Annotated in this window: 46 protein-coding genes, 1 tRNA gene, 3 rRNA genes and 1 other annotated feature (2 of these 51 running past the window's edge); of the genes, 6 read left to right on the forward strand and 44 right to left on the reverse strand. The window is 30.8% G+C overall.

The window, feature by feature from the left end; all coding sequences use genetic code 11:
* A protein-coding gene (locus CLFE_RS21380) for a peptidylprolyl isomerase (RefSeq protein WP_077835836.1) crosses the window boundary here: on the reverse strand, positions 1–477 show its 5' portion. Its footprint begins 267 nt before the window's first position; the window shows 477 of its 744 coding nt (coding positions 1–477); the start codon lies at positions 475–477; its stop codon lies beyond the left edge, outside the window.
* 303 nt (positions 478–780) lie between these two features.
* Between CLFE_RS21380 and CLFE_RS21385 the strand changes: the two genes are divergently transcribed.
* A complete protein-coding gene (locus tag CLFE_RS21385; RefSeq protein WP_077835835.1) occupies positions 781–2094 on the forward strand; it encodes an aspartate kinase in 1314 nt (437 codons plus the stop codon).
* A 54-nt stretch (positions 2095–2148) separates the two neighbouring features.
* On the opposite strand, the gene CLFE_RS21390 is transcribed toward CLFE_RS21385, so the two are convergent.
* The gene (locus CLFE_RS21390; protein WP_077835834.1) at positions 2149–3267 is read right to left on the reverse strand and encodes an HD-GYP domain-containing protein; all 1119 of its coding nucleotides are present in this window, start codon (positions 3265–3267) and stop codon (positions 2149–2151) included.
* A gap of 141 nt (positions 3268–3408) precedes the next feature.
* On the opposite strand from CLFE_RS21390, the gene CLFE_RS21395 reads away from it, so the two are divergent.
* Complete coding sequence (locus tag CLFE_RS21395) at positions 3409–3666, forward strand: hypothetical protein (protein WP_077835833.1); 258 nt, start codon at positions 3409–3411, stop codon at positions 3664–3666.
* A gap of 81 nt (positions 3667–3747) precedes the next feature.
* On the opposite strand, the gene CLFE_RS21400 is transcribed toward CLFE_RS21395, so the two are convergent.
* From CLFE_RS21400 to CLFE_RS21445, 11 genes are all read right to left on the reverse strand, one after another.
* Positions 3748–3823 (reverse strand) — tRNA-Lys (locus tag CLFE_RS21400).
* A gap of 5 nt (positions 3824–3828) precedes the next feature.
* Positions 3829–3945: ribosomal RNA gene (gene rrf / locus CLFE_RS21405) — 5S ribosomal RNA — on the reverse strand.
* 70 nt (positions 3946–4015) lie between these two features.
* Positions 4016–6920 (reverse strand): 23S ribosomal RNA (locus tag CLFE_RS21410).
* A 172-nt stretch (positions 6921–7092) separates the two neighbouring features.
* Positions 7093–8598, reverse strand: a 16S ribosomal RNA gene (locus CLFE_RS21415).
* The 16S, 23S and 5S rRNA genes sit together here with 1 tRNA gene alongside, the layout of an rRNA operon.
* A 987-nt stretch (positions 8599–9585) precedes the next feature.
* Positions 9586–9657, reverse strand: a complete 72-nt coding sequence (locus tag CLFE_RS24320; RefSeq protein WP_284738957.1) for a hypothetical protein — start codon at positions 9655–9657, stop codon at positions 9586–9588.
* 20 nt (positions 9658–9677) lie between these two features.
* Positions 9678–9815 (reverse strand): hypothetical protein, encoded by a 138-nt coding sequence (locus CLFE_RS24325; protein ID WP_176124722.1) that lies wholly within the window; start codon positions 9813–9815, stop codon positions 9678–9680.
* A 705-nt stretch (positions 9816–10520) separates the two neighbouring features.
* Positions 10521–10997, reverse strand: coding sequence for a hypothetical protein (locus CLFE_RS21425; RefSeq protein ID WP_077835846.1), 477 nt, complete (start codon positions 10995–10997; stop codon positions 10521–10523).
* Between the two features lie 176 nt (positions 10998–11173).
* Entirely contained in the window at positions 11174–12571 is a 1398-nt protein-coding gene (locus CLFE_RS21430; protein WP_077895497.1) for an aspartate ammonia-lyase, read from the reverse strand.
* Between the two features lie 566 nt (positions 12572–13137).
* Entirely contained in the window at positions 13138–14814 is a 1677-nt protein-coding gene (gene leuA, locus CLFE_RS21435; protein ID WP_077895498.1) for a 2-isopropylmalate synthase, read from the reverse strand.
* A 69-nt stretch (positions 14815–14883) separates the two neighbouring features.
* Positions 14884–15123, reverse strand: a binding site (T-box leader).
* Positions 15124–15263: 140 nt separating this feature from the next.
* The gene (locus tag CLFE_RS21440; protein ID WP_077835849.1) at positions 15264–17126 is read right to left on the reverse strand and encodes an APC family permease; all 1863 of its coding nucleotides are present in this window, start codon (positions 17124–17126) and stop codon (positions 15264–15266) included.
* Between the two features lie 133 nt (positions 17127–17259).
* The gene (locus CLFE_RS21445) at positions 17260–17679 is read right to left on the reverse strand and encodes an acyl-CoA thioesterase (protein ID WP_077835850.1); all 420 of its coding nucleotides are present in this window, start codon (positions 17677–17679) and stop codon (positions 17260–17262) included.
* 235 nt (positions 17680–17914) lie between these two features.
* Between CLFE_RS21445 and CLFE_RS21450 the strand changes: the two genes are divergently transcribed.
* Positions 17915–18652, forward strand: a complete 738-nt coding sequence (locus CLFE_RS21450; RefSeq protein ID WP_077835851.1) for a hypothetical protein — start codon at positions 17915–17917, stop codon at positions 18650–18652.
* Between the two features lie 61 nt (positions 18653–18713).
* Here CLFE_RS21450 and CLFE_RS21455 read toward each other — a convergent pair whose 3' ends face one another.
* The 15 genes from CLFE_RS21455 to nifH form a co-directional block, all read right to left on the reverse strand.
* The gene (locus tag CLFE_RS21455; protein ID WP_242951736.1) at positions 18714–20363 is read right to left on the reverse strand and encodes a putative ABC transporter permease subunit; all 1650 of its coding nucleotides are present in this window, start codon (positions 20361–20363) and stop codon (positions 18714–18716) included.
* Positions 20347–21081 carry an ABC transporter ATP-binding protein gene (locus tag CLFE_RS21460; RefSeq protein ID WP_077895499.1) on the reverse strand — a complete coding sequence of 245 codons (735 nt, stop codon included), beginning with the start codon at positions 21079–21081 and terminating at the stop codon, positions 20347–20349. The genes CLFE_RS21455 and CLFE_RS21460 overlap by 17 nt, the downstream gene beginning before the upstream one ends.
* A gap of 129 nt (positions 21082–21210) precedes the next feature.
* A complete protein-coding gene (locus CLFE_RS21465) occupies positions 21211–22152 on the reverse strand; it encodes an L-lactate dehydrogenase (protein ID WP_077895500.1) in 942 nt (313 codons plus the stop codon).
* Positions 22153–22352: 200 nt separating this feature from the next.
* On the reverse strand, positions 22353–23057 hold the full coding sequence (locus CLFE_RS21470; RefSeq protein WP_077835854.1) for an ABC transporter ATP-binding protein: 705 nt from the start codon (positions 23055–23057) through the stop codon (positions 22353–22355).
* 2 nt (positions 23058–23059) lie between these two features.
* Positions 23060–23428, reverse strand: a complete 369-nt coding sequence (locus CLFE_RS21475; RefSeq protein WP_077835855.1) for a GntR family transcriptional regulator — start codon at positions 23426–23428, stop codon at positions 23060–23062.
* A gap of 38 nt (positions 23429–23466) precedes the next feature.
* Entirely contained in the window at positions 23467–24216 is a 750-nt protein-coding gene (locus tag CLFE_RS21480) for an ABC-2 transporter permease (RefSeq protein WP_077852590.1), read from the reverse strand.
* Positions 24217–25002: 786 nt separating this feature from the next.
* The gene (locus CLFE_RS21485) at positions 25003–25746 is read right to left on the reverse strand and encodes an HAD-IB family hydrolase (RefSeq protein WP_077835591.1); all 744 of its coding nucleotides are present in this window, start codon (positions 25744–25746) and stop codon (positions 25003–25005) included.
* Between the two features lie 336 nt (positions 25747–26082).
* Positions 26083–26586, reverse strand: coding sequence for a TspO/MBR family protein (locus CLFE_RS21490; RefSeq protein ID WP_077835592.1), 504 nt, complete (start codon positions 26584–26586; stop codon positions 26083–26085).
* A gap of 56 nt (positions 26587–26642) precedes the next feature.
* Complete coding sequence (locus CLFE_RS21495; protein WP_077895474.1) at positions 26643–27455, reverse strand: beta/alpha barrel domain-containing protein; 813 nt, start codon at positions 27453–27455, stop codon at positions 26643–26645.
* Positions 27436–28506, reverse strand: coding sequence for a homocitrate synthase/isopropylmalate synthase family protein (locus tag CLFE_RS21500; RefSeq protein WP_077895473.1), 1071 nt, complete (start codon positions 28504–28506; stop codon positions 27436–27438). Before CLFE_RS21500 ends, CLFE_RS21495 begins: the two co-directional genes overlap by 20 nt.
* A gap of 33 nt (positions 28507–28539) precedes the next feature.
* Positions 28540–31179 carry a nitrogenase cofactor biosynthesis protein NifB gene (nifB, locus tag CLFE_RS21505; protein WP_077895472.1) on the reverse strand — a complete coding sequence of 880 codons (2640 nt, stop codon included), beginning with the start codon at positions 31177–31179 and terminating at the stop codon, positions 28540–28542.
* Between the two features lie 18 nt (positions 31180–31197).
* Positions 31198–32598 carry a nitrogenase iron-molybdenum cofactor biosynthesis protein NifE gene (gene nifE / locus CLFE_RS21510; RefSeq protein WP_077895471.1) on the reverse strand — a complete coding sequence of 467 codons (1401 nt, stop codon included), beginning with the start codon at positions 32596–32598 and terminating at the stop codon, positions 31198–31200.
* A 96-nt stretch (positions 32599–32694) separates the two neighbouring features.
* Positions 32695–34059: a nitrogenase molybdenum-iron protein subunit beta gene (gene nifK / locus CLFE_RS21515; protein ID WP_077895470.1), complete on the reverse strand. Its 1365-nt coding sequence runs from the start codon at positions 34057–34059 to the stop codon at positions 32695–32697.
* The gene (gene nifD / locus CLFE_RS21520; RefSeq protein WP_077895469.1) at positions 34059–35651 is read right to left on the reverse strand and encodes a nitrogenase molybdenum-iron protein alpha chain; all 1593 of its coding nucleotides are present in this window, start codon (positions 35649–35651) and stop codon (positions 34059–34061) included. Before nifD ends, nifK begins: the two co-directional genes overlap by 1 nt.
* A 200-nt stretch (positions 35652–35851) precedes the next feature.
* Positions 35852–36670 (reverse strand): nitrogenase iron protein, encoded by an 819-nt coding sequence (nifH, locus tag CLFE_RS21525; RefSeq protein WP_077835598.1) that lies wholly within the window; start codon positions 36668–36670, stop codon positions 35852–35854.
* A 581-nt stretch (positions 36671–37251) separates the two neighbouring features.
* Between nifH and CLFE_RS21530 the strand changes: the two genes are divergently transcribed.
* A complete protein-coding gene (locus CLFE_RS21530; RefSeq protein WP_077853350.1) occupies positions 37252–38214 on the forward strand; it encodes a helix-turn-helix transcriptional regulator in 963 nt (320 codons plus the stop codon).
* Between the two features lie 154 nt (positions 38215–38368).
* Here the strand turns inward: CLFE_RS21530 and CLFE_RS21535 are convergent, their stop codons facing one another.
* From CLFE_RS21535 to CLFE_RS21560, 6 genes are all read right to left on the reverse strand, one after another.
* Positions 38369–38731 (reverse strand): TSUP family transporter, encoded by a 363-nt coding sequence (locus CLFE_RS21535; RefSeq protein ID WP_077835600.1) that lies wholly within the window; start codon positions 38729–38731, stop codon positions 38369–38371.
* A 127-nt stretch (positions 38732–38858) separates the two neighbouring features.
* Entirely contained in the window at positions 38859–39575 is a 717-nt protein-coding gene (locus CLFE_RS21540) for an ABC transporter ATP-binding protein (protein ID WP_077853349.1), read from the reverse strand.
* Positions 39568–40725 carry an ABC transporter permease gene (locus tag CLFE_RS21545; RefSeq protein WP_077835602.1) on the reverse strand — a complete coding sequence of 386 codons (1158 nt, stop codon included), beginning with the start codon at positions 40723–40725 and terminating at the stop codon, positions 39568–39570. The genes CLFE_RS21540 and CLFE_RS21545 overlap by 8 nt, the downstream gene beginning before the upstream one ends.
* A 156-nt stretch (positions 40726–40881) precedes the next feature.
* Positions 40882–41994, reverse strand: coding sequence for an ABC transporter permease (locus tag CLFE_RS21550; RefSeq protein ID WP_077895468.1), 1113 nt, complete (start codon positions 41992–41994; stop codon positions 40882–40884).
* A complete protein-coding gene (locus CLFE_RS21555; protein WP_077895467.1) occupies positions 41991–43127 on the reverse strand; it encodes an ABC transporter permease in 1137 nt (378 codons plus the stop codon). The genes CLFE_RS21550 and CLFE_RS21555 overlap by 4 nt, the downstream gene beginning before the upstream one ends.
* 11 nt (positions 43128–43138) lie before the next feature.
* On the reverse strand, positions 43139–44071 hold the full coding sequence (locus CLFE_RS21560; RefSeq protein WP_077895466.1) for an ABC transporter ATP-binding protein: 933 nt from the start codon (positions 44069–44071) through the stop codon (positions 43139–43141).
* 293 nt (positions 44072–44364) lie between these two features.
* Between CLFE_RS21560 and CLFE_RS21565 the strand changes: the two genes are divergently transcribed.
* A complete protein-coding gene (locus CLFE_RS21565) occupies positions 44365–45468 on the forward strand; it encodes an IS4 family transposase (protein ID WP_250944681.1) in 1104 nt (367 codons plus the stop codon).
* A gap of 201 nt (positions 45469–45669) precedes the next feature.
* Here CLFE_RS21565 and CLFE_RS21570 read toward each other — a convergent pair whose 3' ends face one another.
* The 10 genes from CLFE_RS21570 to CLFE_RS21615 form a co-directional block, all read right to left on the reverse strand.
* Positions 45670–46296: a response regulator transcription factor gene (locus tag CLFE_RS21570; protein WP_077895450.1), complete on the reverse strand. Its 627-nt coding sequence runs from the start codon at positions 46294–46296 to the stop codon at positions 45670–45672.
* Positions 46277–47386: a sensor histidine kinase gene (locus CLFE_RS21575; RefSeq protein WP_077895451.1), complete on the reverse strand. Its 1110-nt coding sequence runs from the start codon at positions 47384–47386 to the stop codon at positions 46277–46279. Before CLFE_RS21575 ends, CLFE_RS21570 begins: the two co-directional genes overlap by 20 nt.
* Before the next feature lie 10 nt (positions 47387–47396).
* Positions 47397–48416 (reverse strand): ABC transporter permease, encoded by a 1020-nt coding sequence (locus CLFE_RS21580; RefSeq protein ID WP_242951731.1) that lies wholly within the window; start codon positions 48414–48416, stop codon positions 47397–47399.
* Positions 48417–48460: 44 nt separating this feature from the next.
* A complete protein-coding gene (locus CLFE_RS21585) occupies positions 48461–49525 on the reverse strand; it encodes an ABC transporter permease (protein WP_077895453.1) in 1065 nt (354 codons plus the stop codon).
* Between the two features lie 26 nt (positions 49526–49551).
* Positions 49552–50481, reverse strand: coding sequence for an ABC transporter ATP-binding protein (locus tag CLFE_RS21590; protein ID WP_077851617.1), 930 nt, complete (start codon positions 50479–50481; stop codon positions 49552–49554).
* A gap of 110 nt (positions 50482–50591) precedes the next feature.
* Entirely contained in the window at positions 50592–51614 is a 1023-nt protein-coding gene (locus CLFE_RS21595; RefSeq protein WP_077895454.1) for a glycoside hydrolase family 130 protein, read from the reverse strand.
* 27 nt (positions 51615–51641) lie between these two features.
* Positions 51642–52517, reverse strand: coding sequence for a carbohydrate ABC transporter permease (locus CLFE_RS21600; protein WP_077895455.1), 876 nt, complete (start codon positions 52515–52517; stop codon positions 51642–51644).
* 4 nt (positions 52518–52521) lie between these two features.
* Entirely contained in the window at positions 52522–53409 is an 888-nt protein-coding gene (locus tag CLFE_RS21605) for a carbohydrate ABC transporter permease (protein WP_077895456.1), read from the reverse strand.
* 69 nt (positions 53410–53478) lie between these two features.
* Positions 53479–54720, reverse strand: a complete 1242-nt coding sequence (locus CLFE_RS21610) for an ABC transporter substrate-binding protein (RefSeq protein ID WP_077895457.1) — start codon at positions 54718–54720, stop codon at positions 53479–53481.
* A 99-nt stretch (positions 54721–54819) separates the two neighbouring features.
* Positions 54820–56352: a response regulator transcription factor gene (locus tag CLFE_RS21615; RefSeq protein WP_077895458.1), complete on the reverse strand. Its 1533-nt coding sequence runs from the start codon at positions 56350–56352 to the stop codon at positions 54820–54822.
* A gap of 312 nt (positions 56353–56664) precedes the next feature.
* Here CLFE_RS21615 and CLFE_RS21620 point away from each other — a divergent pair, with 312 nt between their 5' ends.
* Positions 56665–57671, forward strand: partial view of a sensor histidine kinase gene (locus CLFE_RS21620; RefSeq protein ID WP_250944683.1) — the 5' portion only. Its footprint extends 646 nt past the window's final position; the window shows 1007 of its 1653 coding nt (coding positions 1–1007); the start codon lies at positions 56665–56667; its stop codon lies off the right edge, out of view.

The following is a 57671-nucleotide window of genomic DNA, read 5'->3' on the forward strand; positions in this document are numbered from 1 at the left end:
TCCACCTCTCTCTTTTGATGGACAGCTTGAGTATTCTACTGCTGCTTCTTCAAATGTTTTTCCTTCTTTTATTTCTTCTCTTATTTTTAAAGCTTCTTCTTCTGTTTGAACTAATATATGTTTAGCTGCAACTTTTTCAGGATCCTTAAACATTTCTTTATTAGCTTCATAATACTTTTCTACTTCTGAATCTGCTACTACAATATCCTTGAAAACATTATCAAGAGATGCATGTGTCAAAATTTGCTTCTTAGCATTTTCAATTTGAATTTTTACCGCCTCTTCATCTTCAATCCCTGAATCCTTTGCATCATTATAAACAAGTTCAAAAGAAACTATTTCATCTAATAGTCTTTTTCTTCCTTCTGGATTTAAAAATTGTCTTTTTCTGTCCTCAGGAAAAGTATTTATAGTTGCATTTAAATCATTTTCTGTTATTTCTTGGCCATTAACAACGGCTAATACCTTATTTTCCATTTAAATTCTCCTTTTATAAAAAATTATCTACTTATAATTTTAATAATAACACTAAAAGTAACTTTTATCCACACAATAATGTATATTAAATTTTTTTACTTACTTTTTTCATTTATTCTCCCTTATCTTATCAATTTTATATTTATCACAATAAAAATGTACAGCATTCTTATTACACTTATTCTTTAAATATTTTAAAAAATACAGAATATTGAACTCTTTATACAATATAGTATATAATAAAAATAGTTTACTAAAAACTATACAATATTTTTGTAATAATAAATAATAAGGGTGGTTAACATGAAAATTGTAGTAACAAAGTTTGGGGGCAGTTCTCTTGCCGATTCAAATCAATTTAAGAAAGTAAAAGGAATAATTGATGCAGATCCAAATCGCAAATATATAATTCCTTCTGCTCCAGGAAAGAGAACTAATAAAGACTACAAGATAACAGATTTACTTTATTTATGTAATGCTCATGTTAAAAATGGAATACCATTTGATGATGTATTCAAACTAATTTCTCAGCGATATAAGGAAATAGTAACTGAGCTAAACATCGATATCGACATTGATTATTATCTTGAAAAAGTAAAAAAAACTATCGAGGGAGGAGCTTCAAGCGATTACGCTGCTAGTAGAGGTGAATATCTCAATGGCGTAATATTAGCTAAATATTTAGGTGCAGAGTTCATTGATGCTTCAGAAATTATATTCTTTGACAAATCTGGATCTTTTGATGAGAAAAAAAGTTATGAAAAAATAAAAGAAAAAATCTTATCATACGATAGAGCTGTTATACCAGGTTTCTATGGCTCTTCCTACGATGGAGAAGTTAAAACTTTTTCAAGAGGTGGATCTGATGTCACAGGTTCTATAATTTCAGCTGGAGTAAATGCTGATCTATATGAAAATTGGACTGATGTGTCTGGTTTTTTAATGGCCGATCCACGAATAGTGGAAAATCCAAAAACAATATCAAAAATATCTTACAAAGAACTTAGAGAATTATCCTACATGGGGGCTACTGTACTTCACGAAGAAGCAATTTTTCCAGTAAAAGATTCAGGTATACCAATAAACATCAAAAATACAAACAAGCCTTCTGATCCTGGAACGCTTATATTAAGCGACACACATAAAGAAATTAGCTTAGGTACAATAACAGGTATAGCAGGTAAGAAAAACTTTACAGTTATAGCGATAGAAAAAGCTCTTTTAAATAGTGAAATAGGTTTCTGTAGAAAAATACTATCAATCCTTGAAATGTACGGAGTATCCTTTGAGCATATGCCTTCTGGTGTTGATTCCGTTTCACTTGTTATAGAAGACTGCATGCTTGATGGAAAATGCGATAAGATAATAGATGAAATAAAAAAACAGTGTAATCCTGATTCAATAGAAGTTCACCCTAACATGGCATTAGTTGCTACTGTTGGTACTGGCATGGCAAAAATCAAAGGTATTGCTGCAAAAATATTTGCTGCTCTTTCAAGAGACGATGTAAACATAAGAATGATTGATCAAGGATCTAGTGAAATAAACGTAATTGTTGGAGTTGAAACAGCCGATTTTGAGAAAGCTGTTAGATCAATATATACTACTTTCAATTAATACTATTATTAAAAAAGAGAAATGATACTACTAATATCATTTCTCTTTCTTTATTTAGTTTTTATTTTTTTCTGGAACATTTTCCTCAATACATTTTATTACTATAGAATTCTCCTCTATTAACTTTACAACTTCATCTACTCTACTGTCATCTTCACTATAAATTATTTTTATATCAGGTCTTAGTGGCAAATCTTCATTTATTTTTATTACTACTGCTATATCATCATTACTCAATCTTACAATACTACCTTCTGGATATGGTATTACTGATTTTGAAAAAGCTTGAACCACTTTATAATCAAATTTCGTTCCACTATTGGCCATAATATATTCCAATGCCTCATTTGCTTGTATTGCCCTTCTGTAAACTCTATCAGAGGTCATAGCATCATAAACATCAGCCACAGCTACAATTCTTGAAAGAATACTGATTTTATCTCCTAACCTTCCTTCTGGATACCCCTGTCCACCTAATCTCTCATGGTGTTGAAGTGAAATTATTCTTGCTGGTACAGATATTTCATAAAAACCTTTAAGATAATCATATCCCTTTACTGTATGCTCTTTCATTATTTTAAATTCATCTTCAGTTAATGGACCTTTTTTATTTAAAATCTCATTTGGTATAAACATCTTCCCTACATCATGCAAAAGAGCACCTATACATAAATCAAATAATTCATACTTATGGAATTTAAGTTTGATCCCTATTATAAGAGCTATTACAGCAACATTTACAGAATGCTGATACGTGTAATCATCAAAACTTTTTATATCTACTAGTCCTATCATAACATTCTTCTGGGATAAAATCTCTTCAATAATTTCTGTTGCTATATAATATATTGATTTGAAATCCTCTTCACTTTCTTTATAGAGATTTCTTCCCGTATAATTTTCCTTACTATTATACTTAGAAAGCTTATAAAAACTATTTCTTACCATTTTTATTGCATTTCTTCTTATTTCTGGTTTTATAACGTCTTCAATTATAGCCTCACTATACTCATCTTCAATATATAAAGTATATATACTGAGACTTTTTATTTTATCTATAATAGGCTGCGTCAGCATACTTCCACTAGCTAAAAGCACTCTTCCTTCACCATCATATAAAGTTTTTCCTAAAATATTTCCATCTTTTACATTTTCAATTTGAGTCAATCTCATATCTCAACACACCCCATAGTTTTTCTCTGTAAGTATATTATACCTCCTTATACTAAATATAGTAAAGTTAATAATTTTCTATTTAAATTTTTGTGTCACTCTTGCATAAAACACATATTATGTTACTAGGAGGCGATAATGATGAGCAAATGTAGACACATGGATAACATGAGAAAAGTATTAAGAAGATATAAAAGAAGAAGAGTAAATATAACTTTGCAAGAATGTGGATGTAAAGAATTGAAACACGTAAAGATCAAAAAAGTATGCAAGGATATAGTTTTAGTAAAAAAACATCATGACAAATGCATATATATTAAAATATGCTGCATCTGTACTGTAGATCCTGTATGTGATTGTGATTGCGAACATGAGCACTTTCATGATGACTGCTGCTAAATAGTAGCTAAACTTAATCACAAACTTAATAAACTTATGTAAAGAAAGAACACTTGCCTAAGCAAGTGTTCTAATTATATTTGGTGGCTTATCGGGGAGTCGAACCCCGGACACCATGATTAAAAGTCATGTGCTCTACCAACTGAGCTAATAAACCAAATTACCCGGCAATGACCTACCCTCCCACAGAGCTTCCCCTGCAGTACTATCGGCGTTCTGGTTCTTAACCTTCGTGTTCGGTATGGGAACGGGTGTTACAACCATGCTATGATCACCGGATCTATTTAAATGTAGAAAGTACTTTGTACTTTCAAGATTGCATAGTAATTATCATATATTTATTTATTAATTGGTCAAGCCCTCGACCTATTAGTATCAGTCAGCTTAAAATGTTACCATTCTTACACCTCTGACCTATCACCTGTTGTTCTTACAGGGGTCTTACTAACTTATGTTATGGGAAATCTAATCTTGAGGTGGGCTTCACGCTTAGATGCCTTCAGCGTTTATCCCTTCCCGACATAGCTACCCAGCCGTGCCTTTGGCAAGACAACTGGTACACCAGAGGTCAGTCCATCCCGGTCCTCTCGTACTAAGGACAGCTCCTCTCAAATTTCCTTCGCCCGCGACGGATAGGGACCGAACTGTCTCACGACGTTCTGAACCCAGCTCGCGTGCCGCTTTAATGGGCGAACAGCCCAACCCTTGGGACCTACTTCAGCCCCAGGATGCGACGAGCCGACATCGAGGTGCCAAACCTCCCCGTCGATGTGGACTCTTGGGGGAGATCAGCCTGTTATCCCCGAGGTAGCTTTTATCCGTTGAGCGATGACCCTCCCACGAGGAGTCACCGGATCACTAAGCCCGACTTTCGTCTCTGCTCCACTTGTTTGTGTCGCAGTCAGGCTCCCTTCTGCCTTTGCACTCTACGCGCGGTTTCCAACCGCGCTGAGGGAACCTTTGGGCGCCTCCGTTACTTTTTAGGAGGCGACCGCCCCAGTCAAACTGCCCTCCTAGCTATGTCCCGTGACCAGTTTCATGGCCTCCGGTTAGAACCTCAGTACTGTCAGGGTGGTATCCCAAAGACGACTCCACAATTCCTGACGGAACTGCTTCCAAGTCTCCCACCTATTCTGTACAGACAATACCGAAATTCAATGCTAAGATACAGTAAAGCTCTACGGGGTCTTTCCGTCCAATCGCGGGTAGCAAGCATCTTCACTTGCACTACAATTTCGCCGGATTTGCTGTTGAGACAGTGCCCAAATCATTACGCCATTCGTGCGGGTCGGAACTTACCCGACAAGGAATTTCGCTACCTTAGGACCGTTATAGTTACGGCCGCCGTTTACTGGGGCTTAAGTTCATGCCTTCGCTTGCGCTAAGCATTCCCCTTAACCTTCCAGCACCGGGCAGGCGTCAGCTCCTATACTTCAGCTTTCGCTTTAGCAGAAACCTGTGTTTTTGATAAACAGTTGCTTGGGCCTATTCTCTGCGACCTACTCTCGTAGGCACCCCTTCTCCCGAAGTTACGGGGTCAATTTGCCGAGTTCCTTAACAGCAATTCTTCCGATGGTCTTAGGATTCTCTCCTCACCTACCTGTGTCGGTTTGCGGTACGGGCACAGAGCTCCTGGATAGAGACTTTTCTTGGCAGTATGAAATCAGATATTTCGGTAGTAAACTACCTCACCATTACACCCCAAGCTTAAGGAAGACGGATTTTCCTATCTTCCACTCTCAGTGCTTAGACGTACTTCCAATAACGTACGCATATCCTATCCTTCTGCGTCATCCCATTTCTCATAACGTTACTCTGCGGTATCGGAATATCAACCGATTGTCCATCACCTACGCCTTTCGGCCTCGGCTTAGGTCCCGACTTACCCTGGGCGGACGAACCTTCCCCAGGAAACCTTAGGTTTTCGACCACTAAGATTCTCACTTAGTTCTCGCTACTTATGCCAACATACTCTCTCCTGTACAGTCCACCGCTCCTTTCGGTACGACTTCAGCCCATACAGGATGCTCCTCTACCACTTGTACGAAGTACAAGTTCACAGCTTCGGTGTTAGATTTTAGCCCCGGACATTTTCGGCGCAGGATCTCTTGACTAGTGAGCTATTACGCACTCTTTTAATGAATGGCTGCTTCTGAGCCAACATCCTAGTTGTCTTAGAAATCCCACATCCTTTACCACTTAATCTATACTTTGGGACCTTAGCTGGTGATCTGGGCTGTTTCCCTTTTGACTACGGATCTTATCATTCGCAGTCTGACTACCATGATTCAAGTATCCAGCATTCGGAGTTTGATAGAGTTCGGTAACTGTTGTCAGCCCCTACCTCATTCAGTGCTCTACCTCCGGTACTCATTCATGGCGCTAGCCCTAAAGCTATTTCGAGGAGAACCAGCTATATCCGAGTTCGATTGGAATTTCTCCCCTATCCACAGCTCATCCCATGGTTTTTCAACACCATTGTGGTTCGGGCCTCCACGGAATTTTACTTCCGCTTCACCCTGGCCATGGATAGGTCACCCGGTTTCGGGTCTACAGCATGCAACTATGCGCCCTATTCAGACTTGGTTTCCCTTCGGCTTCGCACCTTAAGTGCTTAACCTTGCTGCATACCGTAACTCGTTGGCTCGTTCTACAAAAAGCACATCATCACACATTAACGTGTTTTGATCGGTTGTGGACACACGGTTTCAGGTTCTATTTCACTCCCCGTCTGGGGTTCTTTTCACCTTTCCCTCACGGTACTGCTTCACTATCGGTCACTAGGTAGTATTTAGCCTTGGGAGGTGGTCCTCCCAGCTTCCCACAAGGTTTCACGTGTCTCGTGGTACTCTGGTACAGATCGGGCTTTTTTCTCTTTTCACCTACAGGACTATTACCTTCTATGGTTTAACTTTCCAGAAATCTTCGGTTAAGATATAAAGCTTTAATGATCTGCCCGCAACCCCGGAAACAAGTTTCCGGTTTGGGCTCTTTCCGTTTCGCTCGCCGCTACTAAGGAAATCGATTTTTCTTTCTCTTCCTCCAGGTACTTAGATGTTTCAGTTCCCTGGGTTTACCTCTATATACCTATGAATTCAGTATACAGTTCATGGGGTTACCCATGAGAGTTTCCTCATTCGGAAATCTTCGGTTCACAGACTATTTGCGTCTACCCGAAGCTTATCGCAGCTTATCACGTCCTTCATCGGCTCCTAGTGCCAAGGCATTCACCATGCGCCCTTTGTAGCTTGACCTTAAATAAATATATTTAAATACAAACAACAAAGAATTAACTTTGCCTTGCTTTAGAGTATTACTCTTAATTACTATGCAATTTTCAAAGTACAAATAGAGAGTTGAACTCTCAAAATTAAACAGAGAACAAAGAACCTTCATGGAAATTACATTTCCATGTCGACTCCTTAGAAAGGAGGTGATCCAGCCGCAGGTTCTCCTACGGCTACCTTGTTACGACTTCACCCCAATCATCAACCCCACCTTCGACCGCTGGTTCCAAAAGGTTACCTCACGGGCTTCGGGTGTTGCCGACTCTCATGGTGTGACGGGCGGTGTGTACAAGACCCGGGAACGTATTCACCGCGACATTCTGATTCGCGATTACTAGCAACTCCGGCTTCATGTAGGCGAGTTTCAGCCTACAATCCGAACTGGGATAGGGTTTTGAGTTTAGCTCCACCTTGCGGTATAGCATCTTTTTGTCCCTACCATTGTAGCACGTGTGTAGCCCTAGACATAAGGGGCATGATGATTTGACGTCATCCCCACCTTCCTCCCGGTTAACCCGGGCAGTCTCACTAGAGTGCTCAACTAAATGTTAGCAACTAATGATAAGGGTTGCGCTCGTTGCGGGACTTAACCCAACATCTCACGACACGAGCTGACGACAACCATGCACCACCTGTCATCCTGTCCCCGAAGGGACTTCATCCATTACGGACTAATTCAGGAGATGTCAAGTCTAGGTAAGGTTCTTCGCGTTGCTTCGAATTAAACCACATGCTCCGCTGCTTGTGCGGGTCCCCGTCAATTCCTTTGAGTTTTAATCTTGCGACCGTACTTCCCAGGCGGAATACTTATTGTGTTAACTGCGGCACAGAAGGAGTCGATACCTCCTACACCTAGTATTCATCGTTTACGGCGTGGACTACCAGGGTATCTAATCCTGTTTGCTCCCCACGCTTTCATGCCTCAGCGTCAGTTACAGTCCAGAAGGCCGCCTTCGCCACTGGTATTCTTCCTAATCTCTACGCATTTCACCGCTACACTAGGAATTCTGCCTTCCTCTCCTGCACTCCAGACATCCAGTTTGAAATGCAGCCCCCAAGTTAAGCCCGGGGATTTCACATCTCACTTAAATATCCGCCTACACATCCTTTACGCCCAGTAAATCCGGACAACGCTTGCCACCTACGTATTACCGCGGCTGCTGGCACGTAGTTAGCCGTGGCTTCCTCCTATGGTACCGTCATTATCGTCCCATAAGACAGAGTTTTACGATCCGAAGACCTTCATCACTCACGCGGCGTTGCTGCATCAGGGTTTCCCCCATTGTGCAATATTCCCCACTGCTGCCTCCCGTAGGAGTCTGGACCGTGTCTCAGTTCCAATGTGGCCGATCACCCTCTCAGGTCGGCTACGCATCGAAGCCTTGGTGAGCCGTTACCTCACCAACAAGCTAATGCGCCGCGGGTCCATCTCATAGCGAATAAATCCTTTGGCTCAGAAATCATGTGATTTCCGAGTATTATGCGGTATTAATCTTCCTTTCGGAAGGCTATTCCCCACTATGAGGCAGGTTACCCACGTGTTACTCACCCGTCCGCCGCTGGGAACCGAAGTTCCCCGCTCGACTTGCATGTGTTAAGCACGCCGCCAGCGTTCGTCCTGAGCCAGGATCAAACTCTCAATTTAAAAGTTTGATTAGAATCATGCGACTCTCTATAGATTATAGTGGTTAATTTTGTATAATACTTCGTCAATAAAACTCATCATAGATTACTATTGACTCGCTTTATTTCCTCGTCTTATCCAAAATTTCCTCGCTATTACTAAAACGAGTGTCTTCTGAATCTTTTATACAGATGCTACTCTGTATTCCTTTAACTCATCGCTAAATTTATTTAAATAGAATAAATTCTATTCAAAAGAATTGCTGGTTCTTTAATTCTCTGTTTAATTTTCAAAGTTCAATTGTGCGCTGCACTCAGACAGCTTATTTATAATATCATTTTCATCAAGTTTTGTCAACATTTTTTTTAAATCTTTTTTATTTTACCAAAATGCCGAAACTTGGACAACGAATATTATTTTATCATATTTATTAATAATGTCAATACTTTTTTTTGTACATTTTTTATAATCTTATTTATTACTATTAATGATAAATGAAAAAAATAGATATAATCAGGTTAAAATATCATGATTATATCTCAATTATTTAAGTATTCCTAATCCATATCTAATAATACCTACTGTAAATAATACAAGTACAAGTAATCTATGAATTAATGCATCTAATTACTTTTCAATTGTAGTTGCTTGTTTTTTCTCTGTTTGAAGCTTTATTCTTGAAATTACCACTGAAGTATTAATTGTAGTCCATTTTGGAACCAAATCCTTCATTACAAATAGTCCTAAAAGCAAAGCCCCTTCTGTAAGTTTTGAAGTCTATTTCTAGCCATACCCTTAACTATATTAGAACCTGCTTTATATCCATATTGTGCTCAATACCATCTTATGGCAGAACCAATAATATTAAAGGCTAAAAAAATATTATTGGTTCTGCTATACTTGCTAACAGCAGTAAAAATACACTAGTCTAGCAAAAACAAATATTAGAGTTCTTCAAAATAGTAGATCTCCTATATATGCAAGAGATCCGTCCTATCTTTATACTATTTATATCTCTATGGCTGTTATAACACCAAATATTGGTGCAGTAACAAAAGGATGTGTACTGAAGAATTCCAAATGTCTTTTTAATACTTCTCTTATTTTATCACCTTTATATATATCTTATTTATAGCTAGAAATCCATTTTTTATGTTTGCACTCATTATATTTAAATTAATATATATCTCTTCATATGAATTTGGTTCCTCTGTTGTAGAATCTATTAATAAGTACATTTCCTCTTCTAACTTTATCTGTTTCTACAAGTTTATTATAATTATAGGTTCAGCTGTCCATAAAATATCATTTCCTGTCCTTCAAGCATCAATCTGTGTATTTCATATAAAAATAATATCCTTTCATTAGCTTTTTCAATTAATCCTTATTTTTTCAAATCAGTTTTCGTAAACGTTTCCTTTGCATTCCTAAATATATCTTTTCGTATAAATATCATGCGTATACATCATATTTGCAAATAGAGTTTTTTCAGCTCCTGCTTGTCCAGCCACTAATGTATTCTCCATTAGGAGTATACATTATGGCGGCTTTTGCTTGTTCTATTTGATTTTTTCAAGCTACCATCATATCTGATTAAATATTCAAAAGGGTTCTCGAATTCATTTTCATATTTAAAAAGCACCCCCTAATTCAAATACCTCAAGTTCATTCTGATCTATTTTTATCTAAATATAACACGAGCCTTTTTCTTACTTTTATTAATTTATCTTCTCTAACAAGTTCATTAATCACTAATTACATTGTTTTTTAATACATCAATTTTATCTTATATATAATATGCAATAATTCCTTCTTCTCTATTATATTTTACAGCTTCATCTTTTACAAATTCATATACTTTATGTATTCTTCCCATAATACAACACACCACCTCACCAGTTTAAGCTTATTAATTTTTATTATGCAACAAAATTTATTATAAACTATTGTTTTCGCTTCAATACTTTTTCAAGTTCAGTAATATGCTTGTATTTGCTTTTTATTATATCTGACAAAATTTTATAGGTTTTCGTATTAACATCACTTGTATTTTTTACAAATCTGCCCTGAATATCAACAATTAATGAATATGCATCTCTTTCTAATTCAATAGAAAAATTTAGATAATCTTTAACACTTCTTATATTATGAATATATGTTTTTTTATTAAATTGATTTATCAAAAATGACATTTTATCATATATAACAAAATCAATATCTTCAAGTTCTATATCTTTAATACTTTGTTTTAATTTTTTATAGTATTCAATATTTTTATCAGATTCTTTTAATAATACTGATGTCATTACATTTATAGCAGGATTATTATTATTTTCTTTTTTTATTTTCTCATATTCGTCCTTTCTTCTGATAACAATATCCATTGCTTTATCAATTATATCTATAACACTATACCCCATTTAGCTATCACCTCAGCTTGCCTTTATCTATATACGTTTAAAAATTTAGCACCCAAATATATATGTTGAATACTAGCTTATTATCCTTATAACAATGATATTTTTTCCAAAAATAAATTAAGAGTGCTAATAAAGCTAGCACTCTTAATTATATACTATTTTTTACTTATAATCTACTATTTGCCTACTATCCCTGGTTTGGTCATTTTAAGGGGATTTATTATACTATTTATTTCTTTCTCCTTAAAAATTCCTTCTCTTAGGAGAACTCTTTTTATAGATTCTCCTGTCTTTATTGCTGTTTTTGCTATTCTTGCCGATTTGGTATAACCTATATAGGGGCAAAGCGCTGTAACTATACCAACACTATTATTTACAAACTCATTGCATATCTCTTTATTTGCAGTTATTCCCAAAACACAATTTTTAATAAAAGTATCGATGCCATTAGTTAAAGTTTCAATAGATTCAAATATATTATAAAATATTACAGGTTCAAAAGCATTCAATTCTAATTGCCCAGCTTCAACAGCCATAGACACAGTAACATCATTTCCTATAATATTAAAGGCTATCTGATTTATAACCTCTGGTATTACAGGATTAACCTTCCCAGGCATTATAGACGAACCATTTTGTTTAGCAGGAAGATTAATTTCTCCTAAGCCTGCTCTTGGACCTGATGACATTAATCTTAAATCATTAGCTATTTTTGATAAATTCACAGCACAAGTTTTTATAGCAGATGATACTGCCGAAAATCCATCTAAATTCTGAGTGCTATCAATTAAATCTTCAGCCATTTTTAAATTTATCCCTGAAACAAATGAAAGTCTTGGAACAATTCTTTCTATATATCTACTATCCGCATTAATACCTGTTCCAACTGCTGTTCCTCCTATATTTACAACTTCTAGTTCTGTTTTTACTCTTTCAATTCTAGCAATATCTCTTTTGACAACGGCATTATAAGCACAGAATTCTTGTCCCAAAGTAATTGGTACTGCATCTTGAAGCTGCGTTCTTCCCATTTTTATTACACTTTTAAATTCCGCTGCTTTCTTACCAAAAGCTAAACTAAGTTCCTTAAGCTTTTCAATATTTTTCGATATAAGCCTTAGTGCTGTTATTTTTCCTGCTGTTGGTATTACATCATTAGTAGATTGTCCCATATTAACATGGTCATTTGGATGGACAACTTGATAATTTCCTTTTTCCTTACCTAAAAGCTCAATAGCTCTATTAGCTATGACCTCATTAGCATTCATATTTATAGATGTTCCTGCTCCTCCTTGAATGGGATCTATTATAAAATCCTCTTTAAACTTTCCTTCTATTATCTCATCACATGCTTTAATTATAGCGTTTCCTATATTTTCTTCCAATATTCCGATCTCCAAATTGGTTATTGCAGCTGCTTTTTTTATTTGAACAACACTCTTTATAAACTCTTTATTAAGCTTAAGACCTGTTATTCTAAAATTATCTGCACCTCTTAAAGTTTGTACTCCATAATATACCCCTTTAGGTACCTTTTTCTCCCCTATAGAATCACTTTCAACTCTAAATTCCACAATAAATTCCTCCTTAAATTGTATAGAAAATATATAAACTTATACATATTGCACAAACATTTTTATCATTTTATAAAACCAGCGAATTTTTTTATAAGCTACTATAATGTTATTTACTTTTTATTACATTTCCTATCGTAAGTTTTAATAATTATAAAAAATTAGCATATTGTTTTTATCTATTTTAAATTTTTGATATCACTATATTATCACATTACTATTTTATTTGCTATATACAATTTGCACAACAGAATATTCAAACTTAGTACAATAGATACAATATGCATAAAAAATTTTATCTAAAATCATTTTAAGGTTTCATTAGGTATGATAAAAAACACCTGAACATTACATCTCCTTTAAAATACAAGTATTTCGTATTATATTTATCTCAATACTTTTAATTTAATGTTTTCTTTCAAATATGTATTGATTTCATATTCATTTATTCATTTTACAGTTAATTGCGAATCTTTTAGTTTTCTTTAGAATCTTCAAGAGAAATACATATGTATTTAAAAAACAAGAATGTCACCTAAACAAAAGGTGACATTCTTATTTTTTATTTAGTTTAATTTAGTTCTATTAAGAGCACTTACAAGTGCGTTGAGTGATGCTGTATCGATATTGTCCGATATTCCCACTCCAAAATATCGTTTTTCTTTACTTTCAATTTGAATATATGCAACTGCTTTTGAATGAGATCCAATATTTAATGCATGTTCATCATATGATATAAATTTACATCCATTGTAATTATTATTATGCATTGCATTAAAGAACGCATCTACTGGGCCATTTCCTATTCCTTCTATTTTTGTATCCTTACCGTTTATAGCTACAATTGCCTCTATATCCACCTTATTTTCTTCTTTTTCTATATCCTGTATCGAATGTATTCTGTAATTTCTTAAATAGTATGGGGTTCTATTCTCCAAATACTCCTCCTTAAAATACTTAAAAATTTGTTCTGGGGTAAGTTCGCCTCCGAGACTATCTGATTTTTGTTTTATTATTTTTCCAAACTCAGGATGCATGGACTTTGGAAGTATAAATCCAAAATCGCTTTCCATTATGTATGCTGTTCCACCTTTTCCTGATTGGCTGTTTATACGTATAACCTCTTCGTATTCTCTTCCTAAATCGTGAGGATCAATTGCAAGATATGGTACTTCAAAATACTCACTTTTACTTTCACTTAAAACCTTGAGCCCTTTCCTTATAGCATCCTGATGAGAGCCTGAAAAAGCAGTAAAAACAAGCTTTCCTGCATAAGGTTGACGTTCATGCACTACCATTTTTGTACACTCTTCATAAATTTCAACCACTTCATTTAAATTAGAAAAGTCAAGCCTTGGATCTACTCCCTGCGAGTACATATTTAATGCCATATTTACAATATCTAAATTTCCTGTTCTTTCACCATTTCCAAATAACGTTCCTTCTATTCTATCTGCTCCTGCAAGAAGTCCAAGTTCGCTAGATGCTGTACAAGTTCCTCTATCGTTATGTGTGTGAAGACTTAATATTATGCTTTCCCTATCGGAAAGATGAGTACAAAACCACTCTATTTGATCTGCATATATATTAGGTGTAGACATTTCAACTGTTGATGGTAAATTTATAATAACTTTATTATTTTTAGTAGGTTTCCAAACCTGAATCACAGCTTCACATACTTCAAGTGCATAATCAAGTTCAGTACCTGTAAAGCTTTCAGGTGAATATTCAAAAATAAATTTACTTTCAGTATATTCCGTATATTCACTATATTTTTTTACTAACTCTGCTCCTTTTATAGCTAGTTCTTTAATTTCTTCTTTACTTTTTTTAAATACAACTCTTCTTTGAAGTTCAGAGGTTGAATTATATACATGTACAATTGCTTTCTTGACTCCTTTAAGTGCTTCAAAAGTTCTTTCAACCAAATGTTCTCTAGCTTGAGTCAATACCTGTATCGTAACATCCTCAGGTATAAGATTATCCTCTATTAATTTTCTTGTAAACTCATATTCTGTTTCAGATGCAGATGGAAAACCTATTTCTATTTCCTTAAAACCTATAGCTACAAGCATTTTAAACATTTTTACTTTTTCGTCTACATTCATAGGTTGTGGTAATGATTGATTACCATCTCTTAAATCAACACTACACCATATAGGTGCTTTTTCTATTTGCTTGTCTGGCCATTTACGATTTTCAATTTTTACTGTAGGATATTTCACATATTTACTATAAGACATATAAGAACACTCCTTTAAAAGTAATTATTTTTAAATTTTATAAACAAAAAACCCCGTCTCAATCAATACGAAAGAGACGAGGATTACTCGCGGTACCACTCTACTTAACTTAAATAAAAGTTCACTTTTTCAATAGCACTCCATAAAAGGTTCATACTATCTATCCATATAACGGTGGAATTCCGTTCTACCCTAATATCAGGTGACTGCTCACAGATGAGTTCAAAATCTTAGAAACTATCGGTTCACAGCAATCCCGATTCTCTGAAAGTTTATCTGATTTTTACTAGTTCTGTTCATAGCAATATGTTTATATTAATTGACTATATATTACTACACTATATAAAAAAAGTAAATATATACCCAAAAATATTATCATTTTGGTTATATATTTACTTTAAAATTAACATTATTTAAATCAAAGCATCATTTCTTTATCATATCGTTTTTTACTCTTCATCGTCACCTGGATTCAAATGAAATGGAAAAGTTGATACTACTATATTATCATATCTCAAAAGTGATTCTCTTAATAAAAAGCTAGTATGATTATGTAAAATTTGTCCTGATTTATCCTTAGTAATAAACTGAGGTAAAACTACTGTTATTTTTTCATCAGGTGATGAAGCATGTGAAATTACTCCAATATACTCTATGAGTGGTGTAACTATTGCTCTATATGGGGAATACTTAGAAACAAGTAAAATATCTGTATTAAGTTCCTCCCATTTAATTTTTAGTTTGTCCATATACTCTTTATTAGGTGAAACATTAAGTGCTATTACATCACTAGTTATACTTCTTGCATATTTGAGGGCACCTAATGTAGCTTTATTTAAACTTGCTATTGGAACTATTATTAAATGATTATAGCTTTGTCCAATTCCACAATTCTTAACATAATCTTCATCTGCTCTTAATCCCCTAGCTACATAATTATAATGTTTTTTAATATGAAGGAATCCAAGTACTATTATAGGTACAAGTAATATGATAACCCACGCACCTAACAAAAATTTCTCATAAACTATTACACATGTTGTTATAAGTGTAATAAATGCTCCAAAACCGTTTATTGCTCTTCTAAAGTTTTTGCCTTTTTCATTCGTTTTATTCCAGTGAATAACCATTCCTGTTTGTGCTAATGTAAATGATAGAAAAACACCTACTGAATATAAAGGTATCAAAAGATCCGTATCAGCTTTAAATATAACAACTAATATTGCTGCAATTATAGAAAGAAATAATATTCCATTTGAGAAGCTTAATCTCTTTCCTTTTGTAGCAAAACTTCTAGGTGCGTATCCATCTCTTGCTATTACAGACATAAGCATAGGGAATCCTGTATAGGATGTATTGCATGCCATTATAAGTATAATCGCTGTAGTAAATTGTATTACGTAGAACATAAATGTCTTACCAGAAAAAACACCATACGCTATTTGTGCTAAAACAGTTACATTAGGGTTAGGTACAGCATTATAAAATCTTGCCAAAAGTGAAGATCCACCAAATATAAATAGTATTGCAAAAGTAAGAAGAACCATTACTATTGTCGCATTCTTTTGACCGGGCTCCTTAAAGTTAGGTACCGAGTTACTAACAGCTTCAAGTCCTGTTAATGCTGAACAGCCTGAAGAAAATGCTTTCAAAATTAAAAATATACTTATTTCTCCCATTGGCTTGAGATTTTGATGTATCATCTGCATACTACTAGATGGTCCGTATATAGCATATTTTACTAGTCCGAATATGATCATGAATATCATACTAAAAATAAACAAATATGTAGGTACACTAAACACTTTTGCCGATTCACTTACACCTCTTAGATTTAGAATCGTTAGAATTGCAATCAGTACCACTGCCAGCAAAACTTTATGAGGTACAAGAACCGGAAAAGCAGAAGTTATAGCAGCAACTCCAGAGCTTGAACTAACTGCAACTGTTAGAATATAATCTAATAAAAGTGCAGCACCTGCAACAAGGCCTGGCTTTATTCCAAGGTTCTCTTTTGCAACTACATATGCTCCTCCACCTTGTGGGTATGCTTTTATTATTTGCACATAAGAAACGGTAAGTATAAATAGTAGTCCAATAATCATAAGTGATATATTGCCTAACCATTTATAAGATAATAAACCTATAGCTGGAACTAGCACCAATAAAATTTCTTGTGATGCATAAGCAACGGAAGAAATAGCGTCACTTGCCATAATTGCAAGTCCAAATGGAACATTATATTTTTCTCTTGAACTCTGCTCATTTGCTAGAGGTCTTCCTATAAGCAAGTCAAAAAACTTATTAACCAATTTATTAATCCTCCTTAGTATTGTTATACTAATGTATTTCTAAAGTAATTTTATGTATACATAAGATTTATTATAATATATTTACAAATAATATCAATCCATAAATAAAATTTTTTATTTCTTTTAAAAATGTTTACTGCTGAATTATTTGAAACTTTGCCCATATATTAGGATGTTTCTTCATAAGATTCAGTATCTTAAAGCTTCTACTATCAACAAATGTCTGAATTGTTTGTCCTGTTGCTAAAACTCTTCCATCTTCTTCCCTTATTACTCTATAATTAATTTCAACCTTTATTGGTGTAAGTCTTCCTATACTTGTTTCTACTAATATATAATCTCCATACTTTGCCCCCTCATGATACTTACATTTTGTCTCTACTAGAGGCATCATTACTCCTATTTCTTCCATTTCACTATACTTTATACCTGAAAGCTCTATTAAATCTTCTCTAGCAGCCTCAAAATACACATAATAGTTTGCATGATGTACGATACCCATCTTATCAGTTTCAGCATATCTTACTTTAATTCTAGTAATAGCCTTATCCATAACAATTCTTTCCTTTCAACTTTTAATATGTAATTTAGTAAATCTATTATATCATAGTTAACTAAACTATCTATCACTAAATCTTTTATGATAACCTCCTGTTTTTACAATTTGTTAATAGTTTTTTTTCATTTTAGTTACACTTTTAGGATATACTAATTCAAACAGTATCTAGAGAAAATTGTATTATATTTTCAATTATGTTATCATATTTAAGTATAAGGTGGTGGTAATAATGATCAGTATTATACCAGATAACCAAATGAAAAGAATAAATTTCTATTGGCAGAATACATTTGATTATAAGCCTAGCGATAAAGGCACTGAATCACAAGTTATTTTAGACGCTTCACTAAAAAACTCAGGTAAAATATCTATATATCATATAAATGATAAATCTTTTATAAAAACAGATCCAGATATTTTTGATAAAATAAACGATTATATAAATAGCTACTACTTATATAAATCTGTATATGCTAAAGACTTCGAAAACTATTTTAAGGATGCTGTACAAACAGATGAAAGTTGTTACTTTTGTTACCTTACAGAACCGTCGTATGTTTCTGACATTTTAAGTAATGAGTATTCCGTTAGAAAACTTTCATCAGTAGATTCACAATTGTTAGAAAATTTTAAAAAATCATGTTGGGATTTAAAACTTAAAATAAACTTACCTGACATAAATTCACCTGTAATGTTAGGATGCTTTTACAATAATTCTCTTGTATGTATTTCATCAATTTCTTATTTTAAAAATGATATTGCTGATTTAAATATAATCTCTCATCCTTCATTTAAGGATAATTCAATTATAGCTAAAACCCTTATAGCTGAATTATGCCAATTTTGTTTTAAAGAAGGTAAAGTTCTACAATATAAATTTTCTAGTAAAAATAAATATGCAAAAAAAATATCACAATCTATGGGTTTTAACTTGTATGTTATAAATGAGAACCTAATATTAAAATAAAAACTTATACATATGCCGTGATTGTCAAAACCGCGGCATCTATATAAGCTAATTTCATATCCTAACTCTCATAATTGTTCAATTTTTTCTCTCCACTAGAGCATACAAATTTATATACAATATAATCCAAAACCACAAATATTATTACTGATATTATAAAAAATACATTGCTATTCACTCTTACAAATATGCACATAATAATTATTATTGCACTAGGTACTATTGAAACTAAAAAAGCAATAAGTGAATTAAAATTTGATTTAACTGCTCTTTGCTCTGTATCCCATTCCAATTTTGGCATACTTAAATCTACATACATACCTATTAGTGATGTGAAAATATTTCCAAGAACTCCTGCTACAAATATATATATACCAACATATGCAGGAAATCCAATCACAAAAAAGGCTATTATATCTATAATTACTATACCCATTGCACCAATAAGTATTCCTGAAGTTATTTTAGCAGTTATTTGATTCGAATAACTTACTGGTATATACTTCATTACAAAAAAATTACTTCCTTCTCTTGATATAGATGTGGATGTAACTGCATTCATAGCTCCCATAATGAGTCCAAATACTATAGCCGATGCTATTATAATTCTAAAATTTTGAGAAGTACTTACATATGATAATGCATCTTTTAGTCCATGCTCATTTGAATTACCAAAAAATACAGGTATCAATAAAATTATAGGAAGTATAAAGCTTGACATTACACAATTTACAAAATATGCTGGAGTCCTAAATAAAATTTTCATTTCCTTTATAGTATAAGAAAATAAAATAGATTTCTTTTGAGTCTCTTTATTCATTTTTCTAGAATCAATTTTCTTTCTTTTAGATGATGACTCTGAAAGCCCCTGAACTCCTTTGAAATACAAGTACTTACCTAAAAATATTATAATTACAAAACTTAATACATTTATTAAAACAAATATTAAGACATAAACCAAGTTCAAATTAACTAACGCAGTACTCGCTAAGCTTCCAAGAGGAAACATATTTACCATTACAGAATTAGCTTTTTTTGCGTTTTGTAATAATTGAAGGTTACTGGCATTTCCCATCATTCTTGTAGCAACATTTATACCAACTGCAAATAGGAGTGCAAAAATTCCTCCTAAAGTTTTAAATAAATCTTTTTTCTTAGATTTGTTTATAAACGGCATAATTAATATGCTTATAAGAAGCGCTATCGCTAGAGGAAGTATTGGCTGAAATATTATAAATAGAATACTATAAATATAAAACAAAGCTCCACAGCTTGAACCTATGCCATATATTAACGTACATGGTACTAAAATTGCAGCCGTAATAAAATACTCTCTTATAAGAGCTACTGTAAATTTACTTGCGACAATTGTCTCTGGCTTAAACGGCATTGGCATTAAAAAATTTATATCATTTGAAAAATAAAATACACCCATAGTAGAGAATATCCCAAATACAAGTATAATTAAAGTTATCGCCGAATAGTTAATTTGGAGAAATAAATATTCCATGTGTAGAATTTTCACTCCAAAATATATAGATACATCTATCAACCCTACAAATCCAGCAAAAATTACAAATAGTATGAACGTCAATATCATTCTTGAAACAAAATTTTTTGAAAATCTACTTAACTTCTTTCTTCCACTACCATAAGAACCACCAAGAAGAAGATACTTAGTTAAAATTAAGAATTTATTTATCTCCATCATCAATCAACTCCAAGAACATTTTTTCAAGAGAACTTCCTTCCTCTTGAAGCTTCTGTTTCATTTCATTTATTGTACCGCAAAAAACAATTTTACCTTTACTAACTATTCCAATTCTATCACATAGTTTTTCAGCTACTTCAAGTACATGTGTTGAAAAAAATACAGTCTTCCCACTATCTGCATGCTTTCTCATCATTTCCTTTAAATTATATGAAGCCTTTGGATCTAGTCCTGTCATAGGTTCATCTAGTATCCAAACATCTGGATCATGAACAAGTGCTCCCATAACAACAATTTTTTGCCTCATACCGTGTGAATAACTTTGGATTTTATCATCTAAAGCACTTTCCATATCAAAATACTTGCTCAAACCATCAATTCTTGCTTTTCTATCCTCAGTTGTAACATCATATACATCTGCCATAAAATTAAGGTATTCAATTCCTTTTAATCTCAGAAACATATCTGGACTATCTGGTACATATCCTATTTTTTTCTTAACCTCAATAGGATTTTCAGTAATATCCAAACCATCAACTTTTATAGAACCAGAATCAGCTTTTATAATACCAGTAATCATTTTTATTGTAGTACTCTTACCAGCACCATTTGGTCCCAAAAATCCAAATATCTCCCCTGAATTTATACTAAAATTTAAATTATCAACTGCTTTATTTTTACCATTATACGTTTTATTTACATTAACAAGTTCAATCATATTAACACCTCCAATATGTTATATATATAATATAACACACGTAATAAAATTTCAATAAAAATCTTCAATTTTTAACAAATAAAAAATCTAAACTCTTTCAATTATACTTTCAGAGTTTAGATTTCTCTTCTAAAATATATTATTTAATGTTTCCTTTAATGTTTTTGCTGAAGCTTCTAATTCTTTCTTCTCCTCTTCATTTAAAGGAACTTCTATAATTTCTTTGGCTCCATTAATACCAACTATAGATGGAACGCCCATATAAACATCTTTTATACCATATTGCCCTTCAAGAAATGCTGATACAGTTAAAATTGAATTTTCATCTCTTAAAATTGCTTCTACTATTCTTTTTATAGCTAACGCCACCGCATAATAAGTTGCTCCTTTTTTCTCTATAACCTCATAAGCCGCATTCTTCACATCTTCATATACCTTATATTTTAATTCTCCATCACATTTTTTACAGGAAACTTCACAATATTTATTTACATCCATCCCTGCTATATTAGTTAAACTCCAAGTAGCTATCTCAGAATCACCATGTTCTCCCATAATATAAGTATGAATATTTCTAACATCAATATTGAAATGCTCGCTTAACATATATCTAAATCTTGATGTATCAAGTACTGTTCCTGAACCTATAACTCTTGACTTTGGAAATCCTGAAAGCTTATATGTTATATATGTTAAAATATCCACTGGATTAGAAACAACTACTAAAATTGCATTTGGATTGTATTTTACAACCTCTGGAACTATACTTTTAAATATGCTGTAATTTTTATTAATTAAATCAAGTCTTGTTTCCCCAGGTTTCTGAGCTGCTCCCGCTGTTATTATAACTATATCCGAATCTTTTGTATCTTTATAATCTCCCGCTTTTACCTCTACAGGCTTCACAAATGCTGTACCATGTGATAAGTCCATAGCTTCTCCTTCTGCTTTATCTCTATTCACATCGACTATTACTATTTCTGATGCAAGTCCACCATTCATTAATGCAAATACCGTAGAAGATCCAACAAAGCCTGCTCCAATTACTGAAATTTTAGTATTTTTATTCATAATATCCCCTCCAATAGAACAACTATTTTAATTAGTATTTCTTTAATTACTACATATTATGCAACATTATATAGACTTTGTTAATTTATTAACTATTAATATTATATATCATTTGATATCTATTATCAATGCTCTTTATAAAAAAATCTGCATTTTGTGTTTTTAACAACATTAAACTTTATGCAGATTTAACTTTAAATTTAGAAATCTTTAAAAACTTCCCTATATATTTTATCTATTGATCCATCTTTTTCATTTCTTAACTCATCAGCATTCCCACTCAATACATTCTTGCCTTCTGCTATGAATACCACTTCGTCAAATAATCTTTCTACATCATTTACTAAATGTGTAGTTATAATCATAGAACTGTCCTCTGAAAAATTATTTATTATAGTATCCAATATTTTTTCTCTTGTTGTTGGATCTACACCTCCAAGAGGTTCATCAAGTATGTATAGCTTAGCCCTTCTTGATAAAACTAATGTAAGATAGAGTTTTTCAGTCATTCCTTTTGAAAGAGACGTAACTTTAGCTTCCTTATCTAACTTCATAAAATCTAAAAGTTCCATAGCTTTTTTATAATCAAAGTCTTCATAAAAATCCTTATAAAAATTTATAGCATCTTTTATTTTCATCCACTTGTACAAAAAATCTTTATCCGGTAAATATGAAACTATAGCTCTACTATGAATTGATGGCTTATGACCATCTATTAAAATTTCCCCTGAACTTTTCTTTAAAATCCCAGCTATTATCTTTAAAAATGTACTTTTACCACTTCCATTAGGTCCAAGAACACCTAATATTTTGCCACTTTTAAGCTCTAAATTAAAATCCTTAAGCGCTTTTTTATTATAATAATTTTTATTTAAGTTAGTTACTTTCAACAAATAATCTCCCATTTTTATTCTCCCTTCTTACTAATAAGCTTATCTTCAACAACTTTTAATATCTCTTTATTATCAAATCCAAATTTTTTTATACTTTCAATAAAATTCTCAATCACTTCACTCGCCATATCTTCCCTTAAATTAGTTATCATATTAGAATCCTCCCTTATAAAACTGCCTGTACCTCTTTGAGTATAAGTTATGTTTTCTCTTTCAAGTTCTTGATAAACTCTTTGAAGCGTATTTGGATTAACCTTAAACTTAACAGCCATTTCTCTTATAGAAGGCAGTTTATCACCTGGCTTTAAGGTTCCGTTTATTATATCCACCTTTATATCATTCATTATTTGTATATAAATAGGTGACTTATTATCAAACTCCATATTACTAACCTCCTGTCAGTAAATTTAATATTACCATTTTATAAATCTATTTTTTCATCAAGTATTTTCACTGAAATCATAAATAAAATAATAATTAGAAGCAATTCTAACACCATGCTTGCAATATAAATTGAACCGCCAGCAGTGCTTACGCTAGCCTTAACATGTGTATCTCCAAATGACCTCGCAATTTTTTCAAGTACAAACTTTTGTGGAAATAAATACTCTAAACCAGTCTCTACTTTAGCTAATATATATGTATATACTACAAATATAATTAAAGATAACAAACCTGAAAATTTACCATTCTTTCTTAAAGTTCTTCCTACCAAAATACAAAAATATATTGTAATCAAAAACGAAATATAAATAAAAATAGCCCAGATAAAATAAGCAAAAACATTCCAATTAAATAATTCATTAAAATTAATATGAACTATCTTATCTCCAAAATACAGCATAAAAGCCAAACCAACAAATGCACCTAGGATCATCATTATAACTGAACATATAAGTTTTGATCCTAAAAGCGCTGATCTACTTTCAGGCAAAGTAAAAACAAGATATTTAGTATCCTTCTTCAAATCTCTAGAAAACATAGCTATATTCATTATCATAGTAACAAGCATAATTCCACCACCCACAGCAGTTGAAAGACCAAATATTAAAATTCCTTCCCAAGTCCCAACCCTAGTCATAAGGGCAATATTTAAAAGCAAGCCTATAAGCAAAACCAACAAATATTCTCTATATACTGTTTTAGCTTCATATTTTATAAATTTTAACATAATAAAAAACCTCCCTAATATCAACGCAAAGCATATTGTTTTAGTGTACTATTCATATAGTACACTAATATTAAATAAGTGTCAATACCAATATTTCTAAAATAAACTTAACTTAAAGCTTCAACCAAAAGTCACAATCTTCAAGTGATTTTGGTTGAAGCTTTAAGTTTTTAGTTTATTTAGAAATATTGTCTATCCTTATCCCTACCTATTCTTTTCTACTCAAAAGTCACAATCTTCAAGTGATTTTGGTTGAAGCTTTAAGTTTTTAGTTTATTTAGAAATATTGTCTATCCTTATCCCTACCTATTCTTTTCTACTCAAAAGTCACAATCTTCAAGTGATTTTGGTTGAAGCTTTAAGTTTTTAGTTTATTTAGAAATATTGTCTATCCTTATCCCTACCTATTCTTTTCTACTCAAAAATCACAATCTTCAAGTGATTTTGATGAGGCTTTAAGTTTTTAGTCTATTTAGAAATATTGTCTATCCTTATCCCTACCTATTCTTTTCTACTCAAAAGTCACAATCTTCAAGTGATTTTGGTTGAAGCTTTAAGTTTTTAGTTTATTTAGAAATATTGTCTATCCTTATCCCTACCTATTCTCTTCTACTCAAAAGTCACAATCTTCAAGTGATTTTGGTTGAAGCTTTAAGTTTTTAGTTTATTTAGAAATATTATCTATCCTTATCCCTACCTATTCTCTTCTACTCAAAAGTCACAATCTTCAAGTGATTTTGGTGGGGCTTTAAGTTTTTAGTTTATTTAGAAATATTAAAGAAGTACTTACAGCATAAACTCTCCATCGCACTCCAAGCATTTTGCAGAAATTCTATAAACCATATCTTTTCTCTCTATTATAATCTTCATCTTATTTTTTACTTCTTCATCATTTAATATTTCACGTACAAGTTCTCTAGTGGGATTAATACAAACTGGATTTCCTACCATTTTAAGCATTGTAAAGTCTCCAGAGGTATCCCCATAAGCATAACTTTCACTAAGATCTATATTATATTTAATTTGCATATCATGAACAGCCTTCTCTTTACTTTCGCTGTCCCACATAGGAATAACTTCTCCTGTATAAACATCCTTTTCATTCGTTAAATATTCGGCACCTCTATAATCATCAAACTTATATTTTTCCGCCATTTTTTTTACAAGTTCAAGTGGACTTCCCGAAATGGTTATTATTTTATGACCTTGCTCCTTATGCCACTTTATTCTATCCCTTGTATAAGTATATACTCTGTCACCCTTTTGATTCACAACTTGACTCGCAATAAATTCCATTTGAAATTTGCTAAGCCCCTTGAGTGCATCTACATATATTTCTGTCATTTTTAATAGATAATCATCATAATCTCCTTTTCTATTATCCCATTTTGTAAATTCAGGTCTTACTTCCTTATACCACTTTTCTTCTTCTATAATTTCATACTTTATAAGCTTTTTAAATACCTCAGATATAAGTCCTTCTCTATACAAAGTACCATCTATATCAAAAAATGCTGCTTTAACTCTCATATTCATCCCCCGCTCTATAATCACTTATTCAAAATAAGTTTTCCTTCTATTATAATTTTATTATCAGTATTTTTCAATACTTTAAAATATTTTGTATTTTCTTATTCATTATATTTTCTACCATTATGTAATGTTCCCATTTATTAGTTTCTATACAAGTAAATAAAAATAAGTAGGCAACCTAATATATGTTAACGCATAAATTCTATTACATTCTGACTCATAAAAAATTCTGAGGCCGAACCTCTTTAATAGGAATATTTTATAATCCACAATGTAAAAGTTTCAGTGCGTTACATATAGTTAAATCACCTACTCAAGTTTTAAATTTTCACCTTATTTCTTATTCAAAAGCCATATCGAAAAGTTTAAAATTCCTGCAAATGATACCCATATTATGTATGGAATCATAAGAAATGCCGCTACTTTATCATATTTATAAAATTCAAAGGTAGTTATCAATATAAAAAATAATAAGATTAGTAATTCAATAAAAGCCAAACCGTAAAAATTACCACCAAAAAATATTATACTCCAAAGAAAGTTCAAAAAAAGCTGTATTAAATATAAGACTAAAGGCTTTTTTACACTCACTCCTTCTTCTTTGCCAATAACCCATATTCTATATGCGGCTACCGCCATCAAAAAATAAAGTATAAACCATACTATAGGAAATAAAAAACCTGGCGGTGAAAAAAATGGCTTTTTAAAGTTATCATAGCTTCCTACATTTGACATACTTAAAAAACCACTTAATGCTCCTGTACCTTCTGCAATTAAAATACTTATTAAAAGTTCTTTTATATGAACTTTTTTACTTACCCCTAAAATAGTATACATCTCCTTATTAAATTTTATTTCTACTTTATTATTATTTATTAATTAACTTAGAAATACTACTTAAAGGTATTTTTATTTAATATAGTATAATTAATTATATTCTTGATTTCTTCTTCCTTTATTTTTAATTTCTTCATTTCTAAATCTCTCTTATTAATCAAACTAGAAAAATTAATAAAATTACAATTACCTGCTCTTTCACCTATTCCTCCAATTGTGGTATCAATATATCTTGCTCCAGCTTTTACCGCACTTAAGGAATTTACTTCTGCCATTCCAAAATCATTGTGTGTATGCATTTCAATTTCAATTGGAACTTCCTCCATTATTCTTTTAATATCGAAGAATGCTTTTCTTGGATACAAAATACCAACGGTATCTGCATATCTAATTCTTTTTACTCCTTCAAAATAAGCGTTCTTACACAATTCAATTAAAAAATCAAGGTCTGCTCTTGATGCATCCTCTAAACCTATTGTTACTTCGTACCCCTTACTAATAGCATAATAAATACTTTTCTTCATACTACTAATTATCCACTCTTTGCTTTTATTCAAATTATATTTAAGTTGTAAATCTGACGCCGGAACAGATATATGAATTATATCCACCTTACAATCAATAGAATGCTTAATATCCTTAATACTCATTCTATTCCATGATGATATTTTACTTTTAAGTCCTAATTCTGCAATTCTCTCAATGCTTAACTTTTCATCACCTTCCATAGCTGGTGTACCTGCCTCAATTTGATAAATTCCTATACTATCTAATAGCTTGGATATTTCTATTTTTTCATTTATTCCTAATGCTATACCAGGTTTTTGTTCACCATCTCGTAAGGTTGTATCAACTAAATTTATTCTCATATAATTCACAACCTTTTGTATATCTATAATAAATTTCTCTAAATTCTTCATTTGAAATATTCCTATGAAGTTCTATGCTCTTTTCTCTTATATACTCCAAAATCTCCTCCAGATTACAACTCTCATTTTTAATATTTAATTCCTTTAACTTAAGTTTTATTGCCTTTTTTCCTGAATGCTTTCCTAGAACAACTTGTCTCTTACTACCAACAATACCTGGTTCATAAGCTTCATAAGTTAAAGAATTTTTTTCTATACCATCAACATGAATTCCAGATTCACATTTAAAAATATCTCTCCCTATTATAGGTTTTGTTGGAGATATACTTTTTTCAAATAAATTTTCATATAGCTTTGATGCTTCACTTAAAAATTTTAAGCATCCTAATATCTTAGCATTTTTTATAACTTTAAGTGCTAAAAGTACTTCTTCCAGAGAAGATATGTTATAGTGTTCCCCGCAAAAAGCAGTAGTTATAAAATCACTTCCATCAATACATGCTTCAACCGCAACAGCAGTTGCCATAAAATGCTTATTACTTGGATAAAAATCTACTAACACATTAAATGTTTTCTTAATTTTTCTTATAATTTCATTCCAGCCCTTCAAATTATAACTATAGACATTATTTATTCTAATACATGTTATATTGAAGTTGTTAAATATCTCGTAATTATTATCACTAAAAATTTCATCTAACTCATCAATATCCACTTCTAAAATTATTTTAAATTTATTCATTCTAGTTATATTATAATTATTGAAACTTCTAGCAGTATTAAATTGTATAATTATATACTTGAATTTGTACTCACCTATAATACGTACATCTTTTTCATCTTTAATTCTATATATAAATTTATTACTGGTTTTTATATAACTAATTACTGATCTGTCAATCTCAAATAAATCAGCACCAATTTTATTAATAAGCTCAAGAAAAATATCCATTTCTTTTCTACTTATTCTAAGCTCATTAAGTCTTGTACTATTCTCTATTAATGTTCTATCTATTAAGAATTTCTTTTTATTATTAATTAAAACTGCCATAATGTTAATCCTCCTTTATTCATTTACATATTTTTAAGAATTAACACTAGAACTTAAAATTTTTTCTGCTGCTAGCTTAACACCCTTATTTATTGTTTCGTACATTTCTATTATCTCAATTCCTTTTTCTTTGAGTTGCCTTTTAGGTTCAATCCCCGCTCTAAGAACTAGCACCGCTGAGCAGTCTCTTACCGTTTTAATTATCTTAGATATTTTATCTTCTGTAGAATCACATTCTTCTACTCCACTACAATACTTATCTACATTTCTTTTCTCTAAGAATCTTACCTTGCCCTCACTATATGTATAAATGTAAAACTCAGAAGCATGTCCGAAATGTTGATCTACATTAATTCCTGTTCTTGATGAAACTGCAAACTTATATATATTTTCGCTACTAGCTTGAGTGCTGCTATCACAAGTTATACTATGACAAGAGCCACAACCTATGTTTCTGAAATCAATAGAATGATCTTCTGCTAAAGTTCCTATTGCATCCGCTCTACATTGTCTACAGTGATACATCTGCTTCATATCTATTTCACAATCTTTTCTCATTTTATTTAATTCTTTATTGGTAACGGTTGGTAGCTTTTCAAAAGCACTTCCTTCTACAGGAATCATCCTCATTATATTTGTCATATAAACTCCACATCCTTTGACTTTTTTTACAACATCATTTATGTGGTTATCATTTATTCCTTTAAGCATAACTATATTAACCTTACATACTACCCCTTTAGCGCACAGATACTTTATTCCTGTAAGCTGATTATTTAAAAGTATTTCTGCTCCTTCTTCTCCGTTATACTTCTTTCCAAGATAATTAACTTCTTTATATATTTTTGCTCCTATTTTCTTATCCACAGCATTCATTGTAACTGTTACATGCGATACACCTAAATCAATTATTTCATTTGCATAAAACGGAAGCATAAGTCCATTGGTAGATAGACAAAATGTTACTTCAGGATCATAATTTCTAATAGCTTTGAAGGTTTCTTTAACTTTATCAAAATTAGCAAGGGCATCTCCTGGTCCTGCTATACCAACAACAGTTAAGTTGGACATCTTACTTTTTACTACTTTAAATTTTTCTAGCGCCTCCATTGGGTTTAAAACTTCACTAGTAACCCCAGGTCTACTTTCATTTACACAGTCATATTTTCTACTGCAATAATTGCAGGTTATATTACATTTTGGTGCTACTGGTATATGCATTCTTGCAAACCTATGTGCATCATCGCCAAAACATGGATGTTTACAAGTCTTATTTTGATTATATATATACTTTGTATTTTTAACTGATTTTAAGTAATAATTATTAAAAGCTTCTTTTCTAAATTTGTTTTCTATTATTTTTAGCATCTCATTTGAAATACTATCTATTAAAAACGCTGACCCGTTATATCCTGTTATCACTTGCCTTTGAGCTCCAACTCTATCATGAACAGGAAATCCAACTCTTAATATTTCTATTCCTAATTTACTTGCCATTCTTCTTCCATCTGAATTACCTATAAATAAATTAACATCAAACTCCTTAGCGTACTTTTCTATAGTATCAAAATCTGTATCATCTAAAATAAGCGCTTCTTCCTTTTGCTTTTTTATTTCCTCACTAAGCTCAGCTTCTAATAGCTTATTCCTTGCTCCCGTAGCTATTAACTTTATCTGAGTTCCATTTTCAAGACATGTTTTTGCTATAGCAAGTGTAAGTTCGGGTTCACCATATATTATCACTCTTGCTTTACCTGTATATTTATGATTATCTATCATTCCATCCAAATATCTTCCTCTCTCAACTAAAAGCTCTTCAGGAATTTTTGTTGTACTTAATTTAGATATTAAAGAAATAAACTTTGTTGTATTTCTAATTCCTATAGGTATTTCACATTTATAAAGTGGAACTGAAAATTTTTCTTTTAAAAAAACACCTGGTGATTTTTCATCTTCTACTGTAGCTCCCATTTCAATTGTTGCAACTGCACCGGACATTCTTTTTATATCTTCTATCTTAGTTCCCCCAATAGGTATTCTTCTATATTTCTCATTATGAGGTGAATCTAAAGTATTAGACACATCTGGAAGCATTGTATATTTTATATTGAATTTATTTAATATACCTTTTATATTTCTCACATCACCTGGATTTAAGTTTGCACATATTATATTTATACTGTTATTTCTATCTGACAGCTCACAAACTTGTTCAACAATTTTTCTTAAAGCAACATAATATCCTTCTGCTTCTGTACCTCCGTAACCCGGTGTTGGTACTGTTATTATGTTTGTTTTTTCAGAATATTCTTTTTCTTCTTCAAAAAATTCTCCTACTATTCGGTTTATATCCTCTCCTATTGTTTCCGCAAGACAGGTAGTCATAACACCTATTGTTGATGGATTATAAAGCTTAATCATATTCTTTAAACCCTTCTTAAGATTTTCAGTTCCTCCATATACTGTTCCTTTTTCTGTAAGGGCAGAGGAAGCTATATCAACAGGCTCATTATAGTGGGTTGCCATGTGCCTTCTTATATATGTACTGCAACCTTGAGAACCATGTAAAATAACCATACTATTCTCTATTCCTTTAAATGCCATAACACCACCCATTGGCATACACATCTTACACGGATTTATATCCACATTAACTAAATTTTTATTTGCCATAATATCCTCCCCTTCTTTCTAAACATAATTCCAAACCGGACTATTAGCGGTTAAATCTATTTCCTGTGCAAAATTAAGAGCTCCAACAAAACCTGATAATATTTGCTTTCTTTCATGGTTATGATCACAAAATGCAACTCCTAGCTTATATGCAAGAGGCCTTTCTTTTACTCCTCCAACCAATATATCTGCTCCCTTTTCTAGCATAAATTTCTCAAGCTCTGATGGATTTGCATCATCAAGTATTACTGTACCAGGCCTAGTTATTTGCTTAATTATTTCGTAATCTCTCGGTTTACCTGTTTGAGTACCAACCATAACAGTTTCAATCCCTAAGCTTTTAAACTGCTTTATAAGAGATATAGCTTTGTAGCCACCTCCAACATATATTGCTGCTTTTTTACCCTTAAGCCTTTTCTTATACAAATTAATTTTGTCCTCTACTTTTCTTTTTTCTTTTTCAATAAATCTCTCTGCTTTTTCTAATACAACTTCATCTCCCAAAATATGAGCTATCTGTAAAAGTGAATTTTCAGTATCTTCTATACCTAAAAAACTAATTCTTATATAAGGAATTCCATAAAGCTCTTGCATTTTCTTTGCTAAATACTCCATAGAGCCTGCACATTGTACAATATTAAGACTTGCTTCTGGCGCTTTTAGAAGCTCTTCACACTTACTATCTCCTGTTATCTTGGCAATTACTGGTATCCCTATTTCTTTTAAATAGCTTTGAATAACCCAAGCCTCACCTGCTAAATTAAAATCTCCAAGATAATTTAATCCCTTTACTTTCTTATCACTTTTTTTATTGCCTATAAGTTTTAAAATAGCATCACAGGCTGCTCTATACCCCGTTGCTTTATTTCCCGAAAAACCTGGTGACTTAACAGGTATAACTCTCATATTAGGATATTTCTTCTCTGCATCACAACAAACAGCATCCACGTCATCACCTATTACTCCTACAATACAAGTAGCATATATAAAAACAACTTTAGGTTGAAACTTATCGTATATCTCATCAAGCGCTGCTCTTAACTTCTTCTCCCCTCCAAATATAACATCTGTTTCACTTAAATCAGTAGAAAAACTATTTCTAAAAAGCTCAGATGAACTTGATAAGCTTCCCCTTAAATCCCAAGTATAACTAGCACACCCGATAGGACCGTGAATAAGATGAAAAGCATCAGTTATTGGATTTAAGACAACTCTCGCACCACAATAAACACATGCCCTTTGGCTTACAGCACCAGAAACACTATTTTCATCACATCGTAAGGTTCCTGAACTACCTCCAGAATTATAGCAAACAAAACCTTTTCTATCTTCTATTATTTCCTGTAAATTCAAGCTATTTTTAAGCTTCCCATTAATACCAACTTGATCCTTGTAATAATATTTTTCTTTATTTTCCATAGACCTTTCACCTCCAACTTCAAAATTTAATTACGGGAATCTAAAGTTAATATTCGCCTTAGATTCCCTTATATAAATAAAGCATTAAAGAAACTACTATCTTACTAATTCATAATCTTCATCCAAGCTATCTCTGTCCATTCTTTCAAGTATTGCATCACACATACTTGTCATTAAATTCATAGCTCCCTTATAGCCAACCTTGGAAATATAAGAATGTCCATATCGATCCATTATAGGGAATCCAAATCTAACTAACGGAATATCTTCTGCTCTAGCTATAAATTTCATGTGAGAATTACCTATAACTAAATCAACTGATTCATTTTTAATCCATTGATGGAGTTCAAACAGATCAGAATAACTTTTTACCTTAGAACCCTCAATTCCATTTTTCTCTAGCATTTTATTTATTGTTTTTTCAAATTTTTCTCCCTGTGTGCCTGTTATAACATACTTAGGATTCATTCCAAGTGAAATAACAAATTCAGTTAATGCTATTACTGTATCAGGATCTCCAGCTATAGCAACTTTTTTGCCATGAAAATACTGATAACTATCTAGCATAAAATCTACAAGCTGCCCTCTTTCTTCTTCTATTTCATAAGGTACTTCTTTACCCGTTATTTTAGATAGTTCCATTATGAATCTATCGGTAGCATCTATTCCTATTGGAGTATTCAAAACACTAAAGGGCACTTTACATTTCTTTTCTAACTCTATAGCTGGTGCTTCTGATGCAAGGCTTCCAAGTGCTAATGTATAATTTGAATTTCCAGCATCTTTTAATTCCTCAATAGTTGTTCCACCCTTTGGATACATTTTATACTCATCTGTCATTGGAGAATCTACTACTCCGCTAGTGTCTGGCAGCATTATAAATGGTATTTTCATAAGCTTGAATATCTTTTTAAGCTCCCTCATATCAGCAGGTCCAACAAATCCAGGAAGAATATTTATCTTTCCGTTTTTCATATTTGTATTTTCCGAAAGGTATTTTACCATTGCTTTAACCATACTAGAAAATCCAGTTATATGTGAACCTACGTAACTTGGAGTATTAGCATGAATTACAATTTTTCCCTCAGGCACTTCTGAATCAGCAATATAACTTACTAAGTCATCTCCAAGTGTTTCTGAAAGACATGTGGTGTGTACTGCTACAATATCAGGATTATATATAGAAAATATATTTTTAATAGCTGTGTTGAAATTAGCTCTTCCTCCAAAAACACTTGCTCCTTCATTAAAAGAACTTGTTGATGCCATAATTGGATCCTTAAAGTGTCTTGTTAATTGCATTCTGTGATATGAACAGCATCCTTGAGAACCATGACTGTGCGGTAAGCAGTTATGTATTCCAAGTGCTGCATACATGGCACCTATTGGTTGGCAGGTTCTTGCAGGATTTATTCTTAATGCCTTTCTTTCATATATCTCTTTAGGCGTTTCATCTAACATTACTCCTCACCTCCAACTACTTTTTCACTTATATTCTCTTTTTTCCAAGGCGGCACCACATAACCCCATGCTGGCGTAAATGCACCTGCAACTAATTCCTTTCCAAATATAACAGCTCCCTTAAATCCAGCATAAGGACCTGTATAATCATAAGAATGTAGTTGTTTTGAAAGAACTCCCATTCTTTGTATTACATATTTATCCTTTACACCAGAAAAGAAAATATCTGGTTTCATCAATTTTATGAACTCCTCTGTTTCATGGTGATTTAAATCATCTATTGCTATAGCTCCTTCATCCATATCCTTAAACATTCCTTCGTAATTCTCCAGTGGAATTTCTTGTTTTAATACTTCATATCTATCCTCTGGAATAATGATACGATATTTTTTAGGGTCTTTTTTAACATGAAGTTCGGGTATATTTTTGCTATCTGCATCAACCTTAATAGTAGGTATTACTTCTCTTCCCTCATAATCATCTCTGTGACCAAATTCATAACCTGCAAGTATAGTCTTTACACCATAATCTTTAAGAAGCATTTGATAATGATGTGCTCTTGAACCTCCAACAAATAAACATGCAGTTTTTCCTTCTAACTTTTCCTTGAAATAAGCCATTTCACCTTCAATATTAGAAAGCTCCTCTGCTATAACTTCTTCAGTCTTTTTATAAATATATGGATCATCAAAAACCTTTGCCATATCTCTAAGAGTTTCTATAGTTGAGGTTACCCCTATAAAATTTGTCTTTATCCAAGGTATGCCATATTTTGTTTGCATCATTTCTGCAATATAGTTAATTGATCTATGACACTGAACTAAATTTAAATCTGCTGTGTCTGCATTCTTAACTCTTTCATAAGAGCCATCTCCACTAAGCCTTCCCACAACGTTATAGCCTATTTTTTCAAGTATTCTTTCTATTTCCCAAGCATCTCCGCCTATATTATATTCACCTAATATATTTACAGAATACTTCTTATGCTCCCAATTACCTGTTCCAATAACCGTATCAAGAATATTATTATTTGCTATATGATGTCCTGCTGATTGACTTACTCCCTTATAGCCCTCACAGTTAAAAGCAATTACTTGTATTCCATATTTTTCAGTTGCCTCTTTTGCAATAGCATTTATATCATCACCAATTAATCCAACAGGACATGTAGCATAAATTCCTATAGCTTTCGGATGAAAAATTTCAACTGCCTCTTCTATTGCTTTTCTTAACTTCCCTTCTCCTCCAAAAACTATATCTCTTTCTTGCATATCCGTTGAGAAAACATACTCAATAAAATTCTGACCACCAGCTTCTGCTTTTGCTTTATTTCTTCTAACTCCCCATGTATAATAAGAACAACCTATTGGCCCATGAGTGATATGCACTATATCCTTTATAGGTCCCATTACAACACCCTTACAACCTGCATAGCAGCAACCTCTGTTTGTTATTATTCCAGGTATTGTTCTTACATTTGCCTGTATAACTGGGTTTATATTATCTTTGGTTTTTATAACCATGTGTTGTTTTCTATTTTTTAAAGTTTTCTCTGTATATTTTTCAAAAACTTTTTCAGGTATATTATTCATAAAACCCATCCTTTCATAAAATTAACTTTCAAAATTCAGTCTTGTAATTGACTTTATTATCAGTGCTATTGAATGAATTTTAATTACATGATAAAATATATTTGTTTGAATAGACTTAAAATTCAGACATTTAAAGGTATATCTCTTTTCACCTTAAACCATAAGAGATATGCTTTTAATTTAATATAACTTCCATAATATTATTCCATTAAGCCGTGTTCCATAAGTATTGCTTCTAGCTTTTCTTGAGCCATTGGTTTTGGAACTACAAACATATCATTTTCATCTATGGCTTTAGCTAATGCCCTATATTCATCTGCCTGTTCAACTTCTGGATTAAATTGTATAACAGTTTGCTTGTTTATTTCTGCTTTTTGAACATCATGACTACGTGGCACAAAATAAATTAGTTGAGTTCCAAGTTCCTTCGCAAATGCTTCTAAAAGCTCCTTCTCATTTTGGACTTTTCTACTATTACATATAATACCACCTAATCTTACTCCTCCAGTATTTGCAAATTTACTTATACCTTTTGATATATTATTTGCTGCATACATTGCCATCATCTCACCACTAGCAACAATATAAATTTCTTTTGCCTTACCTTCACGAATAGGCATTGCAAAGCCTCCACAAACAACATCACCTAAAACATCGTAAAACACATAATCCATGTCATCTTCATACGCTCCCAACTGCTCAAGCATATTTATGGATGTTATAATACCTCTACCTGCACAACCCACACCTGGTTCTGGACCACCTGATTCAACACACTTAATATTTTTAAAACCAGTTTTTAATATTGTAGATAAATCCACATCTTCTCCTTCCTCTCTTAAAGTATCTAAAACTGTTTTCTGCGCTAGGCCCCCTAAAAGAAGTCTTGTTGAATCAGCTTTAGGATCACACCCTACTACCATTATTTTTTTACCCATTTCTGCAAGTCCAGCTGTTAAATTTTGAGTAGTTGTTGATTTACCAATTCCACCTTTTCCGTAAATAGCAACTTGTCTCATGTATACTCCTCCTTTCATATACAATGCAATATTTTCATGCATTATATACCCTTCAATGTTATTAATTTGAATTATTTCCAACAATAATTAATTTATTGGATTTATCTAAATACTATATCAGATTTTTTTAAGTGTCAATGAACTTTTTTGAATATTTATTAAAAATATCAGTTTATTTTTGACTATTTTAAAATTATTACTTGTTTGTATTAACGATTTCATAACTAAGTATTTCATATGCCTTGTTCACAGCTTAACCATTTTAATTTATTTATGTCATGTTTTGAATGCATAATTATTTCACTTATTATAATTTATTATTTAGTTTTGTTATGTTTGTTTCATATTTTTATCTTAAAATACTGTATTAAAATGTTTTAACACCAAAAAAAAGAATTTCTACATAAAAAAAAATTTCTATTATGTAAACTAATTTCAGCTAATTTTTTTCGCTTTTTCAATATATTGTTTTATTTATTGAGCTTTCATTTAAATTTGCATTGAATTTTTAACAATGTTGTACTAAAATGTTATTTATATTATTGATGTGATATATTAATTTTAGAAAGAAGTTGATACTCTTGGAAAATAAAACTTTAACTCCTCTAGATGTAGCAAAACTTCTTAGGATATCCAAAAATACAGTTTATGAATTGATAAAACGAGGAGATTTAAATTGTTACAGAGTTGGTAAAAAGATTCGTATAGATTCAAAAGATGTGGATTTGTATAAACATAAATGTAAAAGCAACCCCAAAATTAATAATTATCAATCCTCATCCACCATTTTAGAAAATACAAATGAAACCTTTTTACACTTAAATGAAAAAGTACCTGATGGTGGCTTTATTATTTGCGGTCAAGATATACTATTAGATATATTGTCTAGATATCTTCAAGTTCATTCCTCTGGTACTAATGCTCTTCGTGCATATGTTGGGAGTTACAGCGGGCTTCTTGGTTTATATTTTGGAAAAATACAAGTGGCAACTGCTCATCTATGGGATGGCGACTCTGGAGATTACAATACTCCTTACGTTAGAAGACTAATTCCTGGAATTCATACTGTAATAATAAATTTAGCCTTTAGGATAATGGGGTTTTATGTAGCAAAAGGAAACCCTAAAAATATTATTGGCTGGGAAGATTTTAAACGGGATGATATTACTATGGTAAATAGAGAAAAAGGATGTGGGACACGAATACTTCTTGATGAACATTTACGTCTTCTAAATATTGATAAAAATAAAATTAAAGGCTATTCAAGAGAAAGCCTCTCTCATTTGGCTATAGCTAGTATAATCTCAAGAAATGGTGCTGATGTAGGAATAGGAAATGAAAAAACAGGACTTCAAGTAGATAATATTGATTTTATACCAATTCAAAAAGAAAGATATGACTTAGTTATAAGAAAGGACGATCTAAATAATCCTCCTATTAAAGCAATAATAGAAATACTACAATCTGAAAACTTTAAATCAGAACTTATGGGAATAGGAGGTTATGACTTAAGTCAAACTGGAACTACCATAACTGAACTTTAAAAAATTCAAAACAATTATATTAAAATAAATAAGAGTCAACTTATATGTACTTAAAAAAGGTGTTTAACGTCATCTGCACAAACTTTTTACTTTTATAAATATAAAATTAGTATGTCTACTTTAAGTTAACCCTTATCACCTTTTCGTATTAAGATTATTTTCCTAAAACCGTTTTTATTCCTACTATAATAATGAATACTCCAAAAGCCTTCTTTAATACACTGGTAGGAAGTACATTGGCAAGTTGTCCCCCAAATCTAGCTGCTATAACCATAGCTACACAAATAACTATTCCCGCATAAATACTTGTATTTCCCTTTTTATAATACTGCATAAACGCAAGAATACCAACTGGCGGAAGCATTGCTATAAGTGATGTCCCTTGTGCTTTTATTTGAGAAAATCCTGCAAAAGTTACTAGCGCCGGAATTATAACTATTCCTCCACCTATACCAAACAATCCGCTTAAAATTCCTGCTACAATGCCAATTATAGTATAAATTATAAAATCAATCATGAAAATTCCCCCTTTTTTATAGAAAACAAAGTTTAATAGGGCTCCTAAATAGAAGAATCCCTACTAAACTTCAAGCTTTTTAGAATATACTAAATTCATTTCTCTATAAAACTTTACTATACAGTAATTATACTACAAAATTTGATTTTTTATAGGCTTCAGCCGTAAAATCTCCGTCTACTTTTCCATCAGTTATATTTATAATCCGATCAGTTTTTTCTGCTATTCTGTTATCGTGAGTTATGATTACAAAAGTTGTGCTATACTCTTTATTTATATCTCTTAAAAGTTCGTAAACACTTTCAGTTGATTTTGAATCTAAATTTCCTGTAGGTTCGTCTGCAAGCACAATATCTGGATTATTTAAAAGGGCTCTTGCAATTGCAGTTCTTTGCTGTTGTCCTCCTGACAAATTAGTCGCCATATTATTTTTAACCTTATCTATACCAACTAAATATAGTAATTCCTCTGCTCTTTTAATTATTTTGTCATTAAGTTTTCCTTTTCCAATACGATATGGCATCAAAACATTTTCAAGTACCGTAAACTCAGGAAGAAGATAATGGAATTGAAATATGAAACCTATTGTTTTGTTTCTAAGCTCTGCTAAACTATTTTTTTTCATAGTATCTATTCTATTTCCTTTGATGTATACTTCTCCTTCTGAAGGCTTATCTAGCGTACCCATAATATTCAATATAGTGCTTTTACCGCTTCCAGAAGCACCTATTATTGAATTAAAGGAATGTTCCTCAAAGGATAAACTTACATTATGAAGAACCGTTGTTTTTATACTCCTTCCATAAGTTTTACTCACATTTTTAAGTTCTATAATATTAGCCATTTTTTATCACCTCAATTGGATCTAATTTAGAAGATTTTCTAGCTGGTACAACTGATGCTACACAAGCTGACACTATTGCTATCAATACAGATGCACCTATAAACTTATAATCTAAATATAGTGGAACAAGAGGTGTACCATCTGAATTAACTGCAAATTTAGTAAAAGAATATGTTAAGCCAATTCCTAAAGCAACTCCAATTACAGCTCCAAAAAGCCCCAAAATAAGCCCTTGATATAAGAATATATTTCTTGCTTTTCCATCTTTTATTCCCATTGCTTTAAGTATTCCAAGCTGTTTTGATTTCTGCATAACTGTTATAGCAAGCACACTAGTTATACCTAATATAACAGAAACAAGTACAAAAACCTGAATCATTATACTAGAAGCACTTTGGCCACTTAATCCACTTAATAACGATGCATTTGCTTCTTTCCAATTTGATATCTTTAAATCATATTCCTTCAATGATTTTTTTACATCCTTTGAGATAATATCTGCACTAAATACATCCTTTACCTGCATTTCTATGCCTGTAATTTTGTCTTTACTATCAAAAATATCCTGAGCAGTTTTCATTGTTGTAATAATCCACTTATTATTTATATTTGAAGACTTTAAATCATAAGTTCCTGTAACTTTAACTTTTTTTGACTTTCCCTTTGGAGTTAAAATTGTAATTTCATCTCCAATATTCAATTTTGACTCCTTTTTTAAATCCGTACCTATTATAACTTCATTTTCATTTTTAGGCTCACGTCCAGATTTTAAGTTATCTTTTATTTTATAAATTTTGTCAGCCCTTTTTAAGTCAAGTCCTCTAAGTAAAATAGGATAATTTTTATCATTATACTCCATAAATCCTGAAAAATCCGCACTTGGAGAAACATTCTTAATATTATCATTAGAATTCTCTATGACTTTAATTTTGTCCTTCGAAGCATCAATTAATCCGTCACTACTATTTGAAGTTACTGTTATTTGTGAAGAGCTTCCAATAGTTGTATTTATTAAATTCTTTTGTAGCCCCTGTATAAGAGTCCCTATAAAAACTTGAACGGATACTCCAATTGCAATTCCAAGTATAATTAAAATGGTCTGCCCTTTGCTGGATTTCAAAAATCTTGAGGCTATTTTTAGTTCTAGCATTTCAACCCCTCCAAATATAATCAATATTTATTATTAACTAATACATTTTATTAATATTGTATTATAAAAACACCCTTTTTACAATAATATTTTATAATAAAAAAACAAGAAACTTTTCCAGCTAACTTTGCTTTCAAAATTTCTTACTCTTATTTTTTATTTATTTGCAATATCAACTTTTTTAACCATTGCAATTACAAGAAAAACTACTATAAATACACAAATTACTGACATTTCCTTATAAATGCTACTCAAATCACCCCCATCTATTATTTTTCCTACAGCAGTCATAGCCCAACTACTTGGTACAAAATCACCTATCTTCTGCATAGTATTTCCCATAACCTCTTTAGGCCAATAGCATCCTCCAAGCATAGCAATTGGTGTGCTTATTAAGACCGTCATAGAATTTGCTTGCTTTAAATTTTTACATCTATTTGAAATTAAAACTCCTAATGCTACACAACTCATTCCAAATAATGCAAGTACAATATACAGCTTAAATGGTGAAGGTCCCAAATCAATTTTTATTAAATATTTCATAATAGCCAATACTGCTGCAATTTGAATAAGGTTTACTACGATAAAACTTAAAAGAGATTGTATAACATAGTTTGATCTTTTAACTCCTGCTGAAAACATCCTATTGTAAACCCCATCTTTTTTGTCAACCAAAATAAGTGTTGTTATCATTGTACTTAAATATATTATACTTGCAATCAGAAATCCAATAGACGTTGTTGATGTCTGTTTTTTTTCTTTTTCTCCATTTGTATATTTTGTTTCTGCTGCAAAATTTCCTTTTTGATAATCCTTAACCCCATTATAAAATTTAGTTTTATCTCCATTAGCTGCTTTAGATATATTTTGTGCTGCATTAATAAAACTATTTACGTAGTAATTTATAGATGAACTGTTAGAAGTACCCTTTATTCCATATACTTCAACGTTATTTCCTTTTACGTTATTTATAGTATTTTGTGTAAAGCCTTTTGGAATTACAATGGCTACATCTATTTTTTTGTCTATTATATAGTCACTTATGTCATTTTTACTTATAGCCTTCACACTGCCTGTATCTTTTATTTTATCCTTCATCATAGAAGTAAGTCTTGTGTTATCATTATCAACTACTCCTATAGAAAAACCCGAACCTCCATTAGAAATGGATGAAATTATGGATATGAATGCTATTGGAAATATAAACATAATTACTATATTTGCTTTTTTCCTAAATATTCTTTTTATATTATTTAAAAATATTGTCATGCCATTCTTCTCCTTCCTAAAATAGACGCAATAGCTAAAAATACAACAGATATCGCAAGTAAAATTATTATTGAACTTTCAGCCGTAGTTGTTGTTCCTTTATAAATCATATTAAATAAACCTGATTGTGCAATATTGTTAGGTACATACTTTACTATACTTGCATCAGATATTGGAAGTTTAAAATATCCTCCTGATACAAATGTGAGTATAGGAGACACTATACCTATAAGCATAGATGCTTTTTTATCCTCTCCAGTTGCAATTACAAATAGAAATCCCATAGCTGCTGAAAATATTGCAAATGATGCAACTATTCCAAAAACTAAAATAGGATGGCTTCCCCAATTTGCACCATATACATACTTTGTAAATAGTACCAGAACTAATGCTTGAAGTATTAAAGTAAACATAACCCCTAAAACTACACCAATTAAATGTTCATAAGTTTTGGTTGCTGTAGTTCTTATTCTTTTTCCTACTCTGTCAAAGAACAAATTCTGAAGTTCAGAACTGCCATAATTTGCACCATAAAGTAATATGAGTAAAAGCATAGTTACTGAATAATAATCCATTGCACTTGGAGCTTTTCCTTTAACGCTTAAATACTTTTCAGTCAAATTATCTTTATTAACATAATTTGTTCTCATTTTTGCAATTTTAGAGGAAACTGTAACAGTATTTGCTCCATCATTAAAGCTATTTATTAAACTTTCTATAATTTGATTTCGTGTCCCATTATTTTTACTTTCGTATATCTGAATTTTAGCCTTTTTATCATTTTCAATATTTGTAGAATACTGATTATCTATATATAAAAGTGAATTTCCTTCTCCATTATCAACAAACTTTTTACCTTCATTATACGAACTTACTTTTTTTACATTTAGTATTTTTTTAATCTCTTTACTTTTTAGAAATTCATCAAAGTTTTTTGACTCCTCTTTGCTATCAGCATTGTAATAATATACTGTAGTTTTACCTAAATCAGTAACTGAAAAATTACCAACACTTTTTAGCGCATTTCCAAGAATAAGAATTAAAACTATAGGAAATAGCAGCATCATTACAAGTGTTTTTTTATCTGTTACATTTGATTTTATAGTATTAATTGCAATATAAAAAATATTCATATTATCTCCTCCTAATCTCTAAGCTTTCTTCCTGTAAGTGTAAGAAATACACCTTCAAGACTAGGCTTTTCAACGTTGATAGAAATAATTTTACTTTTGAACTCAGCTATCTTTGCTGTTATATTACTAATATTTTCACTATTTTTTTCTGAAATTACCTCTAACATATTTTCATTTCTAGTACATCTTTTAACATTAGGAATATTTTCTATAGCCTCTATTAAATCCTTTGTAAGTTCTGATACTTCAAGTTCTACCTTTTCTTCATTAGCTATCATTTCTTTTAATTGTTCTTTAGTTCCTGTTGCTATCTCCTTACCATGATCCATAATTGTTATTTTACTGCAAAGAGTTTCTACTTCCTCCATATAGTGCGAAGTATATATTATTGTTGATCCCATTTCATTTAGCTTTCTAACAGAATCTAAAATATGATTTCTTGATTGTGGATCTATTCCCACTGTTGGTTCATCCATTATTATTAATTTAGGTCTATGAACCACAGCACATGCAATGTTAAGTCTTCTCTGCATACCACCTGAATACTGTCCTGGTTTATCCTTTTTTCTATCCCAAAGTCCAGTAAAATCAAGAGCTTCTTTTATTCTGTCTTTTAATACTGTTCCTCTTAATCCATTTAGCTTACCGAAAAAAGCAACATTCTCGTAAGCTGATAATTCACTAAACACAGCTATATCTTGTGGTACAACTCCTATATTTCTTTTTATCTTAGTATCAGTTCCATTAAACGTTTTTCCAAATATCTTAATTTCTCCACCATTAATTTTAGTAAGTCCTGTTATAGCATTTATGGTTGTTGATTTTCCTGCACCATTTGGACCTAAAAGTCCATAAATTTCTCCCTCTTCTATTTTTAGATTTAAACTATCCACTGCTTTAAAGTCTTTATATGATTTCTTAAGATTCTTAATTTCTAATATCATAAATAATTCCTCCATACCTTTTGTATTTCCTATGTATTTATCATATTAAATTTCAGGTACTATAAATAGTGCATTTTCTCATAACCTATTATGACATTTGTCATATGTAATGTAATAAATTTTTAACATTTAGCTTTATAAATAAAAAAAGAGCACCAAATGGTTCTAGTGTTGCATTAAAGTAAATAATACTTGTTGACAAATATTATTGGAAAAAATTAATGATAAAAAAATAGACCAATTTGTGTTTTAATGGTTTTGACGAGAAACCAAACACAAGGAGGTCTATTTTTATGTTCAAGATTAATAGTAAATTAGTTTTTCATAAATTAATAGAGGAAATTGGAGGAAGTTTTATTAATAAAACTATAAATAAATATAATGGTGATTATAGGAGCCATCACTTTGACACAAGATCTCACATAAATTCGATGATTTACCTTAATATAAAAGGCTGCAGGAGTTTAAGAGAGGCTGAAGGTGAAATATCTGCAAATAAGAAACTAAAAAAACTTATCAATGTACCAAGTGTTTCACAGTTTTCACGCAAAAACGCTGCGCGTGATTATAGAATTTTTGAAGATATTTTCTATCATTTAGTTGATAAAGCTAAGAGAAGATTTGGAGACGTTAGGATTTTCAAAGATATTCCACCAATAAAAATAATAGATTCTACTGTAATATTAGTTGCTTTAAATCTAGCACCTCATCTAAAGATAGATGATAAAAGAGCAGCTATTAAAATCAGTACTCTTTTTAATGGAGAGTTTCCAGAGAAGATAAATATTGTTAAAGGGCAAGTTAATGATAGAAAATGTATTGATGGTTTATTTGAGAACAAGAATGCTATCCATGTATTTGACAGAGGATATTATGATTATCGTTGGTATGATAAATTAACAGAACAAGGAATACAATTTGTTACAAGAGGAATAAAAAATGCAATCATTATGGAGGAAAGAATGCTAAGATCAAATCTTAGCGAAAATATTTATGATACTGAAGTTATCTTAGGCTCTACTCTAGGAGGCAATTTAACTTTTAAAAATTATAGAGAAATAATGACTTTTGATGATGAAGGAGAACCTGTTACTTTTGTAACTAATATCTTTGATCTTCCTGCAGAAGATATAATAAAAATATATAAACATAGGTGGGAAATAGAGCTATTTTTTAAGTGGATAAAACAAAACTTAAGGATAAAGAAATTTATAGGTTATAATGAAAATGCAGTGAGAATTCAGATATTTTCTGCTCTTATATCTTATATGCTTATATATTTATGCTGTAAGGTTACTAAAGCTAAGTACTCCATGCTATTGTTAACACGATTTGTGAGAAGCAACTTATTGGAATTTTATGACGAAGATATTTGTGAGTATTTCAGGACAGGCTAATAAGCAGTTGCAAATATTTAAAATTTAATGATGTGGATAATGGGATAATTACAACTACTAAATGGTATTTTTTTCTTTTTAAAATATAATAACCCAATATTAAAGGTAGTTATCGGATTTTATTATAATCCAATAACTACCTTTTTAAATGTCAATAGTATTTTATTGTATTAATGCAACACTAGAAACCAAATGGGCTCTTTAAACATTCTTCAAATAAAATATTGCAAGCTGAGTTCTATCTCTCATCTCAAGCTTTTCTAATAAATTAGTAATATAATTTCTAACAGTGCCTTCACTCAAATAAAGCTTTGCAGAAATTTCTTTATTTGAATATCCTTCACCTATATTTTTAAGTATTTCTAGTTCTCTATTTGTAAGATTATACTTTTCAAAACCTTTGCCACTCTTATCTTCTTTAATAAAATTAGATATAGTCTTTGCTACATTCTTCTCAAATACCATATTACCTTTTGTTACAGCTTTTAGGCTATCAATTATACTATCAGAGGACTGGTTTTTCAAAATATAACCCTCAGCTCCATTTTTTATAGCTTCCTTTATATACTCATCATCCTTAAAAGTAGTCAATATTACCACCTTTATATCTTTAAAGCTTTCTTTAATTATTTTAGTTCCGAGCACACCATCCATAACTGGCATTCTAACATCCATAAGAACAATCTCTGGTCTATTCTTCTTACAAAACTGAAATGCTTCTTCACCGTTTGAACATGTGCCTATTATTTCTATGTCATCTTCTAAATCCAAAAGTATACTAAGACTTTCCCTTATAAGTGCATCATCATCAACTATTAGTACCTTCAAAAATTCTTCCTCCTTCACTATTTATAGGAATTATACATACTATTAAAAAACCATTTTCACCACTGGTAGAGATGCTTCCCCCTACTGCTCTTATTCTATCTCGCATTCCGCTTATACCAAGCCCCTCCTTTATGGTTGTACTTGCACCTATTCCGTTATCTTTTATGTAAAGTCTTATAAATTTATCATTTATATCTATATTTATAATTACCTTAGTAGCTGATGAATACTTTAATGCATTTGTAAGAGCTTCTTTTATATTTAAAGCTATTACCTGCATATTTGTTATAGATATTAATTCTGTATTACCATTACAAGAAAAATCCACACTACAAAATTTAAAATTATCTATTATATTTTTTATATAATCTATGCCTACTTCTTCCTTAGGCACTATATTATGTACTGTATTCCTTATAAGTGTTAAAGACTCTGAAATTCTATCAATACTTTCTTTTAAAATTTTCTTTGATTTTTCACTATCTCTATCATATAGTTTAAGTGCCACCTGAAGCTGCATGAAAGTTCCAGCTATACTGTGACCTACATTATCATGAATATCTCTTGCAATTCTGTTTCTTTCCTTTATCTCAGCCATATGTGCAACTTCTAGAGAAGAATTCATAAGTTTTACCTTTGCATCCTCAAGCTCATATATCAATCTTCTTTCATCATCATATATTTTTCTATATTGCTCTTCTTTTTTTTCCATAATTTTAAGACAATAAGCAATCATTGCACTTATTATGCAGAACCCAATAATATTCAAATTAATATATACTTTAAAATACATTATACCAATAAAAGCAGGTATCATTCCTAAATAAAATTCATCATAAACAAAATCAAATATGACAATTGGCAGTAAAAATGTAAAACAATTATTATAATAACATGACACCATAACAATTAAAAGTTCTACAAATGAAGTATACTTAGCTTTAAAAAATCTTTCCTTTAAGACAAACATAATAACATTAATTAAAAACATTATTATTATAAACCTTTCATTAACAGAACTAATACCAAACTCTATTAATACATACAAAAAAAATATAGTTTTTAAGGTAATTAAAAATTTATTCTTCATATAAACCTCTTTACTTTATTATATCTTTTTTAGTAATAGTACCAACTAATATAAATACCGTCGTAAACAACATAATTATAAGAATGTCTATTCCTAGTTCCCTACTACTATTATAAAATAATATATTGTCAATACCTTCAACAATCCATCTTGTTGGTACAAATTGCGATACAAATTGAAGTTCTTTGGGCATGCTTTCAATACCCCAAAAACAGCCTCCCAGCATACACATAGGTACAACAACAAAATATACGTCAAAACTTCTATCGCTAAGCTTATTTACAAACATTGCAAAAGAAGCAGACATTACAGATACTACAAGAAATAACACACTAAGTGATACAATGTAATTAAATACTGTACTTTTAAATAAAATAATACTTTCCAAAAAAACCACAATCACTTGAATAATATTAATCGAAACTAAAATAAATAGTTTTTCAAAGACATAGCTTTTTATATCTATTGGTGCAGCAAAAATTCTTTTATCATCATTTAGAAGTCTTTTGGCAAAAATACAAGAACTTAAAAGTAAAAACATAATTAAAAAATAAAATACAACTCCTATCTTACTTCTTTCTTTTATATTAATTCCAATAGAACTTACATTAATTTTATTTACACCATTTTTATCTATTGTTTTATAAAACGCTTCTTTATTTTTATTAGAAGAATCATAAACTTTTCTTACACTTTTAATAAATAATGCGATTTCATTATTTATTAACTTGTAATAATCATTTTTTTCTTCTCCATATAGTTTTAAATTTACAGTTTTGCCTTTAAACATACTATCTGTAAATCCCTTTTCTATTTCAATAACGTTATTAACTGTATTGTTTTCAATTTGATATTTAGGATCACCACTGCTTATATCAACTAAATCATAATTATTCCGTAATTCATTTTTTAATATCTTAGTTAATTTAGTGTTATCATTATCCAAAAAACCTACTTTGATTTTAGATGTACTAATGTTTATAAATACACCAGAAAATATAAGAGGCAGTATACAAATAAAAATTAACATTCTTTTTTGATTTAGAAGTCTTTTTATTCCATAAAATATAATATTCAGCTTAACCGCCTCCTTGACAAAATAGATATTAATAATACTAAAATAACATCTAATACTATAAGTTCTATATAATATTTTTTAATTTCTAAATTAAATCCATATCTGCTTCCAAAAATTATATTTTGAGCTGCATAACTTGGGGATAGAAAACTTAATTTGGTTAAGTTTTCTCCCAAAGCACTTATACGCATATATCCACCTGATAATATAGTAAATATAGGCGTTACTATTTGTATTATATAATTTGATATTTCAATATCTAAAAATAGTAATTGAAGAAACATTCCTAAACTTATAGCGAGCAAAGAATATAAAAATATTACAGATATAATTACTGAATAATTGCTTCCTAGGTTTGCTCCATAAATAAACTTTGAAGCTAGACACACAATTACTAAATCAACCATAAGCATTGCTACAAGTCCCAACATTTTTCCAAAAACTATATTATTCTGTTTAATTGGTAAACTTTCTATTCTTCCTTTTATCTCTTTATTCATATCTTCATGAATCACTTTAAAACCATATGTAGCTCCATATAACGTTATCATAACAAGCATAGTTACTGCATAATAATCAATTGATGATGTGACAACATTAATTTTCTTTATAGCCAAATCACTATTGTCCTTATACCCCTTACTCTTTAATTTTTCAGTTACGTTATGTACAAAATTTTTTATTATTAAAGTGTTAAAAGTACCTTCTGCCGTTTCCCTCAGATATAATTTTATATTATTATTGTTGTCTATAACAACATAGCCATCACATTTTCTATTTTTTAGATCATATGTACCTTTTTCAATATAATTCACCTTTGACATATTAATTTTATCTTTAAAAAACATATCATTTTTAATAAAGTCATTAATATCTTTATATACACTCTTATTATAAGAAAAAAGCTCTATATTTTCATGATAGTTCATACTTCCAATATATTCACTTTTAAGTGATATTCCTAAAATTCCTATTAATATTATAGGAAATATGACAATTGGTAATATAGATGCTTTGAACTTTTTTCTAAAAGTATAGTAAGCTATATGTAATACTCTCAAATTATCACCACCAAACTATTCTTAGGTTAATCTAAATTTCTCCCTGTGAGTGTTAGAAATACTGTTTCTATATTAGGTCTATCAATAATCACATCTAGAACATCTAAGCCAGAATTCACTATAATATCTATTATCTTAGCTATATTTTTACTATTTTTATCTGAAACTACATCTATATATTCTCCATTTAAGCTGCATTCCTTAACTCCATAAATTTTTTTTATTTCATCTACTATTGTATAATTCAACGCTGATATTTTTATTTTTATTTTTTCTTCCTTTGCCGCTAAACTTTTAAGTTCTTCTTTGTCTCCTTTTGCAATAATTTTTCCTTTATCTATTATCGCTATGTTGTTGCAGAGCCTTTCTATTTCCTCCATGTAATGTGAAGTGTATATTATTGTAGCACCATTTTTATTCAGTTCTTTTATAGAATCCAAAAGTATTCCTCTAGATTTTGGATCTATTCCAGCCGTGGGTTCATCCATAATTATAAGTTTAGGTTTATGTACAATTCCACAAGCTATATTAAGTCTTCTAAGCATTCCGCCTGAAAGTTCTTTGGGGAATTTCTTTGCTTTATCTAAAAGTCCTACAAAATTTAGGGCTTCTCTTGCACTATCTTTAAGTTTTCTCCCTTTAAGTCCGTAAATTCCTCCAAAATACATTACATTGTCATACACATTTAAGTCGTCATAAACTGATATAGTTTGAGTAACTATACCTATAGACTTTTTTATTTCCATTTCATCCTTTTTTAAATCCATTCCAAAAATTTTTATACTTCCAGAATCTATTTTATTAAGACCTATTATACAATTAATGATTGTAGTTTTTCCTGCTCCATTTGGCCCTAAAAATCCTAATATTTCTCCCTCTTCAATGTTTAAATTCACATTATCAATTGCTAAAAAATCTCCATACCTTTTAACCAGATTTTTTATTTCTAGAAGCATCCTTATCACCCTTCTTAACTTTATAATTCTATTCTATCAAACAACTGTTATTATAAAAAGAAAAAATATAAGATATTCACGAATTAACCGTTCATATCTTATATTTTCTATCATCTATATTCTATATTATCACCATATATAAGCTCTGAATTAGTTTTTATATATGGAATTAATTCCTGAACCTTTGTATACGCCAAAGCAAGAAATGTATCTGCTGCTCCATAATACACAGCTATCCTTCCTGTTTTTGCGTCACAGAGTGCTGCACATGGAAATGCTACATTAGGGACAAAACCTTTAGTTTCATATTCTTTTTCAGGAGTTATTATATAATCTCTAGTTCTATATAAAACCCTAGCAGGATTATCAATATCTAAAATTGCTGCTCCAAAACTGTATACAAACCCATTGCAAGTACTAGAAACACCATGGTAAAATAGTAACCAACCTTCTGTAGTTTCAATTGGTACTGCTCCCCCTCCGATTTTGACGGATTGCCACCAGCTGCTATCTCCTCCACTTGACATAACACGTCTATGCTTTCCCCAATACTTCATATCAGGACTCTCACTTAAAAAAATATCTCCAAATGGAGTATGACCGCTATCACTTGGTCTACTTAACATCAAATAATTACCATTAACTCTTCTAGGAAATAATACTCCATTTCTATTGAAAGGAATAAAAGGATTTTCTAATCTTGTAAATTCTTTAAAATCTCTAGTTTTTCCAAGACCTAGTGCAGCTCCTGCAAAATCAACGCACCATATTATATAATAATCTTCTTCAATTTTTACTACTCTCGGATCATATGAATAATTAGGTTCATATTCCTCACCCTTTTCATCCTTCCAATGTATTCTTTCATCTTCTAATTCCCACTTAACTCCATCTTTACTTTTTCCCAACACTAACTGAGGTTTTCCACTTCTTCCTTCTGCTCTAAAAACTCCTATAAATCCATCTTTCCATGGAACTACAGCACTATTAAATACTCTGCACAGTTTATCTGTTGGATTCCAATCTATAATTGGATTTTCATTATGTCTCCATATAACATGATTAAAACCACTTGGTTTATCTTGCCAAGGTATATTCTCTAGATTTTCTCCTATTATCTTTACTTCACCCATTTAACTCCTCCTAAAATACTAATCATATTAATCCTTAACTGCACCCTCTGTAATTCCTGCAAATATAAACTTTTGCATAAATAAATACAATATAATAGTTGGAATCATTATTGCAATTACCCCTGCGCTCATAACATTCCACTGTGAATTTCTATCATTTGAAAAGGACAATAGCGCTGTACTTACAGTTACAAGGCTAGATTTCGGCATATATAAATTTTGATTTAACATGTCATTATAAATACCAAGAACCTTAAGAATTATAACTGTTGCCATTGCTGGCTTTAATTGTGGTATTATTATAGACCTAAAAACTCTAAAATAAGAAGCGCCTTCAATTAAAGCACTTTCATCAAGGGAATAGGGTATTTTTTCAACAAACTGAAGAAACAAATATATTTGAACAATATCAGTTCCTATATATATTAAAATACATGACCATAAGGTATTAAAAACATGCAATTTAGAAATCAAAGTAAATGTAGCAACTTGTGTTAACGTGCTTGGAATAAGCGTTGGTATAAAAAACAACACAATTAAAAATTTTCTACCCTTAAACTTAAATCTTCCAAGTGCATAAGCTACCATAGCTGCCATCATGACACTTAAAATAACCGATACTATAATAAGTATTAAGGTGTTTGCATAAGCTAATGCTAATTGTCCCTGTTTCAACACTGTTTTATAATTGTCAAAGTAAAAGAAGCTTTTCGGAAGGGAAAAGGCTCCACTTTTCATGTACTCCCCATTACTTTTAAAAGAAGCTGTAAAAACTACATAAATAGGACATAATACTATAAACGTAATTATTATTAAAAGCACATAGTTAAACGCCCTTAATATAGGACTTTCAACCTCATAGCCTCCACTTATAAGTTTTTTGTGTTTACTTAAGCTCTTCATTTAATTATTCCTCCTTCCTACCTAAAAATAGTTTTTGTACTCCTATTAACGCAACTACAAATAAAAGTAATACTACACTCATAGCTGAAGCTTTGCCGAAATTTTGGAATTGGAATGCAACACTTAAAAGCTTTGTTACAAAGGTATCACTCATTCCTGCTGGTCCACCCTTTGTAATAACATAAGGCTGAAAATATGCTTGAAGTGAACCACTTATTCCTGTAAATAAAACAAGTTCTAAAACCCTTTTTATATTAGGAATTATTATATATCTTACTGTTTGAAAGAAATTAGCACCATCAAGACTTGCAGCTTCGTATATATCGTTTGGTATTGATTGAAGTGCACCTAAAAAAAGCACCATACTTAAACCTGTATACTGCCAAACTCCTATAATTGCAAGTGAAATATTAATAAAATACGAATTAGGAAGCCAGTGAACAACATAATTGCCTAATCCTATACTTTTTAAAAGAACATTAAGTGGTCCTTTATTATAGTCATAAATATAATTAAACATAAATGCTACTGCAACACCATTTAAAACATATGGCATAAATACTATTGATTTAAAGAAATTTCTAGCCTTAAGCTTTGCATTAAGTATAATTGCAAGATATAGTGCAATTGCTGTTTGAATAAACATCCCTACTAAATATGCACCGTTATTTAATAAAGCTTTAAGCGATGAAGTATCAGTAAACACTGAAATGTAATTTTTAAATCCTATATATTTATATGTTGGACTTACTCCATCCCAATTTGTAAAACTCTGCTGAAATAATTTTACTGCAGGATAATATGAAAATAGAAGCATTAAAAAAACTGGTACAACTAAAAACGCAATTATAAGCACGCGTTTTTGTACCTTAACATTAAAACTTTTAAACATAATTTATCTCCCATATCTTACTTATAGGTAAGGAACTTCAGTACATCGAAATTCCTTACTCTAAATAAACTAATTGCTCTCTTTTGAACTATCCCACATTTTATTGTATTTATCTATAACACTTTGAGGATCTTTAGCTGTTACATATTCTTGAATTGATGCTTGAAAATCTATTTGTGAACGTTTAAATAGCTTATCAACCTCTGTTGTAGTAACTACTGCTTCAATTGTTGGAGTATTGTAACTCATTAGCTCTGTTAAAGCAGGATCTGTATATTTAACCCCTTTTCTAGGAGATGCAATATTTATAGCATTTTCAAATTTATCGTCCTTATAAAGCCACTTTAAAAAATCCTTTGTTTCTTTTATATGTTTTGAATTCTTGCTTATTCCAAACATATAATCTGGGCTTACTAAAAGCTTTTTAGTCCCTGGAAAAGGGAACATTCCTATATCATTTTTGTCTGCACCATTTTCAACAACCTGTGTTGGATACCAGCTTCCTAAGAAGGTCATAGCTGTTTTTCCTGTTGCTTGGTCTTTTTTCATAGAATCCCAATTAGTTGACATTAAATCTGGCTCTAAAAATCCTTTTTCATTCATACCCCTTAAAAAATCATAGGCATAAAGCATACCATCTTTATCTCCAAATAATTTTTTATTTTTCAAATCATTCTTAAAGTTAGCGTTTGCTGTCTGTTCAACCTCAAGCACCATATCTTGAGAGTATACATTTAAAGGCCACTTATCTTTATAATTACTTGCAAAAGGAATCATTCCTTTATCTTTTAGCTTTTTACAATCGGCATAGAATTCGTCCATAGTTTTAGGCACTGTTTCTATTCCTGCTTCTTTAAAAGACTTTTTGTTATAAATTATGCCACAATAATTTACTGAACTGTTAAGACCATAAAGCTTGCCATTTATTGCTCCAATATCATATCCAAAAATATTGCTCTTAGTAAAACCTAGGTCATCTATTGGCGCATAATATAAAGGTAAATCTATACGCTTCATATCAGCTGGTATATCTGATAAATCTGGAAGTTCACCAGCTGCTGCTCTTGTTTTCATTACATTATCGCCATCTTTAACAGATTCAATTGATATTTTTATATTAGGATTTTCCTTATGGTATTTATCTGCCAAATCCTTAAGCTTTGTATTTGCCATATCAGTTCTATGAGTTTCCCAAGTTAAAGTTATATTGTCATTACTACTTCCACTAGTTGAAGAACTACACCCTGTAAAAACAGAAGCTGTAATGAACGCTATCCCTAACAATGAAATTAATTTTTTAGTATTTTTCAAAATCAATCCCCCCTATATGTTTGCACAGTTATCATTATAGTTTTTATTCCAATAAATAGACTTACATATGTTAAGCTTTATTAACATATCTTCAGAAAACTAACCAACAAGCTCCACATATTTTTTAGGGGATACTCCTACTACCTTCTTAAATGCCCTTGTAAAAGAAACAGCTTCATTGTAGCCTACTATTTCAGCAATCTCATATACCTTTAGATTTGTTTCTTTTAATAACTGCTTAGATGCCTTTATTCTAGTTTCTATAACATAATCAATAAAGTTTTTTCCCACCTCATTTTTAAAAAGCTCACTAAAATAATTGGGATTTAAATACACATACTCAGCTACCTTTTTAAGGGTCACTTCCTTCATATAATTCTCATTTATATATTTCTTTGCTTTTTCAATTACTCTTTTGTCCTTGTATATTTTAATCTTTAATATTTCCTTTATTATATGACAAATTTTAACTACAAAATACTCTTTAAGTTCCACATAAGTAGCTATATTCTTTATAGCATATTCCAATTCACTTAAGCTTTTCTCCATACAATTAGTTTCCTTAACAGAAGTTTTCATTTTGTATACCAAATTTAAAAGTACTTCTCTAACTTTACTTGGATTTACTTTATCGTTATAAACAAGTTCAAAAAAGCCCTCTACTTCTTTTATTGTTTCTTGCTCTTTGCACAATTCCAGAGAATTATTTACTTTTTGTAAAAACAAACTTACTATTTTTTCACTAATATCATTAAATTTATGAACATTGTCATATAAATAGTAGGCTTCTAAACCGTTATAAAAGCTACTATTAAGTGCTATTTTAGCTTTTTTTATTGCCATATGGCTCTCTCTAATATCATGATATCCATACATACCACAAGAAAAAGTTTTTTTACTAAAACACATATTTAACTCTAGCATATTTACTATTTTAAGCATCTTATTCTTATCTAATTTTACTTCTTTACTATATGAATATATGAGTATTATTACATACTCTTCTATGGGACAAATTATAGACTCTACTCCATGTTCTTCTCTAATTATTCTTTTTGATTTTTTCTTTACCTCTTCTAAGTATAAAAAAAAGTTCTTTATTTTGTTATCACTTTTTATTGCTAAAAGATAAAAATCCCCTATTTCATTAATTTTTAGTTTTCTTATGGCTTCTTTATAATCTTCTCCTTCTATATAATTCTTTTTTATTATATTTCTCAAAAAGCTTTCTTTTATTTTTTCGTTCTCTAATCTCTCCTCTTCTATGTCATCCTTAATTTTACCAAGTATCATAAATAGATTATTATTATCAATAGGTTTTAATAAATAATCTACAACACCCCTTTTAAAGCTTTCTCTCACATATATATAATCATCAAACCCACTCAAAACTACGGGTTTTATACCTAAAGAAAATTCATTTAAATTATTTATAAGTTCAATACCATTCATAACTGGCATTTTTATATCTGTTATAAGTATATCTGGCCTTATTTCCTTCATTTTTTCAAGTGCTCTTAACCCATTCGAGGCTTCTCCTACTACTTTAAATCCTTTCATATTTTCCTCAACTATCTTTTTTAAACCTCTTCTAATTATTTTGTCATCATCGGCAATAAAAATATTTATCATACCAATTCCTCCCGGATTTACGTTGAATCTTTGTAAACGTTTTTCTATAGGTATATTTATGCCCCCTCTTACTATATAATTCTATATAATTTCCAATTTATATAAAGGAGTATAAAAAAACTTATGACCTCAAAACTATTTAATCTAATAAAAATAAAATTTAGCAATCTTTCAATAATGAATAAACTTATTTTATGCTTTAGTTTAGTAATTTTTCTGTTTCTCATATCCTCAACAATCAATTTTACATATTTTAAAAGTGATAAAAATAATTCTGCCCTATCCATAGTCACTCAAAATAACCATCAAATTATGCGTGAAATCGACCTTGAACTTGAGAACTTATGTGATTTAACTAAATTTCCCCTATTCTATGATGACACAGATTTATCATATGCTGCGAATACTTCTTCTGAAAACAACTATAACACTCTAAAATCCTTAGAAAACACTAATAATTCAACAGAATCTATATTTGCCCTTCAAAATAGAATAAATTCTGTACTAGAAAGTGTTTTTCTACTAAACAAAAACCTACATTCAGTTTTTTTATTTAATACAAGAGGAGACGGCTTCTACAAAATAAAATCCGGCTCTTTATACAAATCCTTTAACCCCTCAAAAGATAAATGGTTTTACAATTCCATAAAAAAATTTGGAACTGCAACAATAGTACCAACCTATAAACTTAAAGATGTTTCTGATTCCTCCAAAAGTAATTATGTATTTGGTATTTCTAGAGGCCTAGTAAAATATAGTGATTCAAAGGTAGTAGGTGTTATATTAATAAATACGGATATAACCGTACTAGCTAACATAATAAATAAATCCATTATCTACCCAAGTCAAGAAATATTAATTGTAGATAGTGAAAATAATATAATCTATGATACTAATACTAAAAAAATAGGAACTAAAATTAACTTCTCCTGCTTAATAAAATCTACAGCCGCTTCTAAGCACATGAAAGTAAATGGGGTTAACAGCCTTATAACTAAAGCTCATTCCTCTACCTATGATTGGACAATAATAAATATAATCCCTACAAAAAGCTTGAATGCAAACGTAAATAGTCTTCAAATAAAATTTTATTTTTTCATATTTTTATTTATAATATTGTCTATATTTATGATTCTAATATTATCCAAACAAATTATAGATCCAATAAAAAACCTTTCAGCTATAATGAAACTAGTAGAAGCAGGTAATTTAAAAGTAAACGTAATTTCAAAAAATAAAGATGAAATTGGAGACCTTGCTAATTCTTTTAATTCTATGACACAGAAAATCAATGAACTTATCAATGAAGTTTATACTAA

Origin of the sequence: Clostridium felsineum DSM 794 (assembly GCF_002006355.2) — a bacterium.
In the GTDB taxonomy this organism is placed as follows: domain Bacteria; phylum Bacillota; class Clostridia; order Clostridiales; family Clostridiaceae; genus Clostridium_S; species Clostridium_S felsineum.

Bases quoted from the DNA above. Each gene is read 5' to 3' on its own strand.
- CLFE_RS21560 (WP_077895466.1), bottom strand. From the start codon at position 44,071: ATGATATTAGAAATTAAGAATCTTAAGAAATCATATAAAGACTTTAAA.
- CLFE_RS21545 (WP_077835602.1), bottom strand. From the start codon at position 40,725: ATGCTAGAACTAAAAATAGCCTCAAGATTTTTGAAATCCAGCAAAGGG.
- nifK (WP_077895470.1), bottom strand. From the start codon at position 34,059: ATGTTAGATGAAACGCCTAAAGAGATATATGAAAGAAAGGCATTAAGA.
- CLFE_RS21385 (WP_077835835.1), top strand. From the start codon at position 781: ATGAAAATTGTAGTAACAAAGTTTGGGGGCAGTTCTCTTGCCGATTCA.
- nifE (WP_077895471.1), bottom strand. From the start codon at position 32,598: ATGGAAAATAAAGAAAAATATTATTACAAGGATCAAGTTGGTATTAAT.
- CLFE_RS21595 (WP_077895454.1), bottom strand. From the start codon at position 51,614: ATGGGTGAAGTAAAGATAATAGGAGAAAATCTAGAGAATATACCTTGG.
- CLFE_RS21590 (WP_077851617.1), bottom strand. From the start codon at position 50,481: ATGCTTCTAGAAATAAAAAATCTGGTTAAAAGGTATGGAGATTTTTTA.
- nifD (WP_077895469.1), bottom strand. From the start codon at position 35,651: ATGAATAATATACCTGAAAAAGTTTTTGAAAAATATACAGAGAAAACT.
- CLFE_RS21600 (WP_077895455.1), bottom strand. From the start codon at position 52,517: ATGAAGAGCTTAAGTAAACACAAAAAACTTATAAGTGGAGGCTATGAG.
- nifB (WP_077895472.1), bottom strand. From the start codon at position 31,179: ATGGCAAATAAAAATTTAGTTAATGTGGATATAAATCCGTGTAAGATG.
- CLFE_RS21615 (WP_077895458.1), bottom strand. From the start codon at position 56,352: ATGATAAATATTTTTATTGCCGATGATGACAAAATAATTAGAAGAGGT.
- CLFE_RS21495 (WP_077895474.1), bottom strand. From the start codon at position 27,455: ATGAGAATAAATTTAGTTGATACAACCTTACGAGATGGTGAACAAAAA.
- CLFE_RS21450 (WP_077835851.1), top strand. From the start codon at position 17,915: ATGATCAGTATTATACCAGATAACCAAATGAAAAGAATAAATTTCTAT.
- CLFE_RS21490 (WP_077835592.1), bottom strand. From the start codon at position 26,586: ATGTATACTATTTTAGGGGTAAGTAAAAAAGTTCATATAAAAGAACTT.
- CLFE_RS21535 (WP_077835600.1), bottom strand. From the start codon at position 38,731: ATGATTGATTTTATAATTTATACTATAATTGGCATTGTAGCAGGAATT.
- CLFE_RS21425 (WP_077835846.1), bottom strand. From the start codon at position 10,997: ATGGGGTATAGTGTTATAGATATAATTGATAAAGCAATGGATATTGTT.
- CLFE_RS21390 (WP_077835834.1), bottom strand. From the start codon at position 3,267: ATGAGATTGACTCAAATTGAAAATGTAAAAGATGGAAATATTTTAGGA.
- nifH (WP_077835598.1), bottom strand. From the start codon at position 36,670: ATGAGACAAGTTGCTATTTACGGAAAAGGTGGAATTGGTAAATCAACA.
- CLFE_RS21455 (WP_242951736.1), bottom strand. From the start codon at position 20,363: ATGATGGAGATAAATAAATTCTTAATTTTAACTAAGTATCTTCTTCTT.
- leuA (WP_077895498.1), bottom strand. From the start codon at position 14,814: ATGTCTTATAGTAAATATGTGAAATATCCTACAGTAAAAATTGAAAAT.
- CLFE_RS21565 (WP_250944681.1), top strand. From the start codon at position 44,365: ATGTTCAAGATTAATAGTAAATTAGTTTTTCATAAATTAATAGAGGAA.
- CLFE_RS21580 (WP_242951731.1), bottom strand. From the start codon at position 48,416: ATGTTAATTTTTATTTGTATACTGCCTCTTATATTTTCTGGTGTATTT.
- CLFE_RS21575 (WP_077895451.1), bottom strand. From the start codon at position 47,386: ATGAAGAATAAATTTTTAATTACCTTAAAAACTATATTTTTTTTGTAT.
- CLFE_RS21555 (WP_077895467.1), bottom strand. From the start codon at position 43,127: ATGAATATTTTTTATATTGCAATTAATACTATAAAATCAAATGTAACA.
- CLFE_RS24325 (WP_176124722.1), bottom strand. From the start codon at position 9,815: ATGTACTTATTAATAGATTCTACAACAGAGGAACCAAATTCATATGAA.
- CLFE_RS21500 (WP_077895473.1), bottom strand. From the start codon at position 28,506: ATGGCAGTTTTAATTAATAATAAAAAGAAATTCTTAATAGATAGAACA.
- CLFE_RS21475 (WP_077835855.1), bottom strand. From the start codon at position 23,428: ATGGAGTTTGATAATAAGTCACCTATTTATATACAAATAATGAATGAT.
- CLFE_RS21605 (WP_077895456.1), bottom strand. From the start codon at position 53,409: ATGTTTAAAAGTTTTAATGTTAAGGTACAAAAACGCGTGCTTATAATT.
- CLFE_RS21445 (WP_077835850.1), bottom strand. From the start codon at position 17,679: ATGGATAAGGCTATTACTAGAATTAAAGTAAGATATGCTGAAACTGAT.
- CLFE_RS21460 (WP_077895499.1), bottom strand. From the start codon at position 21,081: ATGATTGAACTTGTTAATGTAAATAAAACGTATAATGGTAAAAATAAA.
- CLFE_RS21465 (WP_077895500.1), bottom strand. From the start codon at position 22,152: ATGAATAAAAATACTAAAATTTCAGTAATTGGAGCAGGCTTTGTTGGA.
- CLFE_RS21485 (WP_077835591.1), bottom strand. From the start codon at position 25,746: ATGAGAGTTAAAGCAGCATTTTTTGATATAGATGGTACTTTGTATAGA.
- CLFE_RS21480 (WP_077852590.1), bottom strand. From the start codon at position 24,216: ATGTTAAAATTTATAAAATATGAAGCTAAAACAGTATATAGAGAATAT.
- CLFE_RS21540 (WP_077853349.1), bottom strand. From the start codon at position 39,575: ATGGCTAATATTATAGAACTTAAAAATGTGAGTAAAACTTATGGAAGG.
- CLFE_RS21395 (WP_077835833.1), top strand. From the start codon at position 3,409: ATGAGCAAATGTAGACACATGGATAACATGAGAAAAGTATTAAGAAGA.
- CLFE_RS21550 (WP_077895468.1), bottom strand. From the start codon at position 41,994: ATGACAATATTTTTAAATAATATAAAAAGAATATTTAGGAAAAAAGCA.
- CLFE_RS21470 (WP_077835854.1), bottom strand. From the start codon at position 23,057: ATGGGAGATTATTTGTTGAAAGTAACTAACTTAAATAAAAATTATTAT.